We start from the raw sequence: 44,257 nt of genomic DNA on the forward strand, positions 1-44,257 counted from the left end.
CTGACCCCCGTCGAATTCGAGACCGTCATGACCACCACACCGGCCCTCCGGGCCGCGTAACCGAACCTGTCACCCAAACCCGCACCAAACCCTTCGGCGTTCGGTGGCACTGGGATCGCGCCAGGAACCGACCACCAAGGTCCAGCCGGCGAGCTCGGGAGTAACGAACACCCTGCGGTACACATCGAGTGGATCGGCGTCGAGGCCCCCGTGGCTGTCGATGTCCGCGGCATACACGCCGACGGAGAACGGGACCGGACGCGACTGAGACAGCCCGAGCATCTCCATGACGCCGGCCTGGTCCCCGGTAGGCACCGCGATCCAGGAGAGGAAGCAGCAGGAGAGCGGAACCGGCGTGTCGCCGGCGATTTCGATCCTGGCCAGCCGTTCCAGTGCCGCGATGTCGCGGGCGCTCATCACCGCCTCGCCGCCGATCTCCGCCAAGGCTTCCAGAGCACCCGCGCGCGCCGCCCCGGGACCGTCGATGCGGACCGCCTGGAGCAGCGGCACCGCGGCGGTCCCCCACGCCGAGAACGCGTGAACCGCCGCCTGCCTGACCTTCGCGTCACCCAGCAGTGGCAGGACATGTCGCGCGGCAGTCGGCACGTCGCTGTTCCAGCGGCTGATCGCTGCCACAGCCGCGCGCCGCAGGGATGAATCCTCAAGCAGGAGGGCGCCAACGTAGCCGTCCAGTGCCGCCGCCCCGAAGCCGGCGAACGCCCGCAATAGTCGACCCGGCGGCTCAACGCGCCCGGGTCGCGGCAGGCTGCCCCGCACCACCTGCCGCCGGTTGCATCGACGGACGCTCCCGGTCGGGGAGCGCCACGGGCAGCCCGGGGTTAGCCACCACCCGAGCCGGCCGAGGCCGAACCGCCGGAGGTCCAGCTGGAGTTGGGCTGCGGCCGATCGCGCGTGCTGCGCTCGGTGCGCAGCGCCACCACGACCCCAGCCGGGCCGAGCAGAGCCTTTAACGCGTCGGCGAGCCGCTGCGGGTCGCCGCCGAACGGGAGCTCGATCCGCTCCCGGGCGCCCCGTAGGACGAGTTCCAGCGCGAGCGTGGAGACGGCCGGTTTGCAGTCCCCCTGGTACGGCTCCACAACCTTGCGCGTCAGCCGCACCTCGCGCAGGGTCTTGACGGGCAGCCAGACGTCCGGCCCGGCGGCCCGGACCAACCGCAGGGACGCGGGCACCCTGGCCGGCGCGAACTCCACCCGCAGGATGTCCCGGGCCCGGGAAAAGGCCAGCACCGGCCAGCCGATCAGGTACTCCAGCCCGGCGATCACCCCCACCACCACGAACACGGTCGACGCCCGCGCCCCGGCCAGCGCCATCCAGAGGGCGACGACCAAGGTCGGCACGCCCAAGGCAAGCGGAGTGAACAGCGCCGGCCCCGCCGAGGCCAGCGCGTTCCACACCGGCCCGGTCGGGCCGGCGCGCAGGACCAGATCCGTCGAGTCGGGGCCTTGTCTCAGCAAGGGATCGGTGGCCATGCCTCCAGCGTAGGACCGGTCCGCAAGAGCGCCTCGACCATATCCAGCCGATGGGGCACGGCTTCTGACGGCCCGTAACCCTCAGTCGGTGGGCGCGGCGGGCTCCCAGCGCTCGAACCACGGGTCGGGCCACTGCTCGGCGGCGGCCATCAGCGGGGTAGAGGGTGGCGCCGTCCAGACTCTCGCGGATGATGTCGGCGTGGCCGCCGTGGCGTGTGGTCCCCTCGATCAGGTGCAGCCACGGGTCCGCCCGGCGGGGCAAGGTGCGAGGTGGATCCAGTCCTGGAACGGAAGCAGCTTCCCGCCTCGCATGGCACCCCTTGCGCTTACGCACTCGGGGCCACCGATGACCTATTAGAACTACCGGTACTCGACGAATCACCAGGTCGTCCTCGACGCCGACACCCGGCGCGTCGTCGTGGTCGGCCGGCCGCTGCCCGGCAACCGCAACGACTGCAAGGCGTGGGCCCTGTCCGGAGCCGAGGACGCCGTCGGCCGCACCACCGTGATCGCCGACGGCGGCTACCGGGGCACCGGCCTGGTCATCCCGCACCGCCGCGAGCGCGGGCAGAGCGAATTGCCGGCTTGGAAGGAAGAGCACAACACTTCTCACCGCCAGGTCCGCGCCCGCGTCGAGCACGCCTTCGCCCGCATGAAGACCTGGAAGATCCTCCGCGACTGTCGCCTGAAAGGCGACGGCGTCCACCACGCCATGCTCGGCATCGCCCGCCTTCACAACCTCGCCCTGACCGGATAGCGGATCTATGCCTACAGGACCGCGTCTGCGACCGCGTTTGGGATCTCAGTGCGCAGTGCTGACGTGGTGGGAAATCTGCTTGACCCGATGTGGATGATGAAGGCGTGATCTCCAAGGAGCGTGCCGTCGAACGGGTGGAGTCGTTGCTGGCCACGATGCGGCTGCCACACGAGCTGGTTGTCCACGAGGTGAAGGAGCACGCGTTGGGCTGGCTCGTCTTCTGGAACTCGGCGGGGCACGCCTGCACCCGCGATCTGCGCGGTCTCCTCGTCGGCGGCGGCCCCTACCTGGTGGACCGGTACGACGGGAGCGTCCACCACATCCCTGTCACCACGTGGGTGGGCGAGGACTGGGAGGAGCTCTACCTCCGGCAGATCAAGGGGGTGCAGGCGCCCGACCCCCTGGCCGCTTCCGTGCGCGCGCTGATGAAATCCGCCGGGACGGTGGCCGCGATGCATCACCTTCGTAAGCAGGCTCCGCGCTTGAGCCTGCAGGAGGCGAGGACCTACGTCATGGCCGTCCGAAACGGAGCCGAGCCGCCGCATGAGCTGGCGGACCTCACCAGGGAAGAAGAGGTCTGCCCACCTCTGGCGATCGAAACAGTGAGCCGTTTTCATCCTGAATAGCCGCAGGTCAGCAGCGTATGGACGGCCTGGACGATGGTGCCGATGCGGCGGGTGGAGCATCTGGCCCGGCGGAGTAGTCACCATGACTTCCGCTGAGCGAAGGCGCGTTCGCCGGGTGCTCTGATGCGGGCGTGGTTGCGGTTGAACTGCTGGTAGTGCTCGGGCTGTTCGCGGTGGTGGTAGTACGGGGTGCGGACGGTGGCGCCGGCGCCCTGGTAGGCGCGGTCCGCGAGCACGAGGATCTGCCGGGTGAGGCAGGCCTGGACGATGCCGTGGGCGCGGGCCGCGGTCAGGTCGTGAGTGCGGCCCGGCGTCGCGCGGGAGAAACCAGAGCGGTGTGCCGTCGGGCCGGGTGATGACCTGCACGTTCATGCCGTGCTTGCGGTGTTTCATGGAGTAGTACGTTTCGTCGGCGGCGATGCGATCGGTGGGGATCAGAGTGTCGTCGACGAAGTCGCCCTCGCCCAGGCCGGTCAGGGCCTCGTGCGGGCCCGGCGCCCAGGCCGCAAGGACGTCCAGGGTCTCGCCGACGTAGCGCCAGGCCGTCGCGGTCGAGATTCCGAACCCGGCCGCGAGCTGGGCGAACGTCTCGTTCTTCTGCGGGTGGGCCAGTGCGAGGAGGGCCTGCTTGAAGCAGCCCAGTCGTCTCCACGGCGAGTTCAGTTCACGCCTTCGGGCGTAGGTCAGCCAGGAAACATGCTCGACCAGCTCGTATGGGACGTTGAGCGTGGAAGGATACGGAACCAACAGGGCCCCTCGGTCGCCGGTGTGATGAGTGAGATCACCACGCAAACGACCAGGGGCCCTGCCCTGTCACACCCTCGCCCACCAGGCCATTTCACCCTCCCAGTACAGGATGAAAAAGGTTCCCTTACCCCCCCCGAGTCTGGCCGGCGATCGAGCCGCGCTGACACCTGCTCGCCCGTCCCTGTACCCGTCCGCTCCGGTCAGAAGGTGTGCTCCGGTGCCGGGAAGGTCCCCTTTGCCACGTCGGCCGCGAAGTTCTGGGCCGCCTCGCGCAGTACGCCGTGCACATCGGCGTACCGCTTCACGAACCGCGGCAGCTGCCCCGTCCTCGGGCCGGCCATGTCCTGCCAGACCAGCACCTGCGCGTCACACCCATTCCTCGCGCCAATGCCGACGGTGGGCACCGCCACGCTCCGCGTGATCTCCGCGCCGACGTGCTCGGGCACCATCTCCTCGCCGCCCTCCGGCTTCACCGCGTGCGCGCCGGCCTCCTTCATGAACCGCACCGCTGTGTGGAAGCACTGCTCCGCGGATGCCTCGTACGAGCCGAAGGGCAGGTCTGCGATCGCCAGCGCCTGCCGGGCGGCCCCGGACACCGCGCGTACGAGCGGAAGCAGTTGGTCCACCGTAACCGGCAACGACGTCTTGTTCCCGAAGACGTCGTTCGACGCCGAGTCCCCGATCAGCAGCACCGGGATGCCCGCCTCGTCGAAGGTCGCCGCGGTGTACATGTCGTACGGTGCGGGCTGCTCACTCATCGCGTGGCCCTTCGTGACGGTGGCGGACCTGATCCCGCCGCCGGAGCAGACCACGGCGACTGTGGTTCTTCCGAACGCGCCCTCACCGCAAACGCCCCGGGGGAGCCCCCTCCTGGCTGGGAAGAAGGCAACGCCGATCACCGACGAGTCCGCGTCCGCGTCGAGCATGCCTTCGCCCTGCATGAAGCACGACAAGGACCTCCGCGACTGACGCCGGCGCGACATCTGCCTCCACCACGCCGTTCAGGCCGTCGCACACATATGGCACCTCGCCCACGCGAACAGACCGCCCCCAAAACGGCCGTGACCTGCCTGAAAGTGACCGTCTGCGACACGCTTCAGCCGTAGGCCAGCAGCGCGGAGGCCGCAATCTGTAGCGGATGGGGGCCCTCGTTGTTGATCACTACGTAGGTGGAGGAGGGGATCTCCTTGAGGAGGTCGCTCATCATCGCCTCGGACCACCGGCTCCCTTCGACGAAGTCCAGCGCGCCGCCGGTCGGGACGTACGCGCGCGAACTGTAGACGAAGACGACGGAGCGGCCGTCGTACATCTGAGCGACTACGAGGTGGCGCCTCTCGTCACCTTCTGCGACGTGCCATACGCGACTTCTGCGCAAGGTGGCCGTGAGCTGACCCAGGACCGGCTCACCGGCGGCGTGCCTGGCGCACAGCCGGGCGATCTCGTCCTCGGGGGCGGTAGAGGGCGGAGAAGGGAGAGGGGAGGGGGGTGTCGACGGAGACGGTGGGACGGTAGGAGAGGGTGTCCCGGTGGGTACGGGAGCGGCCGTGGCCTCGCCGGGTCTGTCGGACCTGTCGAGGCGGTACGCGACCGGGGTGCCCGGGTTGATGTGGATCACGGTCTGTGGTGGGAGGGCCGACAGCAGTTCCGCGCCGGACATCCGGGTGGTCGCGACGCCGTCGGGCACGTGACTCGGTGCGGTGAAGACGGCTGTCTCGCGGGGTTTTCTCCGGAACGTCTTCCTGGAGGGGACCGGGCCGGCCACCGCGACCATAGCCGATTCGAGCGCCTGCACCACTGCCTCCTGGGGCCCGTAGCCGGTCCCGGCCAGCTGGGCGGCCTCGTCCACGGCATCCGTAGGCGGCGGGAAGCGCAGTGCGACAGGCGTGGGACGATAGAGACCGTTGGCCATGTACCCGGTGATCTCGCCGTCGGCGTCGATGCGGAACGCGCCTCGGATGCCGTGCCCCGGCACCTCGCCCTGCGGGTCGAAGGCAGGGTCGACCGCGTACAGATGCCCTCCTGGCATCCGCCGCGCGGCGGCCCTCATCTCCTCGGTAACCGGCGGGATCTCTGCCTTGACCTCATCAGCCGTTCGTGTGCTCGCCATGTACGGTTCTTCCTCCCGAGCGTCCAGGTGGTACCGGGCGCGGACCGCGCGCGCCCGTCCGTCGTCCCCCGATCTGCGCAGGGCCAGCGACAGGTTGTGCGCGGTGGCCTGCACGTCGTCCACCGTTCCCTCGGGGCGCGGACCTCGGTCCTCCTTGAGGGCCAGTGCCTCTTCGAGAAGGCTCACCGCGTGCGCCGCATCGCCGAACTCGCCGTGCAAGGCACCGAGGTTGGCCAGGGCGCTCGCCAGTTCCCCTGCTGCCTGCGGCTCGCCGTGCAAGCTGCGCAGCGTGCCGACGGCCTCCTCCAGGTCGCGGCGCGCAGCCTCGACGGAACCGGTCTCGGCCAGCGTCGCCCCCAACTGGCCCAGCGCGGCCGCCAGGTCCAGGACGGCGTCGGGGTCCAGCGCGGCGAGGCCCCGCTGCACGTTCACCGCTTCCTCCACATGGGGGATCGCCTGGTCCGCCCGTCCGAGATCGCGTAGGACGGCTCCGTACGAGCGCAGTACCCTCCCGAGGCCGTACCGGATGCCCGGCCGGTCGTCGACCGCGAGATGCCGCCGGTAGGCGGCGAGCGCCTTGGCGAGATGCGGCGCCGCCTGCCGCGGACGTCCCACCACCCGGAGCTTCATGCCGTAGTCGGCCATGGCCGCGGTCAGCTCCAGGTCGTGGCGGCCGGGGTCGGACTCCGCGGCGTCGTGGTACAGCTGCAGCGCCTCCCCGGAGCAGTTGGCGGCGGCATCGGTCCGTCCGACGTCGAACAGCCGCTGGGAGTGCTGGCTCAAGATGGCCGCGCGCTGGGCAGTGTTCAGAGGGTCCGGAGAGGACAGCGTCGCCCATGCGCTCTCCGCCGCCGCCGTGCTGACCACGAGCGCGGCGTCGCCCCGACCGGCCGCGGCCAGGTCGCCACTCGCCCGGGACATGCGTAAGGCGATGTGTCCATTGGCCGCCGCCTCCCCGGACTCGCTCATCCGGCGCACCAGTGCCACTGCTTCCTCCGCGGCACGGGAGGCGCCCTGGACGTCGTCGGTGCGCCGCAGGTCACGGGCGTACTGGGCGAGTCTCGCCAGCCGGTTACTTGTCTGCCAGGGCCCCGTGCCCAGCCATGCCACCCGCTCCGAGCGGAGGAGTCTGCCGGAGATCGCGACGGAGATCCTAGCCCGGCTGTTGCCAGCCGGCGCGGAGCCGACGAGGAGGTCGAGTGCCTCCAGTTCGGAGAAGGCCAGGCCGGACAGGCCAGAGGCCGTGCCCCCTTCTGCGACCGCTGCCAGAATCTGCTGTTCGAACCTGTCAGGGGCCGTGTCCAGCGCGGCCGGGGCGAAGCCGCGGGGGTGTTCGAGGATCAGGGTGCGTACGACGCTGCCGAGGCGGCGGGAGACCTCCGCCAAGGTGGTGGGCTCCTCGTCCGCCGTCGCCAGCGCTCTGATGAGGACGCGTGCGCAGTCCCTGCCCTCGAACCAGTCGTCCGTGGCACACAGGGCGCGGAACACCTGCTCGGCTTCGCCGTCCGAGCGGCTCCCGGCCGCCACCGTGTGCAGCACCGAATCGGCCAGGCGGTCCGGCCCTGGTGCCCTCCAGAGCGAACGGTCACCGTCCGGGTAGAGGACCCGGAGTTCTCTCGCCATCCTGGCGAGATCGCCGTCCGATGCCGTCGTGTCGACGCGTCGCAGGGTCCGCAACGCGGACGGTTCGTCCGGCGGGGCGTGCAGGCAGACCAGGGCGAGGAGCAGACGCGCGTGTTCGTGGCTGACGGGAACACCGGCGGCGGCGAACACGCCTGCCACGTAACGCTGCTCGTTTTCGATCAGCCCTGTGATCGGGTGCTCCCGATCGTGCAGCGAAGTGGCCCGACCTTCCACAGCGTCGAGGACGCGCAGCAGCGCCGCGGCGTACAGATGCAGCGTGGTGGGGACGGTGGTGGGGCGGCCGCCACCGATCCCGTGCGCAGAGCTTACGGCCACGCTCATGCCTGCCTGCTCCGCAGCCTGCAGGAATCCGCCGGTCGCGTCGCGCCACAGCGCGCCCAGCTCGGCGGCCCCCATCCCTTCCGTGACGGATGGTAGCCGTGTCACCCGTCGTTCGATCCAGTGATGGCGGTGGCTGCCGACGGACAGTTCCTCCCACCACTCTCCGGTGTCCCGGGCGAGCAGGAGCAGCTTGACGGGCGGCACCTCGTGCGCGGTGGGAAGTTCCGTGACGGTGCGCAGCAGTTCCTCGATCCGCGACCGGTGTACTTCGGCGGAGTCGACCACGAGGAGGGCCCGTCCCGACAGGCGGGGCAGCGCGGCGACGGCGGCGAGTTGCCGGTCCCAGCGGCGGGTCGCCCGGGAGAGTGAGCCGGCCATCGCCTCCGCGCTGGCGGTGTGCGGGGCGGATGCTCGCTCGAGATCGAGGACGCCGGCCGTCCAGCCCAGGTCTCTGAGCCGGGCGCAGACCTGACGTGCCAGGGTGGTCTTCCCCTGACCGGAGGGGGCGCAGACGAGCCGCGCCACAGTGCCGCGGCCCTCACGGGCCCACTCCACGAGGTCCGCCTCCTCGGGCCGGCTCACCAAGGTGTGCAGTGCGGCCTCGGGGGTCAGCCAGGTCCAGGGCCGTGACGCGGGGGCGATCGGTTCAGGACCGAAGAGCAAGCGTTCGGCGTCGGCGCGGGAGCCGGGCGCGGCGGGTTCTGCGTGGCCGCCGTCGGCGTAGTAGATGACGATGTTTCCGTCACCGGTCACCACGACGGAATCGATGATGTGCTCGGCGGCGACCCAGCGACCACCCGCAGACGAGGACTCGGAGGTCACCCTTTGATCCGGTTGTTGTCGCCGGTGACGATGGCCCCGCCGGACATCTGCTCGACGCTCACGGCACGCTCTCCGGTCGCCGCGACACGGGCGCCCGACTGGGCGAGCAGCGCGGCGAGCTCGGCGGCCAGTTCGGGGTCGCCTTCGAGAATGCGGCGCAACTGGCCGCGCAGGGCTGCCTGGAAATCGGCGTCCTGAGGGTCCTCCGCCACGTCCCGGACGGCGGATTCGAGTTCCGCCCGACGCCGGTTACGGCGCGTGAACCGCTGCAGGATCTCCCGCCCGAGCGACACGGTGGCGTCCGCTGCCTGGTCTCTGGCGCGGGTGAGTACGGCGGTCCCGTAGGCACTGATCGCGGTGACGACATAGGGCGTGATCTCGGCTGCGGTCAGACTGGCATCCATAAGCGATCCCCCGCTCCACTCGAACGACGCGATCCCGAGGGGCGCGCGCAGGTCCTCGTCATTCCACGGTAGTGCCGACTCCGACAGGAAGCTACTCCCCAGCGCGCCACCCTGGCCGCGGCCCCGGGTGGAACGCGCCCGCTTCGGCCATGGCCGGGGCGCTGCCGGGGAGCGTCTGTCGATCATGTGCCGAGCCGGATGCGAGCGCCGGCGAGGGTGATGGCAGCCCGGTAGCGGTCGGGACCCTTGTCACGACGGGTGGCGATGCCGGGCCGGTGTTCTGAGGCGACGGGAAGCGGTGTACCACGATGTTACGTCGCCGGGCAGGCCGCTTTGTGGAACGGGCAGGGGCCGCTCATGGCCCCGTTCGCGCCCGGTGGGCAGGTCGGTACGAATCCACTGACTGAGGCGTTTTCATCCTGAATAGCCGCAGGTCAGCAGGGCGTGGACGGCTTGGACGACGGTGCCGATGCGGCGGGTGGAGCATCTGGCTCGCCGGAGGAGTCGCCAGGATTTCAGCAGGGCGAAGGCACGTTCGCCCGGGGCCCTCAGTCTGGCGTGGTCGCGGTTGAACCGCTGGTAGGGCTCGGGCTGTTCGCGGTGGCGGTAGTACGGGGTGCGGACGGTGGCGCCGGCGCCCTGGTAGGCGCGGTCCGCGAGGACGAGGACCTGTCTGGTGAGGCATGCCTGGACGATGCCGTGGGCCCGGGCGGCGGTCAGGTCGTGGGTGCGGCCGGGTGTGGCACGGGAGAACCACAGTGGTGTGCCGTCGGGGCGTGCGATGACCTGCACGTTCATGCCGTGCTTGCGGTGCTTCATCGAGTAGTAGGGCTCGTCGGCGGCGATGCGGTCGATCGGGATCAGGGTGCCGTCGACGATGACGTGGTCGCCCTCACCGAGGCCGGTCAGAGCCTCGTGCAGGCTCGGTGCCCAGGCCGCGAGGACCTCGAGTGTCTCGTCGACATAACGCCAGGCGGTGGCTGCCGAGATACCGAAGCCGGCTGCCAGGGCGGGCAGCGTCTCGTTCTTGCGCAGGTGCACCAGCGCGAGCAGGGCCTGCTGGAAGCAGCCCAGCTTCCGCCACCGCGAACGGCGTTCACACCTTCGTGCGTAGATGAGCCAGGAAACATGCTCGACCAGCTCATGGGGGACGTCGACCGTGGCACGATACGGGACCAAGCGAGGCTCCTCGGACGATGCGTGGTGCGTAGAGAACACCACGGCAACGACCAGGAGCCTCGCCTCGTTGCGCACCATCGCTGACCTGCCATTTCACCCCACAGAGACAGGATGAAAACGGCTCACTGAGCCCTTTCCAATCTCGTGGTGCTGACCACGAGTTGGACGGTCCTGCGCAACGGCGAAGCTCCTGGTAGACGGGTTCTCGACCAAGATCACCCGTGCCGACCAGGAGCTTCGCGTGCTTGTCTACCCATCGGCGATCGATCTGTCCAGCGCGCACCTTCGTCACCTTGCCCGGTGCCTGGCTGCTCACCGTATCGGGATCGCGACCGTCTACCGCTACATACGCGAAGCCCTCGACGTCCTGGCCGCTCTGGCCCCCACCCTGGCCGAGGCGATGAAGACCGTACGGACGAAGGCATTCGTGATCCTGGACGGCACCCTGCTGCCGATCGACCGGATCGCCGCCGACACCCCGTACCACTCGGGCAAACACAAACGTCACGGCATGAACGTCCAGGTCCTCACCGACCCCTTCGGGCGGCTTCTGTGGGCCTCACCAGCACTGCCCGGGGCCACTCACGACCTGACCGCCGCCCGCACCCACGGCATCATCAACGCGCTCGCCGAGGCAGGCCTCAAGTGCTGGGCGGACAGTGATGATGGCTGGTGGTGCCACCGGCAGGTCTGACTCTTGGGCTGACTGACCACGGCTTCCGTGTTTTTGCCTTGATCTGTCGGCCTGTCGGTGACGCCACCGCACGCAGCTCGGAAGGGTGTCGTGAGTTCATAGGAGCTTGTGCGAGAAGCCCCGTCACTGTCGTGTCCGTTCTCCCGACCGGCGCGTGCTGCCCTGTCCACGCGATGAGAAGGCAGCAGGCCCAGCATGATCGACGAGCATCCCGAGCGTGAAGTCTTCGGAGCAATGCTCAAGACCTGTGGATCAACCCCGGGCGGGACGCGGAGGGCGTACCTTCCCGAATGATCCTGTGATGGTCACCGAGTAGGCCCGCGTTGCAGCGCGGGTCGGGAAGGCACGCCCGTGCTCAGCGTAGTGAATGCCGATGGTTCGACGGAGTCCGGCTCCCTGATCGACGAGATCGTCCGCGAGGGCGCCCGGCGCATGCTCGCTGCCGCGCTGGAAGCAGAAGTCAACCAGTACATAGCCGAGTTGGCGGCGGAGAAGGACGAGTGCGGGCGGCGCCTGGTGGTCCGTAACGGCCACCACCGGCCGCGGTCGGTGGTCACCGCGGCCGGGCCGGTCGAGGTCAGGGCCCCGCGGATCAACGACCGGCGCGTGGACGAGACGACTGGAGAGCGCAAGCGGTTCTCCTCGAAGATCCTGGCGCCGTGGTGCCGCAAGTCGCCGAAGATCTCCGAGGTGCTGCCCCTGCTCTACCTGCACGGCCTATCGTCCGGGGACTTCGTGCCCGCTCTGGAGCAGTTCCTCGGTGGCACCGCCGGCCTGTCGCCGGCCACCGTGACCCGGCTGACCAAGCAGTGGAGCGACGACCACGCTGCCTTCCAGACCCGGGACCTGTCCGACCGGGACTACGTCTACGTGTGGGCCGACGGCGTGCATCCCAAGGTCCGCCTCGGCCAGGCCCACTCGTGCGTCCTGGTCCTGCTCGGCGTCCGCCTGGACGGCACCAAGGAGCTCATCGCTCTCGCCGAGGGCCTGCGAGAATCGACCGAGTCGTGGGCCGACCTGCTGTGTGACTGCCGCCGCTGCGGGATGCGTGACCCCGAGCTGGTGGTCGGGGACGGCGCCATGGGCCTGTGGCGTGCGCTCGCCGAGGTGTTCCCGGCCGCACGGCACCAACGGTGCTGGGTTCACAAAAGCCGTAACGTCACGAACTGCCTGCCCAAGTCCGCACAGCCTGGCGCGACGAAGGCCATCCAGGAGATCTACAACGCCGAGGACCGTGGCCATGCCGAGCGGGCGATCGAGGCCTTCGCACGCGCCTACGGCGCCAAGTTCCCCAAGGCGGTCGCGAAGATCACCGACGATCGGGACGAGCTACTCGCCTTCTACGACTTCCCGGCCGAGCACTGGATCCACCTGCGGACCACGAACCCCATCGAGTCGACCTTCTCCACGGTCAAACTCCGCACCAAGGTCACACGAGGCGCCGGCAGCCCGGCCGCTGCCCTGGCGATGGTGTTCAAGCTCGTCGAGTCCGCCCAGGCGCGATGGCGCGCGATCACCGGCGCCCACCTGGTGCCGCTGGTCCGCGCCGGCGCCCGCTTCGAAAACGGCGTCCTGGTCGAGCGGCCCGAGGTGGCAGCATGAACGACATGTTCGCAGCACTCGAAGCTCTGACCGACCGCGATCCGGAACATCGGGACGTCGCCGCCGACGTCCTCGGGGACCTCCTGCGCGCCGCTGCACTCGACGCGGACTCTGCTCGCCTGGTCGTCGGACGTTTGGTCAGCGTGGCCGTCAACGAACCGGTGACCAAGGTGCGCGAGTCCGCCCTGAACTCGACCAGCGAGGCGTTCGACCACTACCGCCTGCCTCTGGCCCTCGTCGAACCGCTGACCGCAGCCATGCCGACGATGGAACGCCAACTCCTTGTCCACACGCTCTACATCCTCGGGGCCACCCACGACCCGCAGGCCCGGCCGCTAATCGAGCCCTTCCTCCATCACCCCGACCCAGAGGTTCGCGAGGAGGCTCGGCTCGCAGCAGCCGAGCTCACCGCTGTCGAGCAGAATGGCCTCACCCACAACTCTTGACTATTGCTCCAAGATTCAGCGACAGATCCCGTTCATCCGTACCTGGCTGAGCACTTCAACGAGTACGGCGACAGCTGGCCACGAAGCTGGTCAACGAGCTCGTCGAGGCCGCCGACGAGAAGCAGCTCTCCAAGACGATCGCCCGCTACGGCCGCGTCGACCTCCTCTGCATCGACGAGCTCGGCTACATGGAACTCGACCGCCACGGCGCCGAGCTGCTGTTCCAGGTTCTGACCGAGCGCGAGGAGAAGAACAGCGTCGCCATCGCCTCGAACGAGTCGTTCGGCAAAGCGCACATGTTCCGGCGAACCCGTGCCAGTCAGCGGCTGAACAGCACGGGTTCAAAATGGAGAGATGGACCACTGAGCTGGACGTATCCTGCGTGCTGTGACGGCGATATACGTGCTGGACGGCACCCAGGTGAGGACGCTGGAAGACTTCTGGCGACTCATCGGCGAAGCGGTCAACGGCCCTGGAGGCTACTTCGGCAAGAACCTCGATGCCTTCGCTGACTGCCTCAGCGGTGGCTTCGGGCAGCCCGACGACGATGACTACGTTGTTGAATGGCGTGACCACCAGGCGTCTCGTGAGTATCTGGGCTATCCGGAGACGGCTCGCCAGCTGGAGATTCGCCTCTCACGCTGCCATCCCACGAACCGTCCTGCTGTCAGCGCGGATCTGGCTGCGGCGCAAACAGAGCACGGGCCGACCGTCTTCGACTGGCTGATCATGATCTTCGAGGATCGGGCCCCTGGCGTCCTGCGGCTTCAGTAACCATCAATGCCCGGTCTTCACCGCTCCGGCAAACGGCCCGCATCGACGTGGTCGGCGAGATAGATCATGGTGGCTTCGGGGTCCATGCCGAAGGCGGCGGCGACGAGTTTGGGATCCATGGTGTTGACCAGGTCGAGCAGCCGAGTGCAGCGGATCATGCGGGGCGGGAAGCCGCAGGCGTCGAGGACGTGGCTGACATAGGCGGTGGACGCCGGTCCCCGGCCAGACTTCGTCTGACGGGTGACCATCACGTGGGGATTGTCGGTCCGCTGGGCTTCGCGGTGAGCCAGACAGCGTTCCAGCACTGCCCAGGAGGCCGGGTCCAGGGGAACCGGATGCGGGCGGTCGCCGAGCCGGGTGGTCCGGGCATGAGGGTCGAGGTCAACGGTCTGCAGCATCTTGACCTCACGACTTGAGGCGCCGTGCAACAGCGCGAGCATGCCCAGCAGGGCCTCGTGCGGGTGGACGGCCGGACCGGTGGTCCAGCGGCGGAACAACACGCGCTGCTGATCCAGTGTCAGCGTCGCTCCGGTGAAGCCGCTGGGACCTCGGGCGGTCAGACCGTGAGAGGGATCGACAAGCACGATCTTCCGAGAACGCGCGAATCGGAAGAACTGCCCGAGCACGACCAGCCGACGCTTGCGTGCCTTGGGCGAGCCGGCGAGGAAGGCTTCGGCATCGTGGACGTCGGTCAGCGCCCAGTCCTGCTTGCCGCGTCCGCTGGCGAGGAAGCGGGCGAGGTCACGCAGGATGGCCAGGGCCGCCTCGACGGTCGCATCGCTGCGCGGTCGTGTTCCGGCCCGGCGGGCCCTCTCACGCGAGTGCATCATGAAGTCTGCAAACGCCTTCACCGATGGCCGCAGGTTCTCGGGGACGGCTTCGATACGACGCTGTCGGCGGCCAGCCGCGAGCCGCTCGGCCTGATCCGTGGTCATGGCCATGCCGTGACCGGTGAAGAAGGTCTCCAGCGCGCGGGCGAGGGAGCCCATCGAGCGTCCGGAACGACGAGAGCGTTCAAGCAGAGCCTGCGGGTGGTTGGGCTGGTCATCCAGGAGGAGTCGCCCCAGGGCGGTGATCATCGTGCAGACGCGACTGACGCAGTACTTGGCGGAGAGATCGGCGGTGAAGTCCCGCAGCCAGTGCGGAGGTTGTCCGAGTTCGGCGATCAGGCCCTCGACCCGGACGAAGGGCCGGTCGGGGTGACGCTGCCAGCAGGCGGAGCACAGTCCCAGCCCGGCATAGCGCCGCACCCGGCCGCATTCGCGGCAGGTCCGGGGCGGCTGTTTTGTCTGGCGAGGACGCGAGCAATGCCCGCACCAGCCGGTGTCCTCGCGCAGATAGCCGGGCCGATCGCACCGAGGACAGGGCGCCTTGGCGGCGTCGCGTTCCGTCATGCGTGAGCAGTCCCGGCACAACGTTGATGTCTTGTTTCTCACCGGGTGACCGCAGGTGGTGCACACGCGTGAGCAGGTGATGCACCGGCCGCTGTCCTCCTGGAGGACGCGCTGCTGGCCGCAGCGGGGGCAAGCGGCCCTGGCCGCGGTCTCTTTCTGCCGGGCCGTGCAGCGGCAGCAGTACTGGCGGTCGATGAAGCCGACCGGGGCTCCGCAGCCGATGCAGTCGCTCTGTTTCATGCCCACGATGTCGCCCGGGTCAGAGCGGCGGCATCGAACGGCCGCGGGCGGAGGCCGTTCGGGGCAGGTCAGCGACTGGCCGGGGTGGGGCGGCAGGACGCTCGACGGGGGTGGTGTCGACCTCGAATAGGTCGTTGGGAGTGCATTCCAGCGCGGTGCACAACGCGATCAAGGTGGACATCTTCACCTGTGAGGGCTCCTTGGTGAACAGCGCGGACACCGAGGCGGAGGACATCTGCAGGCCGGCGCGTTCGGCCAGAAGCCGCTGCAGCTGGGTGCCGGTCCACACCTCACGCTGGGCGGCGGCCATTCGCAGGCGCCATCGGATCTTCATGCGGGGTTGCCCTCCTCGGCGGTGAGTTCGCCCAGCGTGGTGGTCACCGCGCGGCGATAGGCGTCCTCGATGAACGTCGCGGACGGCCGGACGTATCTCATGGTTGAGCTGACTGTCCAGTGACCGAGGAGTTGCTGGATCGCCACGAGGTCCACGCCGCGTTCATAGTTGTGGGTCGCGCAGGCCCGCCGCAGGGCATGCGGGCTGAACCGGTCGGTGGCCGGGCGTCCTTCGAGTTCCATTAGATAGCGCAGGCGGTTGCGGATCGTCCCGCGGTGCAGGCTGCCGCCGGACTCATCCGCGAACAAAACGGGTGAGTCGGGGAACTTGCCGCGGACGTCGTCGAGGAACCAGTGCAGGACGAGGTCGAGGCCGTCCAGCATGGGCACCCACCGCGGCCTGGGGCCGGAGGTGCGGGCGCCTTTGCCGAATCGCACGTGGAGTTTTCCGAACGGTCCCCGCGAGAAGTGGACGTCGGAACGGTCCAGCAGGGATGCCTCTTCCGAGCGCAGGCCGGCGTGATAGAGGGTCCGGAACATCGCATAGTCCCGGGCCGCAGGCCCGTACTTACGAGCGGTGGCGATCCGGGACTTGAGGAAGTCGAAGAACTCCGCCACGCGTTCCGATGTCGGTGGCGGCAGCTGAGCCGGGGAATCGTCTCCGACATGCCGCGAAGCGTTGAACTCGTCCACCGGGCAGACCAGACGGACACCGAACCCCGCTTCAATCTCAACGGCCTTGCGGACTTGCAGGAACCGGTGGAAGCCCTTGAAGATCTGCACATACTCGCGCCGGGTCGAAGCCGCCCGCCCGGCAAGACAGGTCGCCGACGACGCGGTCGATGTCCTCTGGGGTGACATCTCACGCGGGCCGGCCCAGCGCAGTGAGCGTTCGCTCCAGCAGACCAATGTCGTTCTCGACCGTCACCGGGCTGAACCCGCGGGCCCGCCACGAGGCGACGAACGCCTCGACGCATTCGGCCTGGAACTCCCACGGATCGGCGGTCACTGGCTCCAGAAGGACGGCACCGCCCTCGATCACCCGCAACTGGGATGTCACCGGCACACCTTCCTCGCACCTGACCGATCAAGGCAGCACCTGGAAAATCTGAGCGCCACCGTGAAGACCAACGAGGACCGCAGAAGATGGATACGGGCCGGTGGCAGCGGCGATCCACGAAAAGGAACATGTGCCAGCCCCAGATGGCTGGACCAAGACCTTCACCGACCCACGGCTCTGCGCGGCCATCGTCGACCGCCTTACCTTCAACGGCACCATCATCGAGACCGGCACCGACTCCTACCGCCTCGCCTCCACCCGAGCCCGAGCGGAGGAATCGGCCAAGGCCGGCTGACCGCGACAGACTCAGGGCCGACTACCCGCCCCATCCAGGCGACGGGCTGTCGGCCCGAGACGCTCCAGTAGGCTGCGCTGGCCATGGATACGAACGCCGAACCCGGGCAGACCCGGCACACCACGAACGCTGCTGGTCCGCCGATCCGGCAGCTGTTCCGGGACGTCATCGCCGACCGCATGCAGGGCCCCAGGCCGCCCCAGGCCGCGATGCTGTTCGACGGCGAGGTCGACCCTTGCTGGGACGACCGGAGCTTTCTCGGCGACTTCTACAGCGAGATCCTTCACCAGGACACCTGCCAGCCGACAACCGCTGACGGCCTCGCCCTGGTCACGACCCTCGCAGTCGACGACCGCATTCCCGCCCGGCACCGGTTCCAAGCCGTCGACCTGCTGTTCAGGGCTACCACCGTCGCTGAGCGCCATCTCGCCGAGACCTGGCCGGCCACCCCACAGCATGCCGATCCCGACAGCGAGGCCCGGGCCCGCAGCGCGGTCCAAGCTCACGTTCCAACTCTGCTGGCCCGCTGGTCGGACGAATGCCCAGCGGTTCGCCTTGCCCTCGCCGGACTCGCCGTGGTCTTCCCGACGGACCGCACCCTGCCCGCCTTGACACCGCGCCTGCAAACCTTCACGCACCAGCACACCCAGGGCACCGACATCGGCGATTACGTGCGGTTCGTCGTCGTCATGGCCACCCAGAACGACGACCAGATCCTCACGGCGACGGAGAAGCTCACTGACGCCTACTGGACGGGAACAGCGCGCGGAGTGCCAGCCCGGCCACGAGCCCTCCACCTCCTCGGCCAGATGCTGACGAAGGTCGGAATCGGACTCACCCGAGCACCCGCCGGGCAGTGACGCACCGCGCGACGCTCGCGCTGCTATTTCTCAGGTTCTGGCACAGCTTCCGTGCAGCGGTCACCCTGAGTGACGTTTGAGTCTCTCAGGGCAGCATCGAAGTCGCCCGAAAATGAGCCGTCATCGAGGCGGTTGGGCTCAAAGTCCGGGTCGTGGAAGAGGCCGTACTCCGACTGAAGGAGCTGTTGTTCCCGTCGATCGTGGACGTCGCGGTGCTGTCGGTGGACGTGAATATCGAGATAGTGCGCGTTGACGCGCAATGCACCACGGTCGGCGCCATCTGTCCGGGGTGCGGGGCCTGGTCGACCCGGGTCCACAGCTCCTACCTGCGGTTTCCCGCTGACGCACCGAGCTCCGGACGAACGGTTGTACTCCAATTACGAGTTCGGCGGTTTCGGTGCTGGAACACCATGTGCCCGCGCCGGACCTTCGTGGAGCAGATATCGGGCCTGACCCGCAGGTATGGCCAGCGCACCGAGCGGCTGCGCTCGATCCTGGCCGCACTCGGCCTTGCCCTGGCAGGCCGGGCCGGCGCCCGGCTGGCTGCCGTCCTCGGCGTGTCCGTCAGCCGAAGCACAGTCTTGCGCCTGGTCGATGCGCTGCCTGAGCCGGAGGTGCCCGCGCCGCGGGTGGTCGGCGTCGACGAGTACGCCACCCGCAAGGGCCGCCACTACGGCACCGTGCTGGTGGACGTCGAAACCCGCCGCCCGATCGACCTGCTCCCGGACCGGGAGGCATCCAGCCTGGCCGCCTGGCTCGCCCAGCGGCCAGGCGTCGAGGTCGTCTGCCGGGACCGCGCGCCATTCTTCGCTGAAGGCGCCGCTGCCGGAGCGCCGCAGGCGGTGCAGGTCGCGGACCGGTGGCATCTCTGGCACAACCTGAGCGAGGCCGCCGAGCGGAGTGTCGCCCAGCACCGCCGCTGCCTGCGTGTCCTGACACCCGAAGCGTCTCAGCCTGAACCCGAGACCGCTGTGGCCCCGGACCCGTCGGCGTCGCCATGGCCGACAGGTCACCGCTTTGCCGACCGGACTCGGGCCCGGCACGCAGCCGTCCATGCGCTGCTGGAGGCCGGACACAGTCGGCGCTCGGTCCAGCGGCAGCTTGGGATGAGCTGGCATACCGTCAAACGGTTCGCCGACGCCGCGAAGCCGGAGGAACTGTTCACCGGCCAGTGGCAGAACCGGTCTTCGGTCCTCGACGACTACAAGCCTTATCTGGACGACCGCTGGAACGAGGGCTGCACCAATGCGTGGAGGCTCTGGGAGGAGATCGTGCCGCTCGGCTACAAGGGCAGCTACCAGCGCGTTCGCGCCTACCTGCACGACAAACGCACCTCGCCACGACCGGTAACCGCCCGGCCGCCCTCGACCCGGGCCGTCGCCGGGTGGGTTCTCCGGCACCCGGACACCCTCACCGAATCCGAGCAGCTCCAACTCAAGGCCGTCCGGATGCACTGCCCTGAACTCGACGCGCTCACTCGCCACGTCCGCTCCTTCGCGGCCATGCTCACTGGCCGCCAGGGCGAGCGTCTGCCGGACTGGCTCGATTCCGTCCGGCAGGACGACTTGCCCAGCCTTCACACCCTCGCCGCCGGCATCGACCGCGACCGCGATGCCGTCATCGCCGGCCTGACTCTGCCCTGGAACTCCGGTGTTGTCGAAGGTCATGTCAACCGGATCAAGATGCTCAAGCGCCAGATGTTCGGCCGCGCAGGCTTTCGACTTCTACGGAAACGTGTCCTGCTGTCGTGCTGATATCAAGACGTGTCGGTCGACGGTGCGGGGCTCTTTGACACTGCTGTGCTCAACAGCCGGATGTCGTACTCGGTCCAGCAATCGGAGATCTCGATGCCGACCTCGCTGTTGCAGCGGGCGCACAGCAAGTTCGGTCCGTTGAGCCCGTCCAGTCTGCAACACCCGTAAAGCCGAGACAGGTCCATGTGGGGCCGCAGCAGTACACCGTCAAGTGGGTTGATCACCCAGGTGGCAATCGCCCCAGCAGGACCGTACGGATCTGGGTCACCGGCGAAGGAACCCACCCGCACTGTCGAGGGGCCGTACGTGTAGTGCTCCCTGCCCCTCACTGACGGCAGAGGCTTCCACTCACGTTGCTCCAGTGGATTCGACAAGGGAGCAGTGCACGACTGGCATCTGAAAACGATCAGCACCCTCGATACGTCTCCCGTTCGAACCACATCCACTGTTGTCATCCAACACCCAAGCCTGCCGAGAGACCAGATCCAGCTTCACGCGTACGTCACGCGCTGTCGCGAACCGGAGCCACTGCACGGAAGCTGTGCCAGAACCATTTCTCATGAACATTCACGGGCCTCAAGATCCGTAACTGCTGCCCATACTGGCGGACAAACGCTGCCCCTGGAAGTGAACGAAGCCACTCGTTCGGACCCGGGAGATGCTGGCCCGGGAGATGGGCATGGCGATGGGTACCTTCCGGAACAAGAAGCCCTACGCCCAGCCCGGGTTCCCCGCTCCGATCAGTTCGGCCGGCGCACGCACACTGCTGTGGGACGGCGGGCAGACCGCGGCTTTCCTCGCCGACGAACCCGTCCCCGATCTCCCGCCCGACGACGCCCCCTCCACGCTCCTGGACCGTCAGGAGGCCGCTGCCGAGCTCGGGGTGACGGCCCGGACCTGGGACGGGTACGCCACCGACCCCCGGATCGCCGCGGACGTGGTCGACGTTCAGGGCGTCGACCACTGGCCGCGCGGCGTTGTGCGAGCCTTCCGCGACGGTCGGCCCGGGAAAGCGGCGGGGTCGGGCCGGCCGAAGGGCAGCGCCGACGCCGTTCCGCGCGGCGAACTCCGCGATCGCGTCGCCGTCCTCCTGGACGCCGACCCCAGCATCACGATCGCCGGCGTCCAAGAGGCCACGGGCTCCGCGTATGCCACGGTGCAGCGCGTCCTCGCCGAACTCCGCGCCGACAGGATCGGGGTCTTCATGAAGGCGAACCCGGCCCTCTCCTTCGAGCAGGCCGCCGACCGGCTCGGCTACCCGCCGGCGGTTCACCGGGGAGTCCGCACAGTCATGGAGCAGGGATCCACATCGAACCAGGACGCCGGAAACCACTGACCTGGCCATCACAGGAAACTCAGCACCTCGGCCGAGAAGGCCGCTGCATACATTCCCTTCAGGAAGTCATCAAGGGATCGGGAACATACTCCAATTCCATAGGGCTATGATGCTGGGCGGAGCGCGGTTAGGGCATGGTTCTTGCCTCGTGGAGCCGCTGCGCCTATCAGGTCAGGGCGTGTCCGTATGAAGCAGCCAGTGCCTCCAGGGCGGGGTCTCTGAACTGGGCGCGCAACGCTCCGAATGCCTCCACCTTGTCCTGTCCGAAACGGCCTACGTATGTGGCGTAGGTTTCCGCGGTAACGAACTTCGGCGGGGTGGTCTTGCTGTGGAATTTGTCTGCGTACATCACCAGACGCTCTTCCGGCGTGACGGCAACGTAGTCGGCCGGCGGTAGCGGCAGGCCTTGGGCGAGCACGTCCTCCTTGCTCAGCCCGACCCCGGTGTGGCATGAGCAGAACCGGCACAATTCCTCAGGCAGCCCTTCGGCTTCAAGGATTTCGTGCCCCAGCAGAACGTGTCTTACATAGTTCTGCCCGTCGATGCGCCCCTCGGCGTCGTAGAGGCGGTACACCCCGATGTCGTGAAGCAGGCATCCCGCCCGCACCAGATCGGCGTCTACGCCCCAATCCGAGAGGGAGATGATGCGTTCGGCTACTTTCCAGACGATTTCACAATGTGTGAATACGAGGTCGAATGCTTCTTCGTTGGGAGAGTGCTTCAGGTGCATCGCGCGGATTTCGTCCACCGAAGGGATATCCATCCCGGCAGCATAGCCAACCGGCTGTGGTTGCAGGCGGTGTTCCCTGTCCTGGCCCTGCGGGCTGACGTGCCACGGCTGGGGGTGGGGCGATGGCCGGCTCCGCCGGATACCGGCGGAAGAGGGTTAGCGGCCCTGTCCGGCCATCGCCTGGAAACGAGGAAGCGCCTCAGCTCTACGCGCAGAGGATTCACGCGCTCCCTGACAGGCCGGCTGCTCGCGAAGCTGCAGGGCGCGCCGAGGGCAGGGGCGCACCCCTGCCCGTCTCACCGCCGTGCCACCCTCCAAGACCGCTGGCGCACAGCCCACGACGTGGGGACTGGGCAGGGGCGGAGAGCCTGGCGGCTCTGGGGCCGGGCCTGACAGCCCGGCTCCCGCCTGACGGCGGAGCGGCCGGCCGGGGGGCCCGTGTGCGATGTGCCGGGTTGGTGTCAGTGGGGTGGTGTCAGTGACGGTACGTCAGACCGATGCGTTTTCACTGGTCGGTCCTTGAGCGAGGGCGTGGTCACTGACACGGGGCGGTATCTGGGGCGGGCGTGGCTGTCATGGAGCGGTACACCCCATCCCGCTCCACTGTCTTGAGAACGGCACTTCTGATCCTTCCGATGGCTTTGCGGCCGCACCGTGGTGGGTGTTGGGTTCCGCGGCGGAAGGGTGTGGGGTGGGGGAGCCGGGCGTGTGGGGTGAGGTCACGGCGGGGCTGAGGGTGGCTAGGGCCTGTTGTGAAAGTGGATCGCCTGATGCTCCTATTGATCGTCAAGGGGTTCCTGCGAGGGCCGCCTTCCGTACTGCTGGCTGCTCGTCGCTGTTCTGTTGCGCGCCGTAGGTGGTGAGCGACAATGCCCGCATGACGGGCGGGGGAGGCAGCGTGGATCGGGATGCCACGAAGGCATGGTGGGAAGGGCTCGTTCGCCGGGTGGCTGTCGCCATGCTGGTGTCGGCCGTGCTCTCGCTCCTTGTATCGGCCCTTCTCATTGGCATTCCTCACGGATGGAAGACGGCAACGTCATTGGCCGACATCACACTGCGCACGTCATGGATCGCACGTTTCCTTGTCCCGATCGCCGTCGCCATGCACCTGGTGATCCACTTCCATCGCCGCAGCAAGCTGCCGCCACGAGGCCGCCCCCGGCCCCGGTCCACCAAGAGGGGCGGCCAGCACCGCTGACCTGGGGCCGGCCCAGCCTGCGGAACTCATGGACGAGGTAATGATCCTATTGCCAGTCAAGAGAGCTGAGAACCTGATGGTGGTCAGGTTCGGTAGGGGTGAAGAGCGACGCTCTCCGGTCCGACGCTGATCTCCACCCAGGACTCGTCCACGCTGCTGGGGATGGGTGATGCCAGGTCGAACAGCACGGACCAGTGGCCCATCTGGAGGTAGGCGGCTCCGTCGTCGGTCAGGTGAAGGCGGCCGCGCATGATCACCCGGTCGCCTTCCTGCCGGAGCTTCGGCTCGGTGGTAGCGGCTGGCCGGGTGTTCTGGCACCAGTGGAGGTCCGCGTCGACGGTCCATTCGATGAGGTGCCGGCCGTCGGCTTCTCGCGGATTGCCGCGCCAGAGCACCACGGCGGACCCGATGGGGGTGTGAACCCGAACTGTCATGTGCTGCTGCGGGGCCTGCGGCAGGCTTTCTGTGCGGACGAACATCGCCTCATCATCCATGACGTCACGTCCCATGACCGTGGAGTTGTCGGGCTGCCGAGGTCAAGCGGCGGTGAGCCAGTCCCGGTAGGCGCCTGCGAGGTCGTCGTCGCGGCGTGTGCCGCGTTCGATGCAGGAGATCACTGCCGGCCAGACGCCGAAGTGTTCGGCGACGGTGGTCAGGGTGATGTTCTTGGCCTGGCGTGCCGGCCGGAGGTCGGAGACGTCCGGGACGCTGACCGGTGTGGTGAGGTAGCGGAAGATCTCCCGGGCGATCGCCCGCTTGAGCAGGCGGATGATCTCCTTCTTCGTGCGTCCGGCCGCGGTCTGCCGGGCGACGTACTCGCGGGTGCGGGCGTCGCTGGACATCCGGACGAGAGCGATGCGGTAGAGGGCTGAGTTCGCCCCGCGGTCGCCGCCGCGGGAGAGGCGGTGGCGGTTGGTCCTGCCGCTGGAGGCTGGGACGGGTGCGACGCCGCAGAGGGCTGCGAAGGATGCCTCGGTGCGCAGGCGGTGGGGGTTGCCGCCTGCGGTGACCAGGAGCTGGGCCGCGGTGTCGGGGCCGACACCGAACGCGGCGCGCAGGCCGGGGTTGTGCTCGGTGGCGGCGGTGTCCAGGGCGGCGGTGAGGGTGTCGTGTTCCGCGGTCAGGGCCTGGACCCGGCGGGCGAGGGTCTTCAGAGCGGTCAGGAGGGCGACGCGCGGTCCGTCGCCGGTGGGGCGAAGCCGGGAGATCGCGTCGACCTGCGTCTTGCCGCGCAGGGCGGTGTACTTGACGCGGATGTCGTCTGGGGCGGTGATGAGGATGTGCGCGATCTGGTTCAGGGTGGCGGTGCGGGCCTTGACGGCGGACCTGGCGGCGTTGTGTAACGCGCGTATGCCGCTGACGGTGTCGTCCTTGGGTATGACCGTTGCCCGGCCGGACAGAGCGGCGCGGGCGGCCGCGTAGGCGTCGATGGGATCGGACTTGCCGATCCGGCGCCGCTCAGCCTTGTCGGGCCGGTTGACCTCTATCACGGTCAGGCCGGCGTGGCGGGCGGCGCGGGTGAATCCCAGGCCGTAGGAGGAGGTGCCCTCGACGCCGACGGCGGTCACGGTGCCGTGGGCGTTCAGGAACGCGATCGCCGCGGCGTATCCGGCTGCGGTGGTGGGGAACTCGGCGTCGGCAACGTGGCCACCGCGGTCGGTGATGACCGCGACGTGGATCGTGTCCGCGTGGGAGTCCACTCCGCCGAACACCGCATCCATTTCTGCGGCGGGGGTGATCGTCACTGCCATCCTGTCAGCTGCCTTCCCGGGCCGGAGGTGGCACCGGCCGGGTGGGTCAGACAGGACATTGAGGGGGCCTGTGGCCAAGCTCCTATCAGGTCATGTTCCACCTGGCCGGAGCCATGGAGAACGGGTCCCGGTGGCCGGACAGAACAGTCGCAGGACAGTCCAGCAGGACGTCAGTCAGACCCTGAGCCACGACCACCGGAACCCGCTACGAGTATCAATGTCAGACCTGCCTGGCATGCTTCGCGCCATGGAGATGACAGTGCAGCTGACGATCGACTGCTCCGATCCTCAGAAGATGGTGGCCTTCTGGGCCGAGGCCCTGGGCTATGTGCCTGAGCCTGCGCCCGACGGGCATGCCACGTGGCGTGCCTATTGGGCGGCGATGGGGGTGCCCGAGGAAGAGTTGCCGGCCGGCGCCGGGGACATTCCGGAGTCGATCATCGATCCCGAGGGGCGCGGGCCACGGGTGTGGTTCCAGGAGGTTCCAGAGTCGAAGGCCGCCAAGAACCGGTGGCACTTCGACCTGAAGGTCGGTGGGGGCCGTGACGTCCCACTGGACGTCCGCATACAGCGGGTCAAGGCTACGGTGGAGCGGCTGGTCAAAGCCGGCGCCACCGTGCTGCGGATCAAGGACGATCCGGAAGCGGGGTTCTACGCCGCCGCCATGCAGGACCCCGAGGGCAACGAATTCGATATCGTCTGAGGGGCGTTGGAACGGTCCTGGTCACAGCCATTCGTTGATGGCTGCGACCAGGACGGTCGCTTCGTAGCGGACAGCGAGTTTGTCGTACCGAGTGGCAACGGCCCGGTGCCGCTTGAGGCGGTTGATACCGCATTCGACAGCGTGCCGCTGCTTGTAGTCGTCCTTGTCGAACTTCGGCGGCCGCCCACCGTGCGATCCGCGTTTGAGGCGGTTGCGGATCCGGTCCGCCGGCACCGGAATCGTGGCCTTGATCCCGCGTCTGCGCAGGTAGGAACGGTTGCTGCGGGAGTCGTAGGCCTTGTCGGCCCGGACCCGGTCCGGACGCTTGCGCGGCCGGCCGAGTCCCAGCCGGGGCACCCGGATCGCTTCCAGGGCCGGCTCGAACTGCGGTGAGTCGCCGCGCTGCCCCGCTGTGATCACCACGGACAGAGGCTTCTGGCCCTGCTCGACCGCAAGGTGGATCTTGCTGGTCAGCCCGCCCCGGGACCGTCCAAGGCCGTGGTCGGCCGGCTCGACGAAGACACCGCCGGGCGGCTCCTTCTGGAGGTCCCCTTTTTCGCCGCCCCGGCGGCGTGCTGGTGGGCCCGGCAGACGGTGGAGTCGACGTTGACCTCCCAGGTGATCAGGCCTTTCGCGTCCGCCTCGGCCTGGAGCCGGGTGAGGATCCCGGCCCAGGTCCCGTCCCGCTGCCAGCGCCGGAACAGGTCATAGACCCGATCCCACGGGCCATACCTTTCGGGCACGTCCCGCCACGGGGCACCGGTCCGCGTCCGCCACCGTATGCCGTCTATCAGCTGCCGCCGCGTCCACACCTGAGGACGTCCCGGCTTGACGCCCCTCGGCAGCAACGGCTCAAGCCGGGCCCACTGGCCATTCGTCAGATCCCCACGTCCCACGACACGGGATCATCAACGAACAAGATCCACTTTCGCAACAGACCCTAGCCGACCATCCGCCTCCTGTTGGGAGTCCACTTCCTTGTCGTACCTGCTTCCTGAGCCCGCTCCTGCTGAGCAGAACGGGCCGTGCGCGCACACCCCGGCGAGCGCGGCCAAGTCCTCGCCACTGGCGTCCTTACTTCTGCTGGTCATCCTCCTGGGCGCGCTGGTCGTCCTGCTCGCCCGCGGGATGAAGCTGGAGGAGGCCCTCGCCATCCTGGGGGCCGGCGGTCTGCTGGCCGCCGAGCTGCGTCAGCGTCTGCTCTGATCCGATGCCCTGCCGGGGCCTGTCTCACCGACGGGCCCCGGTCCTGTTCCGGGCTCGGGAAGGAGATGGATGCCGTGGCCCGCCCCATGAAGCAACTGCCCCGCACCAACGACCCCCTGGTGGCCTTCGCCCGCGACCTCCAGGCGCTGCGCAAGCAGGCCGGCAACCCGCCACTGGCGCTGATGGCCGAACACAGCGGGCTGTCGACCGCGACCCTGTCGAACGCCCACGCGGGCAAGAAGCTGCCCACCTGGGCGACCGTCAACGGCTACGTCCTGGCCTGCGGCGGCGACCCCGAGAGCTGGAGCGCGCGCTGGGAGAGCCTGCGCCTGGCCGCCGCCGGAGTCACCGGTGACCTGTGCCGCGAGGCCCTGAGCCGCTGGGAGCGCACCGGCAACCTCACCCCACTGCACGCCGCCGACGAGGGCGAGCTGCGCGAGCTCCTCAAGACGCTGCTGGACTTCAACGGCCTCAGCCACCGCACCCTCGCCAAACAGGCGCCCGGCTACTCCCACGTGACGTACGGGGCCGTCCTGCGCGGCGCACGCCCGCTGAAGGCGAAGATCCTCTACCAGATCCTCATCGGCTGCGGCGTCTACTCCCTGCGAAGCCAGGAGGCGTGGTTCCACCTCCTGAGCAGCTTCTCCTGGAGGGAAGGCATCGAAGGAGGCAAGCTCCTGGCCAGGGTGGACCAGCCCCTGCGCTACGCCGGCGACCTCGACCTGAAGATGCTCAAGGCCATCCTCGAACGCCTCGAGCGCAGCCGCGGGCTGTTCGCCGCCGACATCGTCTCGTACGACAGCATCAACGCCCTACGCACCGCCTACGAGGACATGCTGGCGCTCCTGCTGTCCTCGCTGCAGCGCTCCCACGTCCAGCTGCCGCCCAAGCTCGGCTACGCCTTCAACCAGGTCGTCGGCGAGCTGCGCAACAGCTCGATCCCCAACCCAGCCGCCACCGCCGCCCTCGTCCCGCTCGCCATGCCGTTCCACCCCCGCCTACGCACCCGGGTCGTCATGGCGCTGAAGAACGCAGGCGAACTGCTACGCCGAGCAGAGGCCGGCGAACTGAACATCCGGGGGGTGGCAGGGCTCCGGCTTCCACTGCCGCCGCCCCTACATGTCCAGCGCGCCACGACGACCGCCTCGTAGTTCCCGAGCGCATGACCGGCGCCGCGGTCTCAGCCGGTGACCGGCTGTCGGGCGCCGGTCCTGCTGTGCTGGACGTCGAACTCGTCATACGCAGTCAAGTCACCCGCCGCAACGACGAACTCGGCGCCGAGTATCGGGCCCATTCCGGCCTGGGTGTGCTGGCCCGGGGGCTGGTGGAGACGAGGGCGATCCCGCCGCCGGGGTGGATGAGCGTGTCGAGGTCGGCCAGGATTTGGTCCTGGTTCATCCACTGGAAGGACTTACCCATCGTGCACAGGTGGAGCGGGGGCAGTCTCATGCCTGTGAGGCCGGCGGCGTCGCCGCACGCCCAGGTGATGTTTCCGGTGCCCTGCGCGGCGGCGGCCTTGCGGCCTTCGCTGATCATTGCCGGTTCGATCCTCGGCGGTGTCTCGGTGGGAGGAACACGCGTATCTCGTTGGAGCCGCAGGTGAAGGTCCACTCCTGTGGGTGAACAAGGCTCACCGGCTCCGCAGGGGAACGACACCCTGTTCCGGGACGGCAGCCGGGGAAGGACGGCTGAACGTACTCAGCTCGCGTCGGAGCCGCTGGAACTCGTCGTCCTTGGCCGCCCAGGACCGACAGGGCCAGCTGGTGACGCTCCTTGAGCTCGCTGAACCCGGTGTGGGTGCGGGCGAGTTTGTGGGTGAGCCGCTGGTGTCGAGTCCTCCGGCGGGACCGAACGGGCCGGCATGCTCTGGTGGTCCTTCGCCCTGGGCGCGGACCTCGCCGGCAACGCGACGATCATCGCCTCCTCCGCCAACGTCGTCACCGTCGGCATCGCCGAACGCGCGGGCCACCCCATCTCCTTCTGACAGTTCAGCAAGTACGGCCTCGTCGTCACGGCCGTCACCACCGCCGTCGCGGGCCTGTACGTGTGGCTGCGCTACTTCGTCCTGGCCTGATCGCGCCCCCGCCGACCCGTCGAGCCGACCCGTCGAAAGGAGGGAAAACGCCATGGGCGACTCCGACGAGGAGAGGATCGCCGCCCTGGAGGCCGTCCGTGCGGCGCGACGACCCCCGCTTCGCCCGCGGCCTGTGCGAAGGCCGCCCCCGGCGCCCCCGCGAGTACCGGCGCGGCCGGGCCTGGCCGGCCATGGCCCTCGCCGCCGTCGTCGCCGGAGGGATCGTCCCGCACGGGCTGCTCCTGGCGGCGGGCCTCGTCATGGCGGCCCTCGCGGTGAACCTCTTCGACACCCGGGACCAGCGGCTCCGACAGCACCGGCGCGGGCACGGGCAGGACCCGGGCGGCCTGTGGTGACGCGGCGGCGAACCCCCGTACCGAGGGCGAGCGTTGGAGCCGCCCGCGACGCCGTCCCACTCCGTGGAACGCCGGCCGGTGCGCCTTGACCCCGCCGACGGGCACCTGCTTCGATCATGCATATGAAGAGCCGCCGGACGACCCTCACGCGACGACGTCACGTCGACCTCGCGCGCACGTCCGGCGCCCTCTGTAGCGGACGCTGACCCCGGCCGCCGTCCTCCGCGCCCGCCGGAACCCCGTCCGGCCGCGCCGCCCCCGGGGCACCGCCCCGGCCGTCGCCCGGCGCCCTCTCCGCGCGTCGCCGTCCGCCCGTAGCCGGACCCCGGCCGCGTAACGCCCAGCCGTCCCCACCGGCCCCACCGGTCCCTCCCTCCTCCCGGCGATCCCGGGAGTTCCCGATCCGGGGGACCTGCGGGGCCCGCCCGGCCGTGCCCGCCGCCCCGCCCGTACGCACCACTCCGCCCGTACGGGCTCCCCACCGCCCGTACCCGCCGACTCCGCCGGTACGGGCCGCCCCCGTGCGCACGCCCCCCCACGCCCGTTCCCTCCCGGAAGGAAACCGTCCTCGTCATGGCCGTCCCGTCCGCGCGCCCCCGCGCCCGCCGCAGGCACCTGGTCGCCGCGCTGTTCTCCGCCCTCGCCCTCGCGGCTACCGCCGTCCCCGCCGGAGCCGCCCCCACCGCGGAGAGCCTCCTCCCCGTACCGCCGCACAACCCGTACGCGGGCCCCGACGGGACCGCCACCATGCACGGGGACACCGGCTCCTCGGACACCACCCCGCTGGCGGGCCCCGGCGCGGGCGCCCTGGCCTCGAAGCGGGTGGCCCTCGCCTCCGCCTGCCCCACCATCCTCGTCGGCTCCGACGGCTACCCGGTCGTCCTGTGCACCCCGATCTTCGGCCAGGTCCCGACGGTCCACCTGCTGAACCCGGCCGACGGCTCCTCCCTCACCACCCTCCAGCTCACCAAGGGCTCGCTCCTCGGCGGCGTCTACGCCTACCTGGACGCCGAGGACCGGCTCGTCGTCGTGGACGGCAGCCGCAGCCTCCTGCGCGTCGCCCACCGCAAGGACGCCTCCGGCACCTGGCGCCTCTCCGTCGACCGCAGCCTCTCCCTCGCCTCCGCCGTCCCCGCCGACGACGCGGTCACCGGCCTCTCGCCGGACTGGCAGGGACGCGTCTGGTTCGCCACCGGCAACGGCGTGGTCGGCCTCGCCGACGACCGGACCGGGCGGATCGGCACCCTGCGGCTCCCGGCCGGCGAGCGCGTCGCCAACAGCATCTCCACCGCCCCCGAGGGCACCGCCGTCACCAGCACCCACGCCACCTACCTGCTCACCGCGGGCGCCGACGGCACGCCGAGGACCGTCTGGCGGCAGGCGTACGACCGGGGCCAGGCCCGCAAGCCGGGCCTGCTGAGCTGGGGCAGCGGCTCCACCCCGACCTTCCTCGGCCCGAAGACCGGCACCGACTACGTCGCGATCGTCGACAATGCCGACACCACCGTCCGCCTCAAGGTGTACCGCACCGCCGACGGCGGCGAGATCTGCTCGATCCCCGTTCTCCAGGCCGCCAGCGGCCCCGGCAGCGAGAACTCGCCGATCGGCGCGGGCAACAGCGTCTTCGTCGCCGGCACCTACGGCTACCCGTACCCGGCGCTCCCGGACGGCGCGGGACCGTCCGTGCCCTCCTCGGCCGACTTCGCCGGCGGCCTGACCCGGGTGGACATCCGCCCCGACGGCACCGGCTGCGCCACGGTCTGGGACAACGCCCTGCGCTCGGCGGCCGTCCCGAAGCTGTCCACCGCCACGAACACCCTGCACACCGTCGTGCGCGACCCGCTGATCCCCGGCACCGAGGGGACGGGCATCCTCGACCCGTACCGCTACGTCCAGATCGACCCGGAGACGGGCCGCGTCACCCGCTCCAAGCAGGTCGGCATCGGATCCCTGTACGACACGCTCCAGATGGCCGGCACCGTCGCCCCGGACGGCGCCTACCTCCAGGGCACGGTCACCGGCGTCCTGCGGATCACCGCGGGCTGAGCCCCGCCCGCGTCCGCCCGTGTCAGTACACGTCGCGGACGTACCGCCGGTCCGCGGCCATCCGCTCGACGTGGGCCGCCGCCTCCTCGTCGCCTATCCTCCCGTGGCGGGCGACGAGTTCGCGCAGGGTCCGGTCGACGTCCTCGGCCATGCGGGTGGCGTCGCCGCAGACGTGGAAGTGGGCGCCGTCCCGCAGCCAGGACCAGAGGATCGGCACCCCTCCTCGTCGTCCTCCCGGGCGGGAGGTATCCCCGCCCACCCGACCGAACGAGCCGAAAGACCCGTACGGCTTCCCGGTCGACCTGAAGGACCTCCAGGCCCGGCTTCATAAGGCGCATGCCGAGTACCGAGCGCTGATCGAAACACTCCCCTGGTCGGTGGAGCCGTTGCCCGGCTGGCCCGGCAAGGAACATCCGCACACCGGCGAGGTCATTCCGGGGCGGGAGGACAGCCCGGGCTACACCCCGGAGCAGGCCGCGGAGGAGAAGCGGCTGTGGGAGCTCGTGCGAGAGCTGTCGATCGCGGTGTCTACGCATTCGTACTGGAACAAGCCGGAGCGCGGCCCCGAGCTGGTCGAGGCTCGCATGGCGCTGAAACATCACCCGGACGTTATGGCCGCACTCGGTGACCTGGCCGAGGCTTCCTAATGCTGTTGTCAAGCCGCCGGAGTACGGCTTATCGGCCCAGGCGAGTGCGAGGGCACGTGCTCACCTGGTGTCCTCGTCTTCGGCCATGTCGTACTCGTCGACACCGAGCTCCGCGCCAGTGGCACTGAGGAAGTCCAAGACCTTGCGGTCCAGGTGCCAACCGAAGAGGTTGGGGGCGTCAGCAGCGCCCGACTGGGCTTGGTCGGTGTCGTTGAAGTAGCGCACGACGTGAAGCACCGCTCCGCCGCCGGTGCCGGCCAGACGCCTGCTGAGGTCAGCGATGCGGTCCGTGTGGGGCTGGAGCCTGTCGAGAATGTGGGTGATCTGCTCGTCGACGCGCAGGCCAGGTTCCCGGCATACGGCCATCCACGAGTGGTCGACCGGGACCACCGCCGGTTCGGTGAACCGGCTGCCGCGAACGGATACCTCGTCGGGAGTAATCCCTAGCTGCGAGGTCATGTCGTCTGCCGAGATGTGCTGGCTGAACAGCGCGAAGTAGGCGTACTGGTGAAGTGGCCTCCCGCGGAGAATAGCCGCGCGGGAGGCGGGCCCGCAGTGATTACGCGTGCCCCGACAGTCAGGCAGCCGCGCTGACCGGAGGTGTGACCTGGTAGCACCGGCGGTCACGGATCAGGGCCCAGATGACGTTGACGCGTCGGCGGGCGAGGGCGAGCACAGCCTGGACGTGCTTCTTCCCCTCGGCGCGTTTGCGGTCGTGGAACTTCCGTGAGTTCGGGTCGTGACGGACGCTGACGAGCGCGGAGGTGTAGAAGACGCGCTGGAGTCTTCGGTGGTAGGTGACCGGCCGGTGGAGGTTGCCGCTGACCTTGCCGGAGTCGCGTGGTGCCGGGGCGACGCCGGCGAAGGCCGCCAGGGCGTCCGGGGAGTCGAACTCGTCCAGGTCGCCGCCGACAGCGGCGAGAAACTCGGCACCGAGGGTCGCTCCGATGCCCGGGATGCTCAGGACGATGTCGGCGAGTTCGTGCTCGCGAAACCGGCCCTCGATGAGTTTGTCCATCTGGGAAACCTGCTCGTTGAGGGTCAGCACCTCCTCAGCCAGGGTGTGGACCAGCCTCGCGATGGTCTTCTCCCCGGGAACGGTGGTGTGCTGCCGTCCTGCGGCCTCGACTGCAACCTCGGCAAGGGCTCCGGCGTTTCAGATCTTGCGGTTGGCCAGCCACTTCGTCAGCCGGGCGACGCCGACTCGGCGAATCGCGGCCGGGGTCTGGTAGCCCGTCAGCAGCCTGAGCGGGCCGGTGTTGGTCACGTCCAGAGCCCGCTCCAGGGCCGGGAACATGCCCAGGAGCGTGCTCCGCAGGCGGTTCACGACGCGGGTGCGGTCCTCGACCAGGTCGGACCGCCGTCCGGTCAGCAGCTTCAGCTCGATGGCCGCTTCGTCGCCGGGCCGGATGGGCCGCAGGTCGCGGCGCATCCTGGCCTGGTCGGCGATCACGAAGGCATCGCGGGCGTCGGTCTTGCCCTCCCCGCGGTAGCCGTCGGATGCCCGGTTCACCAGCCGGCCGGGCATGTAGAGCACTTCTTGGCCGTGGCTGACCAGTAGGGCCAGCAGCAGCGCGGGCTCCCCACCGGTCATGTCGATCGCCCAAGTGACCTGCCGACCGCCCGCAAGATCTGCGGCAGGTGCACGAGCGCCTGGACGAGCTCGTCGACGACCATCCGCTCACCGTGCTGAAAGCGGCCGGCGAGCTGGAGACGGCCGTCGCGTTCTTCGGTCCCCTCGCCACCAGGATCGTGACCAGGAGCGAACAGCTCCCGCTCGCCCAGGTCGCCGAAGTCCTCGGCATGACCGAGCAGGCCGCCGGCTCCCGCCTGCGGCACTACGAGTACATGGACCTGCGACCGCGCACCTTGGGGCACGCGCCCTGCGGGCGAGAGCGGCTCGTATTCTCCGTCCGACAACTTCTGGCCTACGGCTACCGCGTGCCGTGATCGCTTTCGGCCTCCTTCATCGAAGTGACTGACGTGGACACCACGTTCGGCCGAGGGCCCGGAGGTCCGCCACACCGTGAAGAACACCGCCCCTGAGCATGCCGCGTATCGGGACTTGATGAAGAACTTCTTGTCCGTGCCCAGCCCCCGGATGCACTCGTCCGGTGTCATCGTGCGCGACGGCCCCGGGTACGTCACCGTCGGCGTATCGGCGACCGCGGCCATTTTCTCGGCAGGCCGGCCGAAGGACGCGGCCGGGCCAACGACATCGGCCGCCTTCTGCGACGTTCCGAACCCGCCACTGGTGCGCGAGAGCGATGTACGGGCACCGCGCCGGAGACCGGCCAGCGACACCCACCCAAACTCCTGCCTTGCAGGAGCTCCAGCCGCCCTGGCTGTCGTGCCTGAGCCCGCGTCCGGTGTCCGACGGGCGCGGGCTCAGGGTGTTCGGGAAGGCCTGCAGTCAGGCTGCGTCGGGGCTGGGGGCGCCTGCTGCGGGAAGGACGGAGGAGTCGGCGGGTTCGGCGGAGTCTCCCTGCGCCGTGGCGGTGAGGGCGCGGGCTTGGCGACGGGTGGCGTGGAGGTAGTAGGCGAGGGAGCCCACGACGAGGCCGACGATCCAGGAGATGTCCGCGCCGCCGAAGACCTTGGCCAGAGGGCCTTCGTAGACGGGGCTGTTGATGAAGGGCAACTCGGCCGCGATGGTCAGGAGGAAGATCACCACGGCGCCGGTGTCGCACCGGCCGTAGCGGCCGTCCTTGCGGAAGAACTCCTGCACCTCGTACTCGCCGTGGCGGACCAGGTAGTAGTCGGTGAGATTGATCGCCGTCCACGGGATCAGCAGGTAGAGCAGGATCAGGATGATGTTCTGGAACAATTCCATCGTGTTCGAGCCCACCAGGAGCGCGAGCAGCGTCGTCACCGTGGTGAAGCCGACGGTGAACAGGGTGCGGGTGCGCGGAGCGGCCTTGGCGCGGCCGGTGGGGGAGACGCCGCTGAGGGCGGTGAGGAAGGCGCCGTAGGGGCTCTGGGCGGAGCCGGGGATGCCGCCGAGGAACAGGGCTGCGGCCAGCAGTCCGGAGACAGCCGGGAACTGGTGGGCCAGGAAGCCGATGGAGTCGTTGCCGAGTGCGTCGCCGCCCACCACGGCGGCGAGGGCGCCGATCACCATGACCCAAGAGCCGCCGACGGCCGCGCCGAGGTAGGTCCACCAGAAGGTGGCCTTCGCCGGGGTGGACTCCGGCAGGTAGCGGGAGTAGTCGGAGACGTAGGGGGCCCAGGTGATCTGCCAGGACGCGAAGATGGAGATCGCGAGCAGCACGGTCCCGGCGTTGACCGAGGTCCCCTGGTAGTGGCCCGGCAGATGGCGGGCCAGCTGGACGAAGAGCGCGAGGAAGACCACGCCGGAGACGACGGAAAGGTACTTGCTGACACTGTGGATCAGCTTGTAGCCGACCACGGCCACGGCAAGCGTGGCCAGGTTGGAGAGGATCACGCCCGCCGCGTAGGGCACGTGGATCCAGTTGGCGACCGCGTGGCCGTTGACCACAGCGCCTTCCAGAGCGAAGCCGAAGTACATGGCGACCACGATCGCCACCGGCAGGATCGCACCGTAGAACCCGAACTGCGCCCGGCTCTGGATCATCTGTGGGATGCCCAGCTTCGGCCCCTGGACCGAGTGGTAGGCCATGAAGACCCCGCCGATCAGGTTGCCGACCAGAATCGAGAAGATCGCCCACGGCAGGTCCAGGCCGATGGTGACGGCGAGGGCGCCGTTGACCAGGCCAGTGATCTGGACGTTGCTGGCGAACCAGAGGGTGAACAGGTGCCAGGGCTTGCCGTGGCGCTCGGCGGCGGGAACGTGGTCGATCCCGCGCTGTTCGAGTGTGCTGCTTCTCCGGGGGACGTCGCTCATGAGGGGCCTTCCTCGGTCGGTTGTCGGTAGGAGGGTGGGACGGCTCAGTTCGGTGCGGTACCGGGTGCGGGAGCAAGGGCCAGGCGACGCAGGGCGAGGGCGGCGTACAGGGCCGCGCCGTCGGCAAGAACGCCGTCGTCGAACTCGACGTGGGGGGAGTGGTTGCCGGGCGCGGCACGGTGGTCGCGGCCGGGCGGGGTGGCGCCGAGCTGGACGATCGTGCCCGGGACCTCCTCAAGGACCCGGGAGAAGTCCTCCGAGGCGGTGAGCGGCTGCGCCATCTCTTCGTAGCGCTCGGCACCGAAGACGTCTCGCGCCACTTCGGCCGCGAAGGCCGACTCGCTGGGCGCGGCGACGGTGGGCGGGTACTCGTTGAGGTAGCAAACCTCAGCCTCGACGCCGTGGGCGGCGGCGATGCCCCGGCACAGCTGGGTCAGCTGGGCCGCGAGCCGTTCGCCCGTGCCCCGGTGGAAGCTGCGGACGGTCGCCTCGAAGCGAGCGGTCTCCGGGACGATGTTCGCGGCCGTGCCGGCGTGGAGTGTGCCGACGCTTAGGACGGCGGGCTCGAGAGGGTCGACGGCGCGGGCGAGGGTTCCGGCCAGCTCGCCGATCATGGCGCAGGCCGCGGGGATCGGGTTGCGTGCGTGGTGCGGGGCGGAGCCGTGGCCGCCGGTGCCGCGCACGGTGACGGCGAGGCTGTCGGAGGCCGCCATCAGCGTTCCAGGCCGGGTGGCGAACCTGCCGCCGGGCCAGTGGCGTGAGCTGACGTGCAGGGCGTAGGCGGCCTGCGGCCGCTCCCCGGCCGCCTCCAGCACGCCTTCCTCGATCATGTGGCGGGCGCCGTCGTGGCCCTCCTCGCCGGGCTGGAACATCAGCACGACCGAGCCGGCCAGCGTGTCACGACGTCGGGCGATCAGGTGGGCGGCGCCGGCCAGCATGGCGGTGTGGAGGTCGTGGCCGCAGGCATGCATCCGGCCGTCGATCCGGGAGCGGTAGGCCACGTCCGCCTGCTCGGTGACCGGCAGCGCGTCCATGTCCGCTCGCAGCAGCACGACCGGTCCGGGGCGAGCCCCCTCCAGGACGGCGGTCACCGAGGAGAGCGTGCGACCCTCGGTGATCTTCAACGGCAGGCCGTCGAGCGCGGCCAGAACCTTCTCCTGGGTACGGGGCAGCCGCAGTCCCAGCTCGGGCTCCTGGTGCAGGCCCCGGCGCAGCCGGGTGAGCCACTCGGACATCGTCCGCGCGTCGTCGCGCAGGTCCATCACTTTCCTCCGGTGTTCCTCGGCCGTTCACCGGCCCCGGTTGGTGCTGACGATGATGTGGCACCAGCCAGAACGAGCCGCTGGATAACATGAACCGGACACTGATGGCCAAATGAGCGAAGGAATCAAGCATGATTGGTGAGGAGGACCTGGCTCTCGTGCATGCGCTCCAGGTCAGGCCCCGGGCCTCATGGGTCGAGTTGGGCGAGGTGCTGGGCTGCACACCCACGACCGTCGCCCGCCGCTGGGAGCGCCTCGCCGGGACCGGTGCGGCGTGGGTCACCGCCGTGCCGGGGCCACGCTGCGCGGCGCTGACGGCCTATGTCGGCCTGCGCTGCGTGACCGGCACGCGGGAGAAGGTGGCGCAGGCGCTCGCGGGCGATCCGGCCACCGTGACGGTGGAGATCACCGCAGGCAGCTACGACCTGCTGGTGGAGGTCATCACAGCTGATCTGGCCTCGTTCGGGCGCTACCTGCTCGACCGCATCGAGCGCCTCCCCGGCGTGACCGGCTCCACGGTCGCGATCGCGACCACCGTCGTCACGGAGGCCAGCCGCTGGCGGCTCGACGCGCTCGCCCCCGACCAGTCCGCAGCCCTGGGCGACGCCCCCCGAGGCGGCAGCGTCCCGGCGCGCCGGCTGACGGAACTCGACCGGCGACTGCTCGCCGGACTGGGTCGGGACGGCCGCCAGGCCTGGCACCAGCTCGCGCAGGAGACCGACACCAGCGCGGCCACCGCCCGCCGCCGCGCCGAACGCCTCCTCGCCAGCGGCGAGGCGGCCCTGCGCTGTGACGTGGCGGGGCCGTTGTTCGAACGTCCGGTGACCGTCTCCCTATGGGCGCAGGTGCCGGCGCCGGAGTTGAGGGCGGTCGCCCGTCATCTCGCGGCCGTCCCCAGCGTGCGCTTCGTCGCGACGACGGCGGGCCGGGAGAACCTTCTGGTCGCGCTCTGGCTGCGCTCACCCGAGGAGATCCAGCAACTGGAGGTCGAACTGGCCCTCCGGCATCCGGCCGTCCTCGTCCAAGACCGCACGATCGCGCTGCGCACCGCCAAGCGTATGGGCCGGCTCTTCGACGCGAACGGCTACGGCACAGCGTCCGTCCCGCTCGCCCCGTGGGCCGAGCAAACCTGGTACTGAGCGGACTGTCGGCATACCTGAGGTGGGCATGCCTAGTGGGGCTTGGCCAGGTTGGTGTTGATGGTGCGTGTCCTCGCCCGAAACCGCCCGCCCCTACCTTTCTTGCGGGGCCGGCGGCAGGGCTGTCCCGTAAGTGATCTTGCCCTGCGATGATCTCGACCGTGTCACACGTGATCACAGCCTCCGAGCCGTCATGGATAGCCCCGTTCACTGGTATGGCTCCGCGCCAGTTCAACCGGGTGGTGCGTGCCCTGCGAAGGGAAGGCGCCGACATCGCTCGGCGGGGTCGGCCGTGGGGGATTTCGCTGGAGGACCGGGTGCTTCTGGTGGCTGCGTACTGGCGCACCAACCTGACGCTGCGGCAGCTCGCCCCGCTCTTCGGGGTCTCGAAGTCCGCGGCTGGCCGCATCGTCAGGCATGTCGGGCCTCTTCTCGCGTTCCGGCCGCGGAAGCGGTTTCACAAGGACGCCGTGCTCATCGTGGACGGCACTCTGGTTCCCACTCGCGACCACGCGGTGGCGGAGCGGTCCAAGAACTACCGGTACTCGACGAATCACCAGGTCGTCATCGACGCGGACACCCGACTGGTGGTCGTGGTCGGCCGGCCGTTGCCGGGCAACCGCAACGACTGCCAGGCATGGGAGCTATCCGGGGCGAAGGCCGCCGGCGGGAACGCCGCAGTGATTGCCGACGGCGGCTATCGAGGTACTGGGCTCGTCATCCCACACCGCCGTGACCCTGGGCAGAGCGAACTGCCTGCCTGGAAGGAAGAGCACAACGCCGCTCACCGCACGATCCGCGCTCGGGTCGAGCATGTCTTCGCCCGGATGAAGACCTGGAAGATCCTGCGCGACTGCCGTCTCAAGGGCGATGGCGTGCACCACGCGATGCTCGGCATCGCCCATCTGCACAACGTCGGGCGCCGTGGCTGACTGCACCCGGCCCGAAGGACTGTCCGTTCAGGATTCGGCGGGCAGGAGCTGGACCAGGCCGACCCAGTTCTCCTCGTCCACCTTGGTCTGGGTGGCGCGGACCCTCCAGCGGCCGGCGGGCAGTGGGACCGACGCCTCGGCGGGCATCCCGCCGCCGGGGTAATCGATGCCCAGGCCGGAGCCCGCTTCGGCGGAGTCCATGAGCACCGCCGGACCGTCCGAGGCCCAGGTGCCGCACTCCTCCCACAACGTGGCCGGGTCCGCGAGGGCAGTGTCCGCCGCGGCTCTCAGTCCGGCCTCGGAGTCGGCGGCGAGCCACCGCAGGAACGCTCGGTGCTGGGGCAGATAGCAGCTGGTCGCCGGCTCGTCCGCCAGCACCAGTGCCTGCGCACCGTTCTCGTCGAGAAGGATTACACCGGCCAGATCGTCCACCGCGCAGGCCCGGTCGTAGTCGTCTGGGGCGGTGGCGTCTCCCGCTATAAGCCCACTCTCCGTGCACCCGCCCCAGGAGGCCAGGGCGGAGACGGGGACGACGATCAGAGGGCCGCCCATCGACTCCACCCAGACGAGGGAGGGGTGGGAGGCATCGTCTGCGGTGGATGAAGAGGTGATCATGCACGTCAGTGTGCCCTCGCCCACTGACAACGTCCCCTCGGTCATCGGAACCCAGCACGGGGAAAGGCTCAGCGCCTACGGCAAGCAGTAGTTACGGGACAGCCCTTACTGATCTTTTCGTTAGTTCCGTGGGGTTGGCGGGTGGAGGGTAAGGCCGGTGTGGGCGAGGAAGGACCAAGGCAGCTGCGGGTTCTGGTTGATGCGGTGGATGCCCTGTTCCGTGGCGTCGGCGACATCGGCGAGGTGGTTGCCGGCGAGGTTGGCGAGTTCGCGTTTCTTCAGCGACGACCACAGCAGCTCGACGGGGTTGAGCTCGGGTGCGTAGGCAGGTAATCGCTCCAGGGTGAGCCAGTCCTGCTCGGCGACCCAGGCCCGTATGTCCCGGCTCCAGTGGGCGGACAGTCCGTCCCAGATCAGGACTACCCGCTCCCCGCGGTAGAACGTCTTGAGCTGTTCCAGGACCTCGATGAGTGCGGCGGTGTCGTAGCTGCCGGGTTTGAGGTGGAAGCACAACCGTGGTCCACGCTCGGGATCGGCAGCGTGGTAGCCGAGGGCTGCGGCCATCGACGCGCGTTTCCGGTTCAACCGGTGCCGCAGAAGAGGGGTGCGGCCGCGAGGCGCGTAGGTGCGACGGACCTGCGGCAGCAGCGAGACGTCTGACTCGTCGAGGAAGACGATCCGGGCACGTGTGTTCACCGCCCCTTTTTGATCCGCGGCCACTCATGAGCGGTCCAGCGGGCGATCTCCGACTCGTTCCTCTCCACCGCGCGGCGTTCCGGTCGCTGCAGAGTCCATCCCAGTCGGCCGGTCAGTAACCGCCACACCGATGCCCGCGACAGAACCACTCCGGTCACCCGCTCGACGACCAGGCCGACTCGCTCGAGCGTCCACAGATCGGCCTCGAAGCCATGGGCCTGGGCGCCCTGCTCCAGCGCGGCCCGCACCCACTCGACCTGGGCATCGTCCAGCTTGGGCGGACGACCGGTGGCCGGACGCCGACGCAAAGCGTCCGTGCCGCCCTCCTCCCAGACCCGTTTCCACCGCCGCACGCTCTCCTCGCTGACCCCCAGCATCCGCGCGATCTCGGCACCCGAGCGTCCCTGATCGAACAACTCAGCCGCCCGCACACGCCGGGCCTCGGACAACTGCGGCCGGGTCAAAGGAGGAACACCAGGCGAAGGCTTGAAAGACACCGCACCAGGATCCCACCAACGAAGCCGTCGCACCCATGGAACTAACGAAAAGATCAGTAGGGACCGCACCCCTAACGGGCTTTCAGATAGGGCGCCAACCTGCGGTAAACGCACAAAAGAGTGACGGGCTCCGAAGTCTGTGCACTTCAGGTCTGCGGCAGCACCCTCCCTGTATCGGTACCTTCTCTCCGCAGCACGCGCACCAGACGGCCAACTTGGCCACCGGCTCAACAAAGCGCCGCGTTTCGACGGGCACGGAGGGGCGTCCTGACCGCCACCCTCCCAGGCTGCGACGCTCCACTCCGCCCCACGTGGCGGCACATCTGCCTCTGCCACCACATTCGCCACTCGCGCGTGGGACTTTCCTGGGACTTTCGGCTGCATCAGGCGGTACGAGGGTGAAAGAAGGGAAAGAACGTTTCCCCAGGTCAGAGACCTTGCGTCACGAGTCTGCGCAGCTCACAGGGCTGTCGAGTCCTTTCCGGGACAAGTGACCATCAGTGTGGCTGGTTCAAGGATCGCCACGCACTCCACGTCGAGCAGTGCTACGCCGTTGCGAAGTGGATCTGCGATCGGGGCGGCGACATCGGCCTGGACGGCGGCCGGATGGTCGCCGTGGGCGACTCGGCGGGCGGCAACCTGGTGGCGGCACTGACCCTGCTCGCCAAGGAGCGTGGAGGAGTACGGCTGCTGCAGCAGGTGCTGCTCTGCCCGGTCACCGACGCTGGCTTAGACACCCCCTCTTACCAGGAGTTCGCCCACGGCTACTTCCTCGGCCGCGAGACCATGCGCTGGTTTTGGGACCAGTACCTGCCCGACGTACGGCAACGGAGCCAGGCCACCGCGTCACCGCTGCGGGCCACCCTGGAACAGCTCAACGGACTCCCCCCGGCCCTGGTCGTCACCAGCGAGGCCGACGTGGTGCGCGACGAGGGCGAGGCGTACGCGAGCAAGCTCCGGGCGGCCGGCGTCCCGGTGGTCTCCATCCGCTACCACGGGACGATCCACGGCTTCATGGTGCTCGACCCGCTGCGCCACACGGACGCCGCCCGCGCCGCCCTCGTCCAGGTTCTCGACACCGTGCACGTCGCCCTGCACCGGCACCGGGGCTGACTCCGGCACCGCTTCGACACACGGCGGCGGGCACCGCTCACTCGGCGGGGAGCGACTCCAGGAGCTCCTGCGCGCTCTTCAGGTGGTCGCCGTAGGCGGCGTCGCCGAAGGCCACGGCCTGACGGAGGCGGAAGCGGGCCTCCTCGGTCTCTCCCAGTTCGATCAGGGCCTCTCCCCAGTGGAGGAGCGCTTCGGCCTCCCGGTGGGGAATGCCGATGCGGTGAGCCTGGTCCACAGCGGCGCGATAGTGCTCGGCGGCCTCGCGCCACCGCTCCAGGGCGGCGTAGTCACGGCCGAGGGCTTCCATCGCGGCGGCGCGATAGCTGTCGGCGGCGTGCCCGCTCACGGGGCAGTCGGGCGCGTCCAGGAAGGCGATGATGCGCTCGTGCTGGGTCAGGGCCTCCTCGGCGCGACCGAAGTCGCGCAGGGTGCCTCCGTACAGGCCGATGGTCTCGATCCACCCCTCGTGCTCGGCGGCGGCCTCGAACAGGTCGGCGGCGGCGCGAGCCTTGTCGAAGCCCTTCTGCGTCTCGCCCAACTGCCGGTGCGGATACACCGCGTACACCAGTGCCCAGGCCTGCTGGGGGACGTCCTGGGCGCGGCGGGCGCATTCCAGCGCTTCGTCGGCCCGTTCGATGGCGTCGCGGTACCTGTGCTCGCAGGTGCTCAGAGCCCAGGAGTAGTGGTTGAGGTGGACGGCCTGCATGCGGGGGTCGTCGAGCGCGGCGGCTGCTTCGCTCGCGAGGCGGAAGACCTCGGGCCAGTGTCCCCAGTAGAGCGACAACGGGTAGTACCACTCCATGGCATCGGCGGTCTCCACCACCAGGGTGTGCTCACCGTGCCGGGCGGCGCCGCGCAGCGCGGCGAGCCAGGCGGGGGCCTCGCTCCGGAGCCAGGCCCTGGCCTGCTCGGCGTTCTCCAAGGGGACCAGGCCCTGCCAGGAGGACGGCGGCGCGCCGTACCCGGTCTTGTACCAGCGGCCGGCGACCGCGGCCGTCTCCAGCAGCCAGGTCCGCAGCCGGCGCTCGGCCGCTTCGCGGTCGCCGGGTTCCTCCTCGCGCGTCAGGCGCGTACGGGCGAACAGCCGCAGCAGGTCGTGGAGTTGGTAGCGGCCGGTAAAGGCGGCCTGGAGCAGGCCGGCCTCGGCCAGCTCCTCCATCACGTCCTCCGCCTCGAAGACGCCGCTCGAGGTCAGCGCCGCGCCGTAGGCGGTGGTCATGTCCGGCCCCGGTACCAGGCTCAACAGCCGCAGCATCTGGGCGGCCTGGCCGGTCAGCTGACGGTAGGACAGTTCGAACGCCGCCTCCACCCGCACGTCGCCGGCGGCGAGCGCGCCCAGTCGGCGCTCCTCGCCGACCAGGCGCCGGACCAGGTGGTCGACGCTCCATCCGGAACGGACCGTCAGCCAGTTTCCCGCCACCCGCAGGGCCAGCGGCAGCCGCCCGCACAGCTCCGCCACCCGTGCCACCGCCTCGGGTTCCGCGTCCGCCCGCTCCGTCCCCAGGATCCGACGCAGCAGATCGACCGCCTCGTCCTGCGCCAACTCGCAGAGCACCAGACGGCCGACGTCCTCAAGACCGCTCAAGGGCCGCCGACTGGTGACCAGCACGAGGCTTCGCCCACCCGCAGGCAGCAGCTCACGGACCTGTCCCTCGTCGCGGGCATTGTCCAGCACTACCATGCACCGGCGGTCACCCAACAGCGCGCGCAGCAGCCCCGCGCGGCCGTGGGAGTCCTCCTGCGCGAGCCGACGGTCCGACACGCCCAGAGCCCTCAGCAGCTTCAGCAGCGCCTCGCCCGTGTCCACGGGGCCGTCCACCCCGTGCAGGTCCACCACGAAACAGCCGTCCGGGAACTCCTCCGCCAGATCCGCCGCCGCCTTCAGCGCCAGCGTCGTCTTCCCGCACCCCGGAAGACCCGAGACGACCCACACCGGCACCGCCCCGCCGACGCGGGAGCGTTCCGCCGCATCCCGCAGGAGCGCCAACTCCGGTGCCCGCCCCGTGAAGTCCCCCACCAGTCGCGGCGGCACGACCGCTCCCGCCACCTCGCCCGCGCGGGTCGGACGCGCCGCCCGCGCCGTGGTCAGCAGCGCCTCCCGCTCGTCGTCCGTGAGTCCGAGCCCCTCCGCGAGCGCCACCACCGTGCGCCGCTGCGGAACGCGACTGCGCCCCCGCTCCATATCGCCGATGGCCCGGACACTCACACCCGACGCCTCGGCCAACTCCTCCATCGTCAGACGGCCTCGCTGCCGCAGACCACGCAGAACGGCCCCGAAGGACCTCTCCTCGTACACAACTCCTCTTTCCTCCCGCCCCGAGGAAAGAATATGGTACGCCTGTCGGGCAAAACCCCAGGCCAGCGGCGTACAACCGCGGATGCCGGGTCCTGCCCGAAGGGTGGACCCGGCACGGCTGGCCCCAAGCCGGGCCGCAGGTCAGTGGGCGGTGGACCGGGCCGCGTCCATGATCAGCTCGGCCACGGCCTTGGGCTGGGCGAGCATGACCAGGTGCGAGGAGTCGACCTCGACGGTGGTCATGCC

The 44,257-nt window shown here is 69.4% G+C and carries 41 protein-coding genes and 10 pseudogenes; 24 read left to right on the forward strand and 27 right to left on the reverse strand.

Annotated elements, in window-relative coordinates; all coding sequences use genetic code 11:
• Nucleotides 1-69: 69 nt before the first annotated feature.
• The 3 genes and pseudogenes from GGE06_RS40935 to GGE06_RS44215 form a co-directional block, all read right to left on the reverse strand.
• Nucleotides 70-636, reverse strand: coding sequence for a hypothetical protein (locus tag GGE06_RS40935; protein ID WP_184933209.1), 567 nt, complete (start codon nucleotides 634-636; stop codon nucleotides 70-72).
• 203 nt (nucleotides 637-839) lie between these two features.
• Entirely contained in the window at nucleotides 840-1,490 is a 651-nt protein-coding gene (locus tag GGE06_RS40940) for a hypothetical protein (protein WP_184933210.1), read from the reverse strand.
• A gap of 226 nt (nucleotides 1,491-1,716) precedes the next feature.
• Nucleotides 1,717-1,872 (reverse strand): annotated as a pseudogene (locus GGE06_RS44215) (hypothetical protein); the annotation flags it as partial.
• Here GGE06_RS44215 and GGE06_RS40950 point away from each other — a divergent pair.
• Nucleotides 1,849-2,247, forward strand: a pseudogene (locus GGE06_RS40950) (transposase); the annotation flags it as partial. The pseudogenes GGE06_RS44215 and GGE06_RS40950 overlap by 24 nt on opposite strands.
• 104 nt (nucleotides 2,248-2,351) lie before the next feature.
• Entirely contained in the window at nucleotides 2,352-2,873 is a 522-nt protein-coding gene (locus GGE06_RS40955; RefSeq protein WP_184933211.1) for a YrhB domain-containing protein, read from the forward strand.
• Here GGE06_RS40955 and GGE06_RS40960 read toward each other — a convergent pair.
• From GGE06_RS40960 to GGE06_RS40980, 5 genes and pseudogenes are all read right to left on the reverse strand, one after another.
• Nucleotides 2,861-3,661: pseudogene (locus tag GGE06_RS40960) on the reverse strand (transposase family protein). The gene GGE06_RS40955 and the pseudogene GGE06_RS40960 sit on opposite strands and share 13 nt — an antisense overlap.
• Nucleotides 3,662-3,820: 159 nt before the next feature.
• Nucleotides 3,821-4,378, reverse strand: a complete 558-nt coding sequence (locus tag GGE06_RS40965) for a 3-methyl-2-oxobutanoate hydroxymethyltransferase (RefSeq protein ID WP_184933212.1) — start codon at nucleotides 4,376-4,378, stop codon at nucleotides 3,821-3,823.
• A gap of 338 nt (nucleotides 4,379-4,716) precedes the next feature.
• Nucleotides 4,717-8,514, reverse strand: coding sequence for a type VII secretion system-associated protein (locus tag GGE06_RS43940; RefSeq protein ID WP_184933213.1), 3,798 nt, complete (start codon nucleotides 8,512-8,514; stop codon nucleotides 4,717-4,719).
• On the reverse strand, nucleotides 8,511-8,918 hold the full coding sequence (locus GGE06_RS40975) for a hypothetical protein (RefSeq protein WP_116165037.1): 408 nt from the start codon (nucleotides 8,916-8,918) through the stop codon (nucleotides 8,511-8,513). The genes GGE06_RS43940 and GGE06_RS40975 overlap by 4 nt, the downstream gene beginning before the upstream one ends.
• 414 nt (nucleotides 8,919-9,332) lie before the next feature.
• Complete coding sequence (locus GGE06_RS40980) at nucleotides 9,333-10,097, reverse strand: IS5 family transposase (RefSeq protein ID WP_184933214.1); 765 nt, start codon at nucleotides 10,095-10,097, stop codon at nucleotides 9,333-9,335.
• Nucleotides 10,098-10,338: 241 nt separating this feature from the next.
• Between GGE06_RS40980 and GGE06_RS40985 the strand changes: the two are divergent.
• From GGE06_RS40985 to GGE06_RS41005, 5 genes and pseudogenes are all read left to right on the forward strand, one after another.
• Nucleotides 10,339-10,755: pseudogene (locus GGE06_RS40985) on the forward strand (transposase family protein); the annotation flags it as partial.
• Between the two features lie 387 nt (nucleotides 10,756-11,142).
• The gene (locus tag GGE06_RS40990) at nucleotides 11,143-12,393 is read left to right on the forward strand and encodes an IS256 family transposase (protein ID WP_184933215.1); all 1,251 of its coding nucleotides are present in this window, start codon (nucleotides 11,143-11,145) and stop codon (nucleotides 12,391-12,393) included.
• Nucleotides 12,390-12,839, forward strand: a complete 450-nt coding sequence (locus GGE06_RS40995; protein ID WP_184933216.1) for a HEAT repeat domain-containing protein — start codon at nucleotides 12,390-12,392, stop codon at nucleotides 12,837-12,839. Before GGE06_RS40990 ends, GGE06_RS40995 begins: the two co-directional genes overlap by 4 nt.
• A 59-nt stretch (nucleotides 12,840-12,898) precedes the next feature.
• Nucleotides 12,899-13,123 (forward strand): annotated as a pseudogene (locus tag GGE06_RS41000) (ATP-binding protein); the annotation flags it as partial.
• Nucleotides 13,124-13,226: 103 nt separating this feature from the next.
• The gene (locus GGE06_RS41005) at nucleotides 13,227-13,613 is read left to right on the forward strand and encodes a barstar family protein (RefSeq protein ID WP_116165045.1); all 387 of its coding nucleotides are present in this window, start codon (nucleotides 13,227-13,229) and stop codon (nucleotides 13,611-13,613) included.
• A gap of 17 nt (nucleotides 13,614-13,630) precedes the next feature.
• On the opposite strand, the gene GGE06_RS43265 is transcribed toward GGE06_RS41005, so the two are convergent.
• The 4 genes from GGE06_RS43265 to GGE06_RS43275 form a co-directional block, all read right to left on the reverse strand.
• Entirely contained in the window at nucleotides 13,631-15,247 is a 1,617-nt protein-coding gene (locus tag GGE06_RS43265) for a site-specific integrase (RefSeq protein WP_116165047.1), read from the reverse strand.
• Nucleotides 15,248-15,266: 19 nt separating this feature from the next.
• The gene (locus tag GGE06_RS41015; RefSeq protein ID WP_116165049.1) at nucleotides 15,267-15,581 is read right to left on the reverse strand and encodes a helix-turn-helix domain-containing protein; all 315 of its coding nucleotides are present in this window, start codon (nucleotides 15,579-15,581) and stop codon (nucleotides 15,267-15,269) included.
• Nucleotides 15,578-16,363 (reverse strand): tyrosine-type recombinase/integrase, encoded by a 786-nt coding sequence (locus GGE06_RS43270; RefSeq protein WP_312883488.1) that lies wholly within the window; start codon nucleotides 16,361-16,363, stop codon nucleotides 15,578-15,580. The genes GGE06_RS41015 and GGE06_RS43270 overlap by 4 nt, the downstream gene beginning before the upstream one ends.
• Before the next feature lie 79 nt (nucleotides 16,364-16,442).
• Nucleotides 16,443-16,640 carry a hypothetical protein gene (locus tag GGE06_RS43275; protein ID WP_246533085.1) on the reverse strand — a complete coding sequence of 66 codons (198 nt, stop codon included), beginning with the start codon at nucleotides 16,638-16,640 and terminating at the stop codon, nucleotides 16,443-16,445.
• Between the two features lie 145 nt (nucleotides 16,641-16,785).
• Between GGE06_RS43275 and GGE06_RS41025 the strand changes: the two are divergent.
• The 4 genes and pseudogenes from GGE06_RS41025 to GGE06_RS41040 form a co-directional block, all read left to right on the forward strand.
• A pseudogene (locus GGE06_RS41025) lies at nucleotides 16,786-16,935 on the forward strand (ATP-binding protein); the annotation flags it as partial.
• Nucleotides 16,936-17,018: 83 nt separating this feature from the next.
• A complete protein-coding gene (locus GGE06_RS41030; protein ID WP_116165051.1) occupies nucleotides 17,019-17,795 on the forward strand; it encodes a hypothetical protein in 777 nt (258 codons plus the stop codon).
• Nucleotides 17,796-17,947: 152 nt separating this feature from the next.
• Entirely contained in the window at nucleotides 17,948-19,549 is a 1,602-nt protein-coding gene (locus tag GGE06_RS41035; protein WP_116165053.1) for an ISL3 family transposase, read from the forward strand.
• Between the two features lie 679 nt (nucleotides 19,550-20,228).
• Nucleotides 20,229-20,885, forward strand: coding sequence for a hypothetical protein (locus tag GGE06_RS41040; protein ID WP_184933217.1), 657 nt, complete (start codon nucleotides 20,229-20,231; stop codon nucleotides 20,883-20,885).
• Nucleotides 20,886-21,051: 166 nt separating this feature from the next.
• Here the strand turns inward: GGE06_RS41040 and GGE06_RS41045 are convergent, their stop codons facing one another.
• Nucleotides 21,052-21,648, reverse strand: coding sequence for an HD domain-containing protein (locus GGE06_RS41045; protein WP_184933218.1), 597 nt, complete (start codon nucleotides 21,646-21,648; stop codon nucleotides 21,052-21,054).
• Between the two features lie 865 nt (nucleotides 21,649-22,513).
• Here GGE06_RS41045 and GGE06_RS41050 point away from each other — a divergent pair.
• Nucleotides 22,514-22,813 carry a hypothetical protein gene (locus tag GGE06_RS41050; protein ID WP_147321175.1) on the forward strand — a complete coding sequence of 100 codons (300 nt, stop codon included), beginning with the start codon at nucleotides 22,514-22,516 and terminating at the stop codon, nucleotides 22,811-22,813.
• An 83-nt stretch (nucleotides 22,814-22,896) separates the two neighbouring features.
• Here the strand turns inward: GGE06_RS41050 and GGE06_RS41055 are convergent, their stop codons facing one another.
• Together GGE06_RS41055 and GGE06_RS41060 are read right to left on the reverse strand one after the other, a co-directional pair.
• Nucleotides 22,897-23,322, reverse strand: coding sequence for a hypothetical protein (locus GGE06_RS41055; RefSeq protein ID WP_246533086.1), 426 nt, complete (start codon nucleotides 23,320-23,322; stop codon nucleotides 22,897-22,899).
• Nucleotides 23,323-23,349: 27 nt separating this feature from the next.
• Nucleotides 23,350-24,564 carry an IS110 family RNA-guided transposase gene (locus GGE06_RS41060; RefSeq protein ID WP_246533087.1) on the reverse strand — a complete coding sequence of 405 codons (1,215 nt, stop codon included), beginning with the start codon at nucleotides 24,562-24,564 and terminating at the stop codon, nucleotides 23,350-23,352.
• 247 nt (nucleotides 24,565-24,811) lie between these two features.
• Here GGE06_RS41060 and GGE06_RS41065 point away from each other — a divergent pair, with 247 nt between their 5' ends.
• A complete protein-coding gene (locus GGE06_RS41065; RefSeq protein ID WP_116165818.1) occupies nucleotides 24,812-25,267 on the forward strand; it encodes a VOC family protein in 456 nt (151 codons plus the stop codon).
• 21 nt (nucleotides 25,268-25,288) lie between these two features.
• Here the strand turns inward: GGE06_RS41065 and GGE06_RS41070 are convergent.
• Nucleotides 25,289-26,163, reverse strand: a protein-coding gene (locus tag GGE06_RS41070) for an IS5 family transposase (RefSeq protein WP_376773652.1) whose coding sequence is annotated in 2 segments (ribosomal slippage) — nucleotides 25,289-25,770 and nucleotides 25,770-26,163 — 876 coding nt in all. Because the reading frame shifts where the segments join, the coding sequence is not laid out codon by codon here.
• An 82-nt stretch (nucleotides 26,164-26,245) separates the two neighbouring features.
• On the opposite strand from GGE06_RS41070, the gene GGE06_RS41075 reads away from it, so the two are divergent.
• Nucleotides 26,246-26,473: a hypothetical protein gene (locus tag GGE06_RS41075; RefSeq protein WP_116165063.1), complete on the forward strand. Its 228-nt coding sequence runs from the start codon at nucleotides 26,246-26,248 to the stop codon at nucleotides 26,471-26,473.
• 74 nt (nucleotides 26,474-26,547) lie between these two features.
• Nucleotides 26,548-27,624, forward strand: a complete 1,077-nt coding sequence (locus GGE06_RS41080) for a hypothetical protein (protein WP_184933219.1) — start codon at nucleotides 26,548-26,550, stop codon at nucleotides 27,622-27,624.
• A gap of 94 nt (nucleotides 27,625-27,718) precedes the next feature.
• Here GGE06_RS41080 and GGE06_RS41085 read toward each other — a convergent pair whose 3' ends face one another.
• Nucleotides 27,719-28,009, reverse strand: a complete 291-nt coding sequence (locus GGE06_RS41085) for a class I SAM-dependent methyltransferase (protein ID WP_181924821.1) — start codon at nucleotides 28,007-28,009, stop codon at nucleotides 27,719-27,721.
• Nucleotides 28,010-28,301: 292 nt separating this feature from the next.
• Here GGE06_RS41085 and GGE06_RS41090 point away from each other — a divergent pair.
• The 4 genes and pseudogenes from GGE06_RS41090 to GGE06_RS41100 form a co-directional block, all read left to right on the forward strand.
• A pseudogene (locus GGE06_RS41090) lies at nucleotides 28,302-28,547 on the forward strand (hypothetical protein); the annotation flags it as partial.
• A gap of 98 nt (nucleotides 28,548-28,645) precedes the next feature.
• Nucleotides 28,646-28,903 carry a DUF3040 domain-containing protein gene (locus GGE06_RS41095; protein WP_184933220.1) on the forward strand — a complete coding sequence of 86 codons (258 nt, stop codon included), beginning with the start codon at nucleotides 28,646-28,648 and terminating at the stop codon, nucleotides 28,901-28,903.
• A 122-nt stretch (nucleotides 28,904-29,025) separates the two neighbouring features.
• The gene (locus GGE06_RS44220; protein WP_365540730.1) at nucleotides 29,026-29,109 is read left to right on the forward strand and encodes a putative leader peptide; all 84 of its coding nucleotides are present in this window, start codon (nucleotides 29,026-29,028) and stop codon (nucleotides 29,107-29,109) included.
• A gap of 367 nt (nucleotides 29,110-29,476) precedes the next feature.
• Nucleotides 29,477-30,949 (forward strand): hypothetical protein, encoded by a 1,473-nt coding sequence (locus tag GGE06_RS41100; RefSeq protein ID WP_184933221.1) that lies wholly within the window; start codon nucleotides 29,477-29,479, stop codon nucleotides 30,947-30,949.
• Between the two features lie 22 nt (nucleotides 30,950-30,971).
• On the opposite strand, the pseudogene GGE06_RS41105 reads toward GGE06_RS41100, so the two are convergent.
• Nucleotides 30,972-31,157 (reverse strand): annotated as a pseudogene (locus GGE06_RS41105) (diflavin oxidoreductase); the annotation flags it as partial.
• On the opposite strand from GGE06_RS41105, the gene GGE06_RS44295 reads away from it, so the two are divergent.
• Nucleotides 31,099-31,596: a DUF8825 domain-containing protein gene (locus GGE06_RS44295; protein ID WP_512701027.1), complete on the forward strand. Its 498-nt coding sequence runs from the start codon at nucleotides 31,099-31,101 to the stop codon at nucleotides 31,594-31,596. The pseudogene GGE06_RS41105 and the gene GGE06_RS44295 overlap by 59 nt on opposite strands.
• A gap of 60 nt (nucleotides 31,597-31,656) precedes the next feature.
• Here GGE06_RS44295 and GGE06_RS41115 read toward each other — a convergent pair whose 3' ends face one another.
• Both GGE06_RS41115 and GGE06_RS41120 read right to left on the reverse strand, forming a co-directional pair.
• On the reverse strand, nucleotides 31,657-32,127 hold the full coding sequence (locus GGE06_RS41115; protein WP_312883490.1) for a DUF4279 domain-containing protein: 471 nt from the start codon (nucleotides 32,125-32,127) through the stop codon (nucleotides 31,657-31,659).
• 46 nt (nucleotides 32,128-32,173) lie between these two features.
• Nucleotides 32,174-33,229 (reverse strand): annotated as a pseudogene (locus tag GGE06_RS41120) (IS110 family RNA-guided transposase); the annotation flags it as partial.
• A gap of 8 nt (nucleotides 33,230-33,237) precedes the next feature.
• Here GGE06_RS41120 and GGE06_RS41125 point away from each other — a divergent pair.
• Nucleotides 33,238-33,546 (forward strand): hypothetical protein, encoded by a 309-nt coding sequence (locus GGE06_RS41125; protein ID WP_116165075.1) that lies wholly within the window; start codon nucleotides 33,238-33,240, stop codon nucleotides 33,544-33,546.
• Nucleotides 33,547-34,009: 463 nt separating this feature from the next.
• On the opposite strand, the gene GGE06_RS41130 is transcribed toward GGE06_RS41125, so the two are convergent.
• Both GGE06_RS41130 and GGE06_RS41135 read right to left on the reverse strand, forming a co-directional pair.
• The gene (locus GGE06_RS41130) at nucleotides 34,010-35,461 is read right to left on the reverse strand and encodes a purine-cytosine permease family protein (protein WP_184933224.1); all 1,452 of its coding nucleotides are present in this window, start codon (nucleotides 35,459-35,461) and stop codon (nucleotides 34,010-34,012) included.
• A 44-nt stretch (nucleotides 35,462-35,505) separates the two neighbouring features.
• Nucleotides 35,506-36,723 carry a M20 metallopeptidase family protein gene (locus GGE06_RS41135; protein WP_184933225.1) on the reverse strand — a complete coding sequence of 406 codons (1,218 nt, stop codon included), beginning with the start codon at nucleotides 36,721-36,723 and terminating at the stop codon, nucleotides 35,506-35,508.
• A 131-nt stretch (nucleotides 36,724-36,854) separates the two neighbouring features.
• Here GGE06_RS41135 and GGE06_RS41140 point away from each other — a divergent pair, with 131 nt between their 5' ends.
• Complete coding sequence (locus GGE06_RS41140) at nucleotides 36,855-37,862, forward strand: Lrp/AsnC family transcriptional regulator (RefSeq protein WP_184933226.1); 1,008 nt, start codon at nucleotides 36,855-36,857, stop codon at nucleotides 37,860-37,862.
• 161 nt (nucleotides 37,863-38,023) lie between these two features.
• Nucleotides 38,024-38,794: a transposase gene (locus GGE06_RS41145; protein ID WP_184933231.1), complete on the forward strand. Its 771-nt coding sequence runs from the start codon at nucleotides 38,024-38,026 to the stop codon at nucleotides 38,792-38,794.
• Between the two features lie 27 nt (nucleotides 38,795-38,821).
• Here the strand turns inward: GGE06_RS41145 and GGE06_RS41150 are convergent, their stop codons facing one another.
• The 3 genes from GGE06_RS41150 to GGE06_RS41160 all read right to left on the reverse strand — a co-directional run bounded on the left by GGE06_RS41150 (nucleotide 38,822) and on the right by GGE06_RS41160 (nucleotide 40,569).
• Nucleotides 38,822-39,409 (reverse strand): Imm21 family immunity protein, encoded by a 588-nt coding sequence (locus GGE06_RS41150; RefSeq protein ID WP_184933227.1) that lies wholly within the window; start codon nucleotides 39,407-39,409, stop codon nucleotides 38,822-38,824.
• Nucleotides 39,410-39,529: 120 nt separating this feature from the next.
• A complete protein-coding gene (locus tag GGE06_RS41155) occupies nucleotides 39,530-40,105 on the reverse strand; it encodes an IS630 family transposase (RefSeq protein WP_184933228.1) in 576 nt (191 codons plus the stop codon).
• Entirely contained in the window at nucleotides 40,102-40,569 is a 468-nt protein-coding gene (locus tag GGE06_RS41160) for an IS630 family transposase (RefSeq protein WP_184933229.1), read from the reverse strand. The genes GGE06_RS41155 and GGE06_RS41160 overlap by 4 nt, the downstream gene beginning before the upstream one ends.
• Before the next feature lie 483 nt (nucleotides 40,570-41,052).
• On the opposite strand from GGE06_RS41160, the gene GGE06_RS41165 reads away from it, so the two are divergent.
• Nucleotides 41,053-41,715: an alpha/beta hydrolase gene (locus tag GGE06_RS41165; protein ID WP_184933232.1), complete on the forward strand. Its 663-nt coding sequence runs from the start codon at nucleotides 41,053-41,055 to the stop codon at nucleotides 41,713-41,715.
• A 37-nt stretch (nucleotides 41,716-41,752) separates the two neighbouring features.
• Here GGE06_RS41165 and GGE06_RS43605 read toward each other — a convergent pair whose 3' ends face one another.
• Both GGE06_RS43605 and GGE06_RS43290 read right to left on the reverse strand, forming a co-directional pair.
• The gene (locus tag GGE06_RS43605) at nucleotides 41,753-44,011 is read right to left on the reverse strand and encodes an ATP-binding protein (protein WP_184933230.1); all 2,259 of its coding nucleotides are present in this window, start codon (nucleotides 44,009-44,011) and stop codon (nucleotides 41,753-41,755) included.
• A gap of 141 nt (nucleotides 44,012-44,152) precedes the next feature.
• Nucleotides 44,153-44,257, reverse strand: a pseudogene (locus GGE06_RS43290) (alpha/beta hydrolase); the annotation flags it as partial.

The sequence above is a fragment of the Streptomyces nymphaeiformis genome, assembly GCF_014203895.1.
In the GTDB taxonomy this organism is placed as follows: Bacteria; Actinomycetota; Actinomycetes; order Streptomycetales; family Streptomycetaceae; genus Streptomyces; species Streptomyces nymphaeiformis.

Bases quoted from the DNA above. Each gene is read 5' to 3' on its own strand.
- GGE06_RS40940 (WP_184933210.1), bottom strand. From the start codon at position 1,490: ATGGCCACCGATCCCTTGCTGAGACAAGGCCCCGACTCGACGGATCTG.
- GGE06_RS40965 (WP_184933212.1), bottom strand. From the start codon at position 4,378: ATGAGTGAGCAGCCCGCACCGTACGACATGTACACCGCGGCGACCTTC.
- GGE06_RS40975 (WP_116165037.1), bottom strand. From the start codon at position 8,918: ATGGATGCCAGTCTGACCGCAGCCGAGATCACGCCCTATGTCGTCACC.
- GGE06_RS40995 (WP_184933216.1), top strand. From the start codon at position 12,390: ATGAACGACATGTTCGCAGCACTCGAAGCTCTGACCGACCGCGATCCG.
- GGE06_RS43265 (WP_116165047.1), bottom strand. From the start codon at position 15,247: ATGAAACAGAGCGACTGCATCGGCTGCGGAGCCCCGGTCGGCTTCATC.
- GGE06_RS41015 (WP_116165049.1), bottom strand. From the start codon at position 15,581: ATGAAGATCCGATGGCGCCTGCGAATGGCCGCCGCCCAGCGTGAGGTG.
- GGE06_RS41030 (WP_116165051.1), top strand. From the start codon at position 17,019: ATGGATACGAACGCCGAACCCGGGCAGACCCGGCACACCACGAACGCT.
- GGE06_RS41040 (WP_184933217.1), top strand. From the start codon at position 20,229: ATGGCGATGGGTACCTTCCGGAACAAGAAGCCCTACGCCCAGCCCGGG.
- GGE06_RS41045 (WP_184933218.1), bottom strand. From the start codon at position 21,648: ATGGATATCCCTTCGGTGGACGAAATCCGCGCGATGCACCTGAAGCAC.
- GGE06_RS41055 (WP_246533086.1), bottom strand. From the start codon at position 23,322: ATGGGACGTGACGTCATGGATGATGAGGCGATGTTCGTCCGCACAGAA.
- GGE06_RS41060 (WP_246533087.1), bottom strand. From the start codon at position 24,564: ATGGCAGTGACGATCACCCCCGCCGCAGAAATGGATGCGGTGTTCGGC.
- GGE06_RS41065 (WP_116165818.1), top strand. From the start codon at position 24,812: ATGGAGATGACAGTGCAGCTGACGATCGACTGCTCCGATCCTCAGAAG.
- GGE06_RS41085 (WP_181924821.1), bottom strand. From the start codon at position 28,009: ATGATCAGCGAAGGCCGCAAGGCCGCCGCCGCGCAGGGCACCGGAAAC.
- GGE06_RS44220 (WP_365540730.1), top strand. From the start codon at position 29,026: ATGAAGAGCCGCCGGACGACCCTCACGCGACGACGTCACGTCGACCTC.
- GGE06_RS41100 (WP_184933221.1), top strand. From the start codon at position 29,477: ATGGCCGTCCCGTCCGCGCGCCCCCGCGCCCGCCGCAGGCACCTGGTC.
- GGE06_RS44295 (WP_512701027.1), top strand. From the start codon at position 31,099: ATGCGGGTGGCGTCGCCGCAGACGTGGAAGTGGGCGCCGTCCCGCAGC.
- GGE06_RS41130 (WP_184933224.1), bottom strand. From the start codon at position 35,461: ATGAGCGACGTCCCCCGGAGAAGCAGCACACTCGAACAGCGCGGGATC.
- GGE06_RS41135 (WP_184933225.1), bottom strand. From the start codon at position 36,723: ATGGACCTGCGCGACGACGCGCGGACGATGTCCGAGTGGCTCACCCGG.
- GGE06_RS41140 (WP_184933226.1), top strand. From the start codon at position 36,855: ATGATTGGTGAGGAGGACCTGGCTCTCGTGCATGCGCTCCAGGTCAGG.
- GGE06_RS41150 (WP_184933227.1), bottom strand. From the start codon at position 39,409: ATGATCACCTCTTCATCCACCGCAGACGATGCCTCCCACCCCTCCCTC.